Annotated in this window: 49 protein-coding genes and 1 pseudogene (2 of these 50 running past the window's edge); 22 read left to right on the top strand and 28 right to left on the bottom strand. The window is 53.8% G+C overall.

Annotated elements, in window-relative coordinates; genetic code table 11:
- From tyrB to GUC46_RS22135, 3 genes are all read left to right on the top strand, one after another.
- A protein-coding gene (gene tyrB / locus GUC46_RS22145; RefSeq protein WP_032938184.1) for an aromatic amino acid transaminase crosses the window boundary here: on the top strand, positions 1-102 show its final stretch. It extends 1,092 nt beyond the left edge of the window; the window shows 102 of its 1,194 coding nt (coding positions 1,093-1,194); its start codon lies beyond the left edge, outside the window; its stop codon occupies positions 100-102.
- A gap of 248 nt (positions 103-350) precedes the next feature.
- The gene (gene aphA, locus GUC46_RS22140) at positions 351-1,064 is read left to right on the top strand and encodes an acid phosphatase AphA (protein ID WP_003826615.1); all 714 of its coding nucleotides are present in this window, start codon (positions 351-353) and stop codon (positions 1,062-1,064) included.
- A 127-nt stretch (positions 1,065-1,191) separates the two neighbouring features.
- Complete coding sequence (locus tag GUC46_RS22135; protein WP_003031719.1) at positions 1,192-1,548, top strand: MmcQ/YjbR family DNA-binding protein; 357 nt, start codon at positions 1,192-1,194, stop codon at positions 1,546-1,548.
- Between the two features lie 115 nt (positions 1,549-1,663).
- On the opposite strand, the gene uvrA is transcribed toward GUC46_RS22135, so the two are convergent.
- Positions 1,664-4,486, bottom strand: coding sequence for an excinuclease ABC subunit UvrA (uvrA, locus tag GUC46_RS22130; RefSeq protein ID WP_003031720.1), 2,823 nt, complete (start codon positions 4,484-4,486; stop codon positions 1,664-1,666).
- A 251-nt stretch (positions 4,487-4,737) separates the two neighbouring features.
- On the opposite strand from uvrA, the gene ssb1 reads away from it, so the two are divergent.
- The gene (ssb1, locus tag GUC46_RS22125; protein ID WP_003826621.1) at positions 4,738-5,262 is read left to right on the top strand and encodes a single-stranded DNA-binding protein SSB1; all 525 of its coding nucleotides are present in this window, start codon (positions 4,738-4,740) and stop codon (positions 5,260-5,262) included.
- 481 nt (positions 5,263-5,743) lie between these two features.
- Positions 5,744-8,053 (top strand): autotransporter outer membrane beta-barrel domain-containing protein, encoded by a 2,310-nt coding sequence (locus GUC46_RS22120; protein WP_130715359.1) that lies wholly within the window; start codon positions 5,744-5,746, stop codon positions 8,051-8,053.
- Between the two features lie 84 nt (positions 8,054-8,137).
- On the opposite strand, the gene GUC46_RS22115 is transcribed toward GUC46_RS22120, so the two are convergent.
- Positions 8,138-8,419: a YjcB family protein gene (locus tag GUC46_RS22115; RefSeq protein ID WP_003031727.1), complete on the bottom strand. Its 282-nt coding sequence runs from the start codon at positions 8,417-8,419 to the stop codon at positions 8,138-8,140.
- Between the two features lie 553 nt (positions 8,420-8,972).
- Here GUC46_RS22115 and GUC46_RS22110 point away from each other — a divergent pair.
- Positions 8,973-10,559 (top strand): EAL domain-containing protein, encoded by a 1,587-nt coding sequence (locus GUC46_RS22110; protein ID WP_003841054.1) that lies wholly within the window; start codon positions 8,973-8,975, stop codon positions 10,557-10,559.
- A 2-nt stretch (positions 10,560-10,561) separates the two neighbouring features.
- Here GUC46_RS22110 and soxS read toward each other — a convergent pair whose 3' ends face one another.
- Entirely contained in the window at positions 10,562-10,885 is a 324-nt protein-coding gene (gene soxS, locus GUC46_RS22105; RefSeq protein WP_003031731.1) for a superoxide response transcriptional regulator SoxS, read from the bottom strand.
- 86 nt (positions 10,886-10,971) lie between these two features.
- Between soxS and soxR the strand changes: the two genes are divergently transcribed.
- The 4 genes from soxR to GUC46_RS22085 all read left to right on the top strand — a co-directional run bounded on the left by soxR (position 10,972) and on the right by GUC46_RS22085 (position 16,025).
- Positions 10,972-11,430: a redox-sensitive transcriptional activator SoxR gene (gene soxR, locus GUC46_RS22100; RefSeq protein WP_003031733.1), complete on the top strand. Its 459-nt coding sequence runs from the start codon at positions 10,972-10,974 to the stop codon at positions 11,428-11,430.
- Between the two features lie 724 nt (positions 11,431-12,154).
- Positions 12,155-13,504: a guanine/hypoxanthine transporter GhxP gene (gene ghxP, locus GUC46_RS22095; RefSeq protein WP_003031735.1), complete on the top strand. Its 1,350-nt coding sequence runs from the start codon at positions 12,155-12,157 to the stop codon at positions 13,502-13,504.
- 157 nt (positions 13,505-13,661) lie between these two features.
- On the top strand, positions 13,662-15,308 hold the full coding sequence (locus GUC46_RS22090) for a Na+/H+ antiporter (RefSeq protein WP_003031737.1): 1,647 nt from the start codon (positions 13,662-13,664) through the stop codon (positions 15,306-15,308).
- A gap of 225 nt (positions 15,309-15,533) precedes the next feature.
- Complete coding sequence (locus tag GUC46_RS22085; protein WP_044715244.1) at positions 15,534-16,025, top strand: transposase; 492 nt, start codon at positions 15,534-15,536, stop codon at positions 16,023-16,025.
- Positions 16,026-16,095: 70 nt separating this feature from the next.
- On the opposite strand, the gene GUC46_RS22080 is transcribed toward GUC46_RS22085, so the two are convergent.
- On the bottom strand, positions 16,096-16,986 hold the full coding sequence (locus tag GUC46_RS22080) for a LysR family transcriptional regulator (RefSeq protein WP_003844732.1): 891 nt from the start codon (positions 16,984-16,986) through the stop codon (positions 16,096-16,098).
- Positions 16,987-17,087: 101 nt separating this feature from the next.
- On the opposite strand from GUC46_RS22080, the gene GUC46_RS22075 reads away from it, so the two are divergent.
- Both GUC46_RS22075 and GUC46_RS22070 read left to right on the top strand, forming a co-directional pair.
- Positions 17,088-17,498 (top strand): CidA/LrgA family protein, encoded by a 411-nt coding sequence (locus GUC46_RS22075; RefSeq protein ID WP_003031742.1) that lies wholly within the window; start codon positions 17,088-17,090, stop codon positions 17,496-17,498.
- Positions 17,491-18,180, top strand: a complete 690-nt coding sequence (locus GUC46_RS22070) for an LrgB family protein (protein WP_003031745.1) — start codon at positions 17,491-17,493, stop codon at positions 18,178-18,180. Before GUC46_RS22075 ends, GUC46_RS22070 begins: the two co-directional genes overlap by 8 nt.
- A 45-nt stretch (positions 18,181-18,225) precedes the next feature.
- Here the strand turns inward: GUC46_RS22070 and actP are convergent, their stop codons facing one another.
- The 3 genes from actP to acs all read right to left on the bottom strand — a co-directional run bounded on the left by actP (position 18,226) and on the right by acs (position 22,381).
- On the bottom strand, positions 18,226-19,875 hold the full coding sequence (gene actP / locus GUC46_RS22065) for a cation/acetate symporter ActP (protein ID WP_130715358.1): 1,650 nt from the start codon (positions 19,873-19,875) through the stop codon (positions 18,226-18,228).
- Complete coding sequence (locus GUC46_RS22060; RefSeq protein ID WP_003031750.1) at positions 19,872-20,186, bottom strand: DUF485 domain-containing protein; 315 nt, start codon at positions 20,184-20,186, stop codon at positions 19,872-19,874. Before GUC46_RS22060 ends, actP begins: the two co-directional genes overlap by 4 nt.
- A gap of 236 nt (positions 20,187-20,422) precedes the next feature.
- Complete coding sequence (gene acs / locus GUC46_RS22055) at positions 20,423-22,381, bottom strand: acetate--CoA ligase (protein WP_003826645.1); 1,959 nt, start codon at positions 22,379-22,381, stop codon at positions 20,423-20,425.
- 433 nt (positions 22,382-22,814) lie between these two features.
- Between acs and nrfA the strand changes: the two genes are divergently transcribed.
- From nrfA to gltP, 7 genes and pseudogenes are all read left to right on the top strand, one after another.
- Entirely contained in the window at positions 22,815-24,251 is a 1,437-nt protein-coding gene (gene nrfA / locus GUC46_RS22050; protein WP_003844735.1) for an ammonia-forming nitrite reductase cytochrome c552 subunit, read from the top strand.
- A gap of 44 nt (positions 24,252-24,295) precedes the next feature.
- On the top strand, positions 24,296-24,862 hold the full coding sequence (gene nrfB, locus GUC46_RS22045) for a cytochrome c nitrite reductase pentaheme subunit (RefSeq protein WP_003031758.1): 567 nt from the start codon (positions 24,296-24,298) through the stop codon (positions 24,860-24,862).
- Positions 24,859-25,530: a cytochrome c nitrite reductase Fe-S protein gene (nrfC, locus tag GUC46_RS22040; protein ID WP_003031761.1), complete on the top strand. Its 672-nt coding sequence runs from the start codon at positions 24,859-24,861 to the stop codon at positions 25,528-25,530. The genes nrfB and nrfC overlap by 4 nt, the downstream gene beginning before the upstream one ends.
- Positions 25,527-26,483 carry a cytochrome c nitrite reductase subunit NrfD gene (gene nrfD, locus GUC46_RS22035; RefSeq protein ID WP_003031764.1) on the top strand — a complete coding sequence of 319 codons (957 nt, stop codon included), beginning with the start codon at positions 25,527-25,529 and terminating at the stop codon, positions 26,481-26,483. The genes nrfC and nrfD overlap by 4 nt, the downstream gene beginning before the upstream one ends.
- Before the next feature lie 8 nt (positions 26,484-26,491).
- A pseudogene (gene nrfF / locus GUC46_RS22030) lies at positions 26,492-28,718 on the top strand (heme lyase NrfEFG subunit NrfF).
- Positions 28,718-29,329 carry a heme lyase NrfEFG subunit NrfG gene (gene nrfG / locus GUC46_RS22020; RefSeq protein ID WP_048234145.1) on the top strand — a complete coding sequence of 204 codons (612 nt, stop codon included), beginning with the start codon at positions 28,718-28,720 and terminating at the stop codon, positions 29,327-29,329. Before nrfF ends, nrfG begins: the two are co-directional and overlap by 1 nt.
- A 343-nt stretch (positions 29,330-29,672) precedes the next feature.
- Positions 29,673-30,986, top strand: coding sequence for a glutamate/aspartate:proton symporter GltP (gene gltP / locus GUC46_RS22015; protein WP_003031773.1), 1,314 nt, complete (start codon positions 29,673-29,675; stop codon positions 30,984-30,986).
- 104 nt (positions 30,987-31,090) lie between these two features.
- Here gltP and yjcO read toward each other — a convergent pair whose 3' ends face one another.
- The 7 genes from yjcO to GUC46_RS21980 form a co-directional block, all read right to left on the bottom strand.
- Positions 31,091-31,780 (bottom strand): Sel1 family TPR-like repeat protein YjcO, encoded by a 690-nt coding sequence (yjcO, locus tag GUC46_RS22010; RefSeq protein ID WP_003031775.1) that lies wholly within the window; start codon positions 31,778-31,780, stop codon positions 31,091-31,093.
- A gap of 103 nt (positions 31,781-31,883) precedes the next feature.
- Positions 31,884-34,031, bottom strand: a complete 2,148-nt coding sequence (gene fdhF / locus GUC46_RS22005) for a formate dehydrogenase subunit alpha (RefSeq protein WP_160180729.1) — start codon at positions 34,029-34,031, stop codon at positions 31,884-31,886.
- 204 nt (positions 34,032-34,235) lie between these two features.
- A complete protein-coding gene (locus GUC46_RS22000; protein WP_032939200.1) occupies positions 34,236-35,696 on the bottom strand; it encodes an MdtP family multidrug efflux transporter outer membrane subunit in 1,461 nt (486 codons plus the stop codon).
- The gene (gene mdtO / locus GUC46_RS21995) at positions 35,693-37,732 is read right to left on the bottom strand and encodes a multidrug efflux transporter permease subunit MdtO (protein WP_121540660.1); all 2,040 of its coding nucleotides are present in this window, start codon (positions 37,730-37,732) and stop codon (positions 35,693-35,695) included. The genes GUC46_RS22000 and mdtO overlap by 4 nt, the downstream gene beginning before the upstream one ends.
- A complete protein-coding gene (gene mdtN / locus GUC46_RS21990) occupies positions 37,729-38,763 on the bottom strand; it encodes a multidrug transporter subunit MdtN (protein ID WP_160180726.1) in 1,035 nt (344 codons plus the stop codon). Before mdtN ends, mdtO begins: the two co-directional genes overlap by 4 nt.
- A 19-nt stretch (positions 38,764-38,782) precedes the next feature.
- Positions 38,783-39,058, bottom strand: a complete 276-nt coding sequence (locus GUC46_RS21985) for a YtcA family lipoprotein (RefSeq protein WP_003844749.1) — start codon at positions 39,056-39,058, stop codon at positions 38,783-38,785.
- A 216-nt stretch (positions 39,059-39,274) separates the two neighbouring features.
- Positions 39,275-41,260, bottom strand: coding sequence for an alkyl/aryl-sulfatase (locus GUC46_RS21980; protein ID WP_044714894.1), 1,986 nt, complete (start codon positions 41,258-41,260; stop codon positions 39,275-39,277).
- 292 nt (positions 41,261-41,552) lie between these two features.
- Here GUC46_RS21980 and GUC46_RS21975 point away from each other — a divergent pair, with 292 nt between their 5' ends.
- On the top strand, positions 41,553-42,284 hold the full coding sequence (locus GUC46_RS21975) for a response regulator (protein ID WP_149911833.1): 732 nt from the start codon (positions 41,553-41,555) through the stop codon (positions 42,282-42,284).
- A 48-nt stretch (positions 42,285-42,332) separates the two neighbouring features.
- On the opposite strand, the gene GUC46_RS21970 is transcribed toward GUC46_RS21975, so the two are convergent.
- The 6 genes from GUC46_RS21970 to GUC46_RS21945 all read right to left on the bottom strand — a co-directional run bounded on the left by GUC46_RS21970 (position 42,333) and on the right by GUC46_RS21945 (position 48,554).
- Complete coding sequence (locus GUC46_RS21970; protein WP_086529675.1) at positions 42,333-43,337, bottom strand: carbohydrate kinase family protein; 1,005 nt, start codon at positions 43,335-43,337, stop codon at positions 42,333-42,335.
- Positions 43,334-44,194 (bottom strand): ketose 1,6-bisphosphate aldolase, encoded by an 861-nt coding sequence (locus GUC46_RS21965; RefSeq protein ID WP_130715352.1) that lies wholly within the window; start codon positions 44,192-44,194, stop codon positions 43,334-43,336. The genes GUC46_RS21970 and GUC46_RS21965 overlap by 4 nt, the downstream gene beginning before the upstream one ends.
- A gap of 14 nt (positions 44,195-44,208) precedes the next feature.
- Positions 44,209-44,892: a D-lyxose/D-mannose family sugar isomerase gene (locus tag GUC46_RS21960; RefSeq protein ID WP_003031789.1), complete on the bottom strand. Its 684-nt coding sequence runs from the start codon at positions 44,890-44,892 to the stop codon at positions 44,209-44,211.
- Between the two features lie 120 nt (positions 44,893-45,012).
- Positions 45,013-45,954, bottom strand: coding sequence for an ABC transporter substrate-binding protein (locus GUC46_RS21955; RefSeq protein ID WP_003826688.1), 942 nt, complete (start codon positions 45,952-45,954; stop codon positions 45,013-45,015).
- An 88-nt stretch (positions 45,955-46,042) separates the two neighbouring features.
- Positions 46,043-47,038 carry a ribose ABC transporter permease gene (locus tag GUC46_RS21950; protein WP_003031803.1) on the bottom strand — a complete coding sequence of 332 codons (996 nt, stop codon included), beginning with the start codon at positions 47,036-47,038 and terminating at the stop codon, positions 46,043-46,045.
- Positions 47,031-48,554, bottom strand: coding sequence for a sugar ABC transporter ATP-binding protein (locus tag GUC46_RS21945; RefSeq protein ID WP_003844755.1), 1,524 nt, complete (start codon positions 48,552-48,554; stop codon positions 47,031-47,033). The genes GUC46_RS21950 and GUC46_RS21945 overlap by 8 nt, the downstream gene beginning before the upstream one ends.
- 114 nt (positions 48,555-48,668) lie before the next feature.
- Here GUC46_RS21945 and GUC46_RS21940 point away from each other — a divergent pair, with 114 nt between their 5' ends.
- Positions 48,669-50,933, top strand: coding sequence for a hybrid sensor histidine kinase/response regulator (locus GUC46_RS21940; RefSeq protein ID WP_160180724.1), 2,265 nt, complete (start codon positions 48,669-48,671; stop codon positions 50,931-50,933).
- A 69-nt stretch (positions 50,934-51,002) separates the two neighbouring features.
- On the top strand, positions 51,003-51,332 hold the full coding sequence (gene yjdP / locus GUC46_RS21935; protein ID WP_130715350.1) for a DDRRRQL repeat protein YjdP: 330 nt from the start codon (positions 51,003-51,005) through the stop codon (positions 51,330-51,332).
- Positions 51,333-51,533: 201 nt separating this feature from the next.
- On the opposite strand, the gene phnP is transcribed toward yjdP, so the two are convergent.
- The 8 genes from phnP to GUC46_RS21895 form a co-directional block, all read right to left on the bottom strand.
- Positions 51,534-52,292: a phosphonate metabolism protein PhnP gene (phnP, locus tag GUC46_RS21930; RefSeq protein ID WP_130715349.1), complete on the bottom strand. Its 759-nt coding sequence runs from the start codon at positions 52,290-52,292 to the stop codon at positions 51,534-51,536.
- A gap of 8 nt (positions 52,293-52,300) precedes the next feature.
- On the bottom strand, positions 52,301-52,735 hold the full coding sequence (gene phnO / locus GUC46_RS21925) for an aminoalkylphosphonate N-acetyltransferase (protein WP_003031809.1): 435 nt from the start codon (positions 52,733-52,735) through the stop codon (positions 52,301-52,303).
- The gene (gene phnN / locus GUC46_RS21920) at positions 52,722-53,276 is read right to left on the bottom strand and encodes a ribose 1,5-bisphosphokinase (RefSeq protein ID WP_003844764.1); all 555 of its coding nucleotides are present in this window, start codon (positions 53,274-53,276) and stop codon (positions 52,722-52,724) included. The genes phnO and phnN overlap by 14 nt, the downstream gene beginning before the upstream one ends.
- Positions 53,277-53,278: 2 nt before the next feature.
- Entirely contained in the window at positions 53,279-54,415 is a 1,137-nt protein-coding gene (gene phnM / locus GUC46_RS21915) for an alpha-D-ribose 1-methylphosphonate 5-triphosphate diphosphatase (protein ID WP_130715348.1), read from the bottom strand.
- Positions 54,412-55,092 (bottom strand): phosphonate C-P lyase system protein PhnL, encoded by a 681-nt coding sequence (gene phnL / locus GUC46_RS21910; protein WP_003841104.1) that lies wholly within the window; start codon positions 55,090-55,092, stop codon positions 54,412-54,414. The genes phnM and phnL overlap by 4 nt, the downstream gene beginning before the upstream one ends.
- A gap of 89 nt (positions 55,093-55,181) precedes the next feature.
- The gene (phnK, locus tag GUC46_RS21905; RefSeq protein WP_003844769.1) at positions 55,182-55,940 is read right to left on the bottom strand and encodes a phosphonate C-P lyase system protein PhnK; all 759 of its coding nucleotides are present in this window, start codon (positions 55,938-55,940) and stop codon (positions 55,182-55,184) included.
- Complete coding sequence (phnJ, locus tag GUC46_RS21900) at positions 55,937-56,728, bottom strand: alpha-D-ribose 1-methylphosphonate 5-phosphate C-P-lyase PhnJ (protein ID WP_231040655.1); 792 nt, start codon at positions 56,726-56,728, stop codon at positions 55,937-55,939. The genes phnK and phnJ overlap by 4 nt, the downstream gene beginning before the upstream one ends.
- A 46-nt stretch (positions 56,729-56,774) precedes the next feature.
- Positions 56,775-57,671 carry the 3' portion of a carbon-phosphorus lyase complex subunit PhnI gene (locus tag GUC46_RS21895; protein ID WP_130715347.1) on the bottom strand. 171 nt of this gene lie beyond the right edge of the window, so 897 of the gene's 1,068 nt are visible here — the last part of the coding sequence; its start codon lies beyond the right edge, outside the window; the stop codon is at positions 56,775-56,777.

The following is a 57,671-nucleotide window of genomic DNA, read 5'->3' as shown; positions in this document are numbered from 1 at the left end:
GAGTTCGGTGTGTACCTGATTGCCAGCGGTCGCATGTGCGTAGCTGGGTTGAATCACGGTAACGTGCAGCGCGTGGCAAAGGCATTTGCCGCCGTCATGTAACCGGCTTTGAATGTTGCCGGATGGCGGCGTAAATGCCTTATCCGGCCTACAAAGGTATATAGATTTTCGTTTGGAGGCCTGATAAGCGTCGTGCCATCAGGCACGTTTTCCTGTGTGATCGTGCTCCTTTTCCAGAGCAAAACCAGAGAAAATCCTTCCTTTCCCTCCCCCTAAGGGGTAAGGTCAGATAGTTTTTTGACCAGTTGTTAATAAAAAAATGATAACTAACTGACTACTTAGGGAAAAATATGCGCAAGTTTACGTTGGCACTGAGTGCCGTTTGTTTATTGTTCACGCTAAATCAGCCAGCCCAGGCACTCGTTTCTTCTCCCTCTCAGCTCAATCCAGGCACCAATGTTGCAAAGCTCGCTGAGCAGGCTCCCATTCACTGGGTCTCCGTGGCACAAATTGAAAACAGCCTGACCGGACGTCCGCCGATGGCGGTCGGGTTTGATATCGATGACACTGTCCTCTTTTCCAGCCCAGGCTTCTGGCGCGGTAAAAAAACGTATTCTCCGGACAGTGAGGATTACCTGAAGAATCCGGCCTTCTGGGAAAAAATGAATAACGGCTGGGACGAGTTCAGTATTCCAAAAGAAGTCGCGCGCCAGCTAATTGATATGCATGTGCGTCGTGGTGACAGCATCTTTTTCGTGACCGGGCGTAGCCAGACGAAGACTGAAACGGTGTCGAAAACGTTGTCTGATAACTTTCACATCCCGGCAGGCAATATGAATCCGGTCATTTTTGCCGGCGATAAGCCGGGCCAGAACACCAAAACGCAGTGGTTACAGGATAAAAATATCCGCATGTTTTACGGTGACTCCGATAATGACATCACTGCCGCTCGCGACGTGGGCATTCGTGGTATTCGCATTTTGCGCGCCTCTAACTCCACTTATAAGCCGCTGCCACAGGCCGGTGCGTTTGGTGAAGAGGTGATCGTCAACTCGGAATATTGAGGACACTGGCTGCGGGTTGCTGTTTTTTTAAACAAATTTACATTGCTGGCTTTTACCTTTTGCGGACTTGCTGCACACTGAATAAATGATGTTCTCATTAGGCAATATGCTGGTAAGGGGAATAAAGATGACGAATTCGGAGTTGCTGCAATACTGCATGGCAAAAATGGGCGCGGAGCAGAGCGTTCACAGTGACTGGAAGGCCACGCAAATCAAAGTCGAAGATGTGCTTTTTGCCATGGTAAAAGAGGTGGAAGAACGCCCGGCGGTGTCTCTGAAAACCAGCCCAGAACTGGCAGAGTTGTTGCGCCAGCAGCATAGCGATGTTCGGCCAAGCAGGCATCTCAATAAGGCGCACTGGAGTACGGTGTATCTGGACGGCTCGCTACCGGATTCACAGATTTATTATCTGGTTGACGCCTCTTATCAGCAGGCTGTGAACACGCTGCCTGCTGATAAACGGCGGATACTGACGCAGCCCTGAACGGTCTTGTTAAGCGTAGCGCCATCAGGTACAACCGTTGCCTGATGCGGCGCAAGCGCCTTATCAGGCCTACAAGCTTTACGCCTGTTCTGTGGGCCTGATAAGTGTTGCGTAATTACAACAGTGGCTTGAGGAAACGTGCCGTGTGTGAGGCTTCACACTCAGCGACCGTTTCTGGTGTGCCGGAGACAAGAATTTCGCCGCCGCCGCTGCCGCCTTCCGGACCGAGATCGACAATCCAGTCAGCGGTCTTAATCACGTCCAGATTGTGCTCAATCACCACGATGGTGTTGCCCTGATCCCGGAGCTGATGCAGCACGTCCAACAGTTGCTGAATATCCGCAAAATGCAGACCGGTGGTCGGCTCATCGAGAATATACAGCGTTTGCCCGGTACCGCGTTTTGACAGTTCGCGCGCCAGCTTCACGCGCTGCGCCTCGCCGCCCGAGAGTGTGGTAGCGGACTGACCCAGTCGGATGTACGTCAGGCCAACGTCCATTAGTGTTTGCAGCTTACGCGCCAGCGCCGGAACGGCATCGAAGAACTCGCGTGCTTCTTCAATCGTCATATCCAACACTTCGTGGATAGTTTTGCCTTTGTACTTAATTTCCAGCGTTTCGCGGTTATAGCGCTTGCCTTTACATTGATCGCACGGCACGTAGATATCCGGCAGGAAGTGCATTTCGACTTTGATCACGCCGTCGCCCTGACAGGCTTCACAGCGTCCGCCGCGGACGTTAAAGCTGAAACGCCCCGGGGTGTAACCGCGTGCACGTGACTCCGGCACGCCGGCAAACAGTTCGCGCACTGGCGTAAACACGCCGGTGTAGGTTGCCGGGTTAGAACGCGGCGTACGGCCAATCGGGCTTTGGTCAATGTCGATCACTTTGTCGAAATGTTCCAGGCCCTGAACGTCGCGATACGGCGCAGGTTCAGCCAGCGTCGCACCGTTCAGCGCCGTCTGCGCAATCGGGAACAGAGTATCGTTAATCAGTGTCGATTTACCCGAACCGGAAACACCGGTAATGCAGGTAAATAAACCTACCGGCAGCGTCAGGGTGACATCTTTCAGGTTGTTGCCGCGTGCGCCGGTGAGCTTCAGCACTTTCTCTGGGTCAGCCGCAACGCGCTGTTTAGGCACTTCAATCTTGCGTTTACCGCTCATGTACTGGCCGGTCAGCGACTCAGGCACTGCCATGATGTCGTCGAGCGTCCCTTCGGCGACGACCTGACCACCGTGAACACCCGCGCCGGGGCCGATATCGATAACGTGGTCAGCGGCGCGAATCGCATCTTCATCGTGCTCGACTACAATGACGGTATTACCCAGATTACGCAGGTGGATAAGCGTACCCAGCAGACGCTCGTTATCGCGCTGATGCAAACCGATAGACGGTTCATCCAGCACGTACATTACACCGACCAGACCCGCGCCGATCTGGCTTGCCAGACGAATACGCTGAGCTTCGCCGCCGGAGAGCGTTTCCGCTGAACGCGACAGCGTCAGATAGTTGAGGCCGACGTTGACCAGGAACTTCAGACGATCACCAATCTCTTTAAGAATTTTCTCAGCAATCTTCGCCCGCTGACCCGCAAGCTTCAGATTGTTGAAGAAATCCATTGCATGACCGATGCTCATGTCGGAAATCGCGGGCAGCGGCGTATTTTCAACAAATACGTGGCGGGCCTCGCGACGTAAACGCGTCCCTTCACAGCTGGCGCACGGTCGGTTACTGATGAATTTGGCTAATTCTTCACGTACCGCACTGGATTCCGTCTCTTTATAACGGCGCTCCATATTGTGCAGCACACCTTCAAACGGGTGACGACGTACGGACGTATCGCCGCGATCGTTCATGTATTTGAATTCGATATTTTCTTTACCCGAACCGTACAGCACCACTTTATGCACGGTAGGGCTCAGGCTGGCCCATGGGGCTTCAACGTCGAATTTATAGTGTTCAGCCAGAGACTTAAGCATCTGGAAATAATAGAAGTTACGGCGATCCCAACCACGAATAGCACCACCGGCCAGCGACAGTTCCGGGTTTTGAATCACCCGGTCAGGATCGAAATACTGCTGCACGCCGAGACCGTCACAGGTTGGACACGCGCCCGCTGGGTTGTTAAACGAGAACAGGCGGGGTTCCAGTTCGCGCATGCTATAGCCGCAGATAGGGCAGGCGAAGTTGGCGGAGAACAGAAGCTCTTCCGCTTTCGGGTCGTCCATATCGGCGACCACCGCCGTACCACCGGACAGTTCCAGCGCGGTTTCAAAGGATTCAGCCAGTCGCTGAGTGAGGTCGTCGCGTACCTTAAAGCGGTCAATCACCACTTCAATAGTGTGTTTCTTTTGCAGCTCAAGCTTGGGCGGATCGGAAAGGTCACACACTTCGCCGTCGATACGGGCGCGGATATAGCCCTGGCCCGCCAGGTTTTCCAGCGTTTTGGTGTGCTCGCCTTTACGCTCCTTAATTACCGGCGCCAGCAGCATCAGACGTTTGCCTTCCGGCTGCGACAGGACGTTGTCCACCATCTGGCTAACGGTCTGCGCTGCCAGGGGAACGTCGTGATCCGGACAGCGCGGCTCGCCAACGCGGGCAAACAGCAGACGCAGATAGTCGTGAATTTCGGTAATTGTACCTACCGTGGATCGCGGGTTATGGGACGTCGATTTTTGTTCAATTGAGATGGCAGGAGAGAGCCCCTCAATGTGGTCGACGTCCGGTTTTTCCATCAGCGACAGAAATTGACGCGCGTACGCGGAAAGGGATTCAACGTAACGACGCTGCCCTTCGGCATATAAGGTGTCGAAAGCGAGCGAAGATTTGCCTGAGCCCGAAAGCCCGGTGACGACAATCAGCTTGTCGCGCGGGATGACGAGGTTGATGTTTTTGAGATTATGGGTGCGGGCGCCCCGAACTTCGATCTTATCCATTCATCTTTCCCGGATTAAACGCTTTTTTGCCTGGCTGCATGGTGCTACCGGCGATCACAAACGGTTAATTATGACACAACCTGACCTGAATGGATATACAGTATTGGAATGCAAAACGCATGTTCCTGTGCAACAATGTCTGGCGGGGGTTGTTTACTGGAATCAACTTCGCAACGTAGTAAAAGCGCTATTGGAAATGCTACAATCCCGCGCTTACACTTATTCAGTAACGTTTTTCAGGAGACACGATCATGGCCAGCAGAGGCGTAAACAAGGTGATTCTCGTCGGTAATCTGGGCCAGGACCCGGAAGTACGCTATATGCCGAATGGTGGCGCAGTTGCCAACATTACGCTGGCTACTTCCGAATCCTGGCGTGATAAAGCGACCGGTGAAATGAAAGAGCAGACTGAATGGCACCGCGTTGTGCTGTTTGGCAAACTGGCGGAAGTGGCCAGTGAATATCTGCGTAAAGGTTCCCAGGTCTATATCGAAGGTCAGCTGCGTACCCGCAAATGGACCGATCAGTCCGGCGTAGAAAAGTACACCACTGAAGTTGTTGTTAACGTTGGCGGCACCATGCAAATGCTGGGCGGTCGTCAGGGCGGTGGTGCTCCGGCAGGTGGTGGCCAGCAGCAGGGTGGTTGGGGTCAGCCTCAGCAGCCGCAGGGCGGCAATCAGTTCAGCGGCGGTGCGCAGTCTCGTCCGCAGCAGTCCGCTCCGGCAGCGCCGTCTAACGAACCGCCGATGGATTTCGACGACGATATTCCGTTCTAAGATAGCTGAACGTATTAACGTTCGTACTAATGAAAACCCCGTTGCGACGGGGTTTTTTTACATCTCTTATTCAGAATTAATTATTCGGTATTTTCTGGTTTATCATCGTTGCTTGATGATTCATTTAATGCGAGCTGATTGGCGCTAACATTCGATAATATTTATTTATAACCATGGGAAATAAAAATAAATGTAGGTATTATCGAATAATAAAAGAAAATATGAAGATAATAATTGGTGGATATGTGTCGTACATTCAAATTCTTCTTTTTGAGATAGTTTCCCGGCGAATAATATTTAATTAAATTAATGGAAAAAATGTATTTTACTGCATGGTAAATATTGACAAATTAATGTCTGGCTTTAAATAATACTTTTGGCTTATCAATTCTTCGTTAATGAAAATACGTTTATTATCCGCTGCTTTTTATTGGTGGGGGTTGATAAATGCTTTGATAAACTATTTATTATGGAGCTGATTATGTATCAACGGAAGATAAACCCTAAAGCAATAATACCCTTCGCACTTTCATTTACCGCGGCACAGTTGGTTTGTGCTGGATTAGCGAGTGCAAAAAACTATGAACTAAATTATATAGATGTTGATGGTGGTCAGGAAGGGATCATCATTCGGGATACGATTGCTGATGACAAAAACTATGACATCACGGTGAATATTGATAACCCTGTGCGAGATGAAAACAACGGTCTTGAGGTGAAGATTGGCAGCATCACCAAAGACCAGGCGGGAGAGTATCACATTGGCAATTACAACGTTAATATTAGCGGAACCACACAGCAGGAACACCGCGCAGGACTGGCTTTTTTTGGCTTATCCGCCGAAGGTCAGAACACCAACGTCACCATTGATAACTTTAGTCTGAAAAATACTTTCTTAATCGGTTCTAAATATACCCATAACAATACCGCGTTGTATGCGGGAAGCGGCGCGAATATCTCTGTAAACGGCAATGTGTACATCCGTTCAGAGGTTGAACATACCAACTATGGGGAAGATGCCACGCTGGCAAATAATGGAATCTATGCTCGCGGTGCAGGTTCAACTATTACGGCGAACGGTGGCGATGTTTACATTAATACTTACGCCAGTAATTTTAAAGAACTGCTGGAGAACAACAGCGGTTATCCTGATGGCTCATCAAAAAGCGATGCAGTCAGTGCTAAAGATGGTGGTATCGTTAATATTAATCAGTCGGGCGAGAACAAGGTTAATTTATTGGGAAATATAGACTTCGGCGATAAGTTATATACTCACACCAGTCAGATGAATATTACCCTCAATGGCGCAGAGTCATTCTGGCATGGGCATGAAGCGAATTACCTGGACACCGACAGCGGTAAATGGACGGGAGATTTGAATCTGACGCTGACGAATCATGCCTACTGGATCCCGGATGGCCAAGACGCTCTGATAAGCGCCATTACGTTGCAAGACGGCGGGACGGTAAACCTGCACGGTTTTAACCTGCATACTAATCAGAGCATCAACGAAACCGTGAAGATTCACGATCTGAAAGGCAACAACGGTATTTTCCTGATTGATGTAAACACCAATAAAACCGATGAGCAGCGGCGTAATGGTAGCGACTTTATCGAAGTCGTTAAGAGCAGCACCGGGGGAACTCATGCCATTGAGGCGTTAAATATTAATAAGCTCAGCGATCTGCAAGACGATATCTGGGTTGCCGATGCTGCCAGCAATGTGACGTTCGAAGCGTACGATAAAGTCGATATCACTAACGAGTATGTATATGACTATAAACCGCTACTGCGTTCTGATATCCGGGAGGGCGATCCGGCAAGTCAGTATGGCACAAACTGGTATATCACGGGGGTTTCAACGAAAGCCAGTGCGGCGAGCAACACCGCGATTGCCAATGCCGGGTTGAACTACGCGGCGGCCACCGCTCGTCTCGAAATCGACAGCCTGAATAAGCGTTTAGGGGAATTACGCCAGAATCAGCAGCAAAATGGTCTGTGGATACGCTACAAAGGTGGCGAAATGGAAAGCGATAATGGCAGCTATTTCAAAAACCTGTATAGCTTCTGGCAGCTTGGCTATGACAATAAAGAGGAAGGTGAACACTCAGTCTGGACGCGAGGCATTGCGGCGCATTACATGAGAGGTAACGCTGACTTTACTTATGGCACGGGTGATAACAAGAGCTACGGTGGTTCACTTTATGCTGCATGGAATCGTCCGGAGAAACAGGACTACCTGGATCTGGTGCTGAAATATAGCCGCCATGAGAGTGATTTTAACTACCGAAATGTGTATGGCAACACGGGGATGGCGGATAGCAGCACGTGGTCAATCAGCGCCAGCGCAGAATACGGTCGTGAGTTTAGTCTGGGAGAGTCCTCTTTCATCGAACCGCAAGCGCAGCTCGTATATACCCGGTTGGATGAAGCTCGTTATACCACCAGCAGCGGGCTGCGGGTTCGTCAGAACGATATCGACAGCGTGATTGGTCGCGTCGGATTGCGCGGAGGTTATCGCTTTGAAGAACGTCCGGACAGCGACATTTATGTGAAGCTGGATCTGCTGCACGAGTTTGCCGGCGATCGTGATGTCACCGTGTGGGGTAAAGATGCGTCCATGACGGTTCGCGAGGGAGGAAGTGACTCGTGGATTAACTACGGTATTGGAACCAATATCCATCTTACTCAGAACAATAATTCCCGACTGTACGTTGACCTGGAAAGATCGGCTGGAGGCGACATTGATATGAACTGGCAGGTGAACGCAGGTTTCCGTATGGAGTGGTAAGCGGTTAGCGGAATGTCAGTTCCATCGTTATCGCTTAAAACCGTGTCCGACCGGGTATGTTCTTGGTCGGACACGCTGTTGTTATCAGTTCAACACCATCGGCCAGTCTGGCGGTGTATGGCTCATCACATCAACCATCACGGTTTCAATATTCTTCCAGATCGTGGACATATCCACCAGGGTTATGCCGAGCAATCCTGTCGCAAACCAGCAGGCAAACACCAGCCCCAAACCGCTGCTAATGACGGCCAGGCCAATATAATCTGATTTACGAAAACGGATATTGAGCGTACTGGCTAAAAACATCAGCACTGCACTGAGTAATTGCCACCGCAGAAGAACCACGCCAGTTGTTATCGTTGCCATGAAAAACGTCCTCAGAAAGTCTGGATGCCCAGGACAGCGCGGGGGTGTTCACCGAGGGTGTAGTACTCTGGCTATCGACGGGCAATAACATGAATGAAACATTGTTTCTGTTACATGATTTTTGTGAACTATATCACAAGTGCTCGTTTGTTCACCAGTACTGGACGTTATTTTTACAGGATCATAACCACTCTTAATGTGTGGTTATATTCAAAAAGGCTTTTGACACTAAATAATCAATCTTAAAGGTGCATTTAGACCACCGGTTTAATTTATCCTAAATTTTGTGTTAAAAAAATTTAATGAATTTCTTAAATGCAACCAGGATAGTGCTCATAAAAAATTTACGTTTTAGGGATAATAACGTTGTGAAATAAGCGTAACTTTAAGTTTGCCTTACGGAAAAATAATATCATCATCAACTATTATCAGACTTTTACATAGAGACGTCTGTTGCTAATACTGATAGATTCATGCAAGTTAACTAGCTGGTGTTTATAGCATCCTGCCGTGACAGGTACTGGCATAGACAAAACAGGGACATAAGGCTGACATGAATCACAGTGCGCGACGCAAGCTGCTGAAGTTGCTGGGAACATTCATGGTGGTATTGCTCCCCGTGGTGCTGGCATTATGGTTTGCTCAAATTCGGGCTATGTCCGAAACCCGTAATCAACTTCGCTCATTTGCTCAACTGGTGTTAAATAAAACAGAATTGGTAATCCTGCAAGCCGATTTGGCGCGTGATATGGCCCAGTTGTATCAGGGTAAGATGTGTACCCCGGCACATCAGAAAAGTATGCTGAATATTATTCGCGGTCGTTTATATATCAGCGAGCTAATTTATGCGCAGGGCGATCATTTTTTGTGCTCTACGTCGATGGTGCCACCCGTTACCTATATTATGCCGACCGCAGACTATAAACGTACGCCGGATATCGCCATCTATTACTACCGCGATACCCCTTTTTTCGCTGGCTACAGAATGACGTACATGCAACGTGGGAACTACGTCGCAGTCATAAATCCATTATCCTACAGCGAAGTCATGTCAGATGATCCGGATCTGTCCTGGGGCGTATATGACACAGTAACAGATACGTTTTTCTCCGCCAGCGAAGCGGCAAATATTGCGCAATTCGCGCCTCTCGTACGTGGTGAAGCCTCGACCTTTCAACAAGACGATCGCTTTTACACCATTGTGCATTCAGAAAAACGCCCAATTGCGATCATTGTGTCGACCTCAGACAACCGCGTAAGTCAGATTTTTTATCACGAGGCGGCGTTAACCATTCCCTTCGGGATTATCTGCAGCATCCTGATACTGCTAATGTGGTGGCGCACGCGCCAGGAATACTTATCTCCCCGGCGCTTACTAAAACGCGCGATCAAAAAACGTCAGCTTTGCCTGCATTACCAGCCGATCATTGATATTAAGAATGGACAATGTGTTGGTGCTGAAGCTCTGCTGCGCTGGCCGGGTTGTAAAGGTGAGGTGATGAGCCCGACGGAGTTTATTCCGTTGGCTGAAAAAGAGGGAATGATTGAGCGGATCACGGATTATGTCGTTGAAGAGGTATTCAACGATTTGGGGTATTTTCTTTCGGCGCATCCTCAGCTTTATATCTCGATTAACCTTTCCGCTTCTGACTTTCATTCATCCCGATTGATTGCTCTGATTAACGACAAAAATCGTGAGTACTCCGTGGCGGCCCAGCAAATTAAAGTCGAAGTGACGGAGCGGGGGTTCATAGATGTACATAAAATGACCCCAGTAATCCAGGCGTTCCGCAAGGCGGGTTATGAAGTGGCATTTGATGATTTTGGCACGGGATATTCCAATCTGCATAATTTATCAGCGCTGAATGTCGATATCCTGAAGATCGACAAATCGTTTATTAGCACGTTGTCCACTAACAGCACCAGCCACTTGATTGCCGAACATATTATTGAGATGGCGCAAAGCTTACACCTGAAGACGATTGCGGAAGGGGTGGAAACGAAGGAACAAATCGAATGGCTGCTTGAACGCGGCGTACAGTATTGTCAGGGCTGGTATTTTGCGAAGGCGCTACCGTCTCAGGAGTTCATGCACTGGATACAACGGTCGCCCGCCATACTGACGCAGAGCGGGCAATAAGCTTACAGGCGGTGGCGGTAATCGCTGGGGGTACGATCAAACTCGCGGCGAAACACGCGCGAAAAGGTTTGTTGCGATACATAACCAAGATCCATCGCGATATCGAAAATAGGTCGCTCAGTCGTCCTCAGTTCAACCGCCGCCAGCAGAAGTCGTCGCTGGCGGATGTAGTCACCCAGCGTCTGGCGCGTCACCGTGCGGAACATTCTCTGTAAATACCACTTCGAGTAACCTGATTTTTTCGCAACCGCCTCAATGTTCAGCGGCTGATCGATATGTTCATCAATCCATTCAATAAGGGTCTGAATAATCTGCTGATGGGACATAGGGCTGCCTCTTTCTCAGTATTCGATTCGTCGTTTTGTCTGTGGGCGAGTATAATTCCTCAAGTTAACTTGAGGTAAAGCGATTTATGGAAAAGAAATTACCCCGGATAAAAGCGCTGCTCACGCCAGGTGAAGTTGCAAAGCGTAGCGGCGTGGCAGTTTCGACCCTGCATTTCTATGAAAGCAAAGGGTTAATCAGCAGCATGCGCAACAGCGGTAATCAGCGTCGCTACAAACGTGATGTGTTGCGTTACGTGGCGATTATCAAGATTGCTCAACGTATTGGGATCCCGCTGGCAACGATTGGCGACGCGCTGGGCGTATTACCTGAAGGACATTCACTTAGCGCTAAAGAGTGGAAACAGCTCTCTTCGCAATGGCGTGAAGAGCTGGACCGACGCATTCATACTTTGGTGTCGCTACGCGATGAGCTGGATGGATGTATTGGTTGCGGCTGCTTGTCGCGCAGCGATTGCCCGTTGCGTAACCCAGGCGATCAACTAGGCGAGCAAGGAACCGGGGCGCGTCTGCTGGAGGATGATTGATTGGTTTAAATATATGACGGATATATACCCTAAATAATTCGCGTTGTGGGAAGGCGGCAAGAGCACGAATCCCGATGAGCTTAGTAAACTAAGTGATTCGGGTGAGTAAACGCAGCCAACACACCTGCAACGTGAAGTATGACGGGTATAAAACTAAAGCGCCACAGAGGGCGCTTTAGTTTGGTTCCGGTCTTCGTCTTTCACTCTATCCCGCTGGTTCACGGGAGGGTTTCCCCCGACATCAACACCCCTCAGTCGAGCACATTAGGGGAGGTTCCGGTCTGTGTTGATAATGTAAGTGTAAGCCACCTCCCTCCATTTGCCAGTGAAACGATGATTTTTTAGCCAAAAAATTTACCGCATCTTCACCGGTTTTCTTGTGCGAGTTTGCGCGAAAAATAAGAACGATTGTTGCGACAATCTGGCGAAATTTGTTACCAGATTGCGCATTGACGATAACGTTTGCGCATCGACTGGTTGTTTATTGTGCGTTATAAGAAGAAATGAGTAAAAAGCGGCAAAGTTCAGTTGAAAACCGGCGTATGATCGCTGGATAATCGTTTGCTTTTTTTTACCACCCGTTTTTTATGCGCGGAGCTAAACGTTTGCTTTTTTGCGACACCCCTAATGACGCAAACCTGGCACATGGAGAAAACGTTTAGCAGGCAGTGGATTGTCCAGCACGCATAATGACGAAAAAATAAACTCTCAGGGGATGTTTTCTATGTCTACGCCTTCAGCGCGTACCGGCGGTTCACTCGACGCCTGGTTTAAAATTTCGCTTCGTGGCAGTACCGTTCGTCAGGAAGTCGTTGCCGGATTAACGACGTTCCTCGCCATGGTTTACTCCGTTATTGTGGTTCCAGGGATGCTGGGTAAAGCCGGATTCCCGCCTGCCGCTGTATTTGTGGCAACCTGCCTGGTCGCGGGCGTCGGTTCTATTGTCATGGGCCTGTGGGCAAATCTGCCGCTGGCGATTGGTTGCGCCATTTCTCTGACGGCGTTTACCGCATTCAGCCTGGTATTGGGGCAACATATCAGCGTGCCCGTTGCGCTGGGCGCGGTGTTCCTGATGGGCGTCCTGTTTACCATCATTTCCGCGACGGGTATTCGTAGCTGGATCCTGCGCAATCTGCCGCAGGGCGTTGCGCACGGTACGGGAATTGGTATCGGCCTGTTCCTGCTGCTGATTGCGGCAAACGGCGTTGGTCTGGTGATTAAGAATCCGCTGGACGGTCTGCCGGTTGCGCTGGGCGACTTCGATACCTTCCCGGTGATTATGTCGCTGGTTGGTCTGGCGGTGATTATTGGCCTCGAAAAACTGAAAGTACCGGGCGGCATCCTGCTGACTATTATCGGTATTTCCATTGTTGGCCTGATTTTCGACCCGGCCGTGCATTTCTCCGGTATTTTTGCCATGCCGTCTCTGAGCGACGAAAACGGCAACTCGCTGATCGGCAGCCTGGATATTATGGGCGCACTGAATCCTATCGTTCTGCCGAGCGTGCTGGCGCTGGTCATGACCGCCGTCTTCGATGCGACTGGCACCATCCGTGCCGTAGCCGGTCAGGCGAATTTGCTGGATAAAGACGGACAGATTATCGACGGCGGCAAAGCGCTGACCACCGACTCCCTGAGCAGCGTGTTCTCTGGTCTGGTGGGCGCTGCTCCTGCGGCGGTATACATTGAGTCCGCAGCGGGTACGGCGGCAGGCGGTAAAACTGGCCTGACGGCGATCACCGTTGGCGTCCTGTTCCTGCTGATCCTGTTCCTCTCTCCGCTCTCGTATCTTGTACCGGTATACGCAACGGCGCCTGCACTGATGTATGTGGGCCTGTTGATGCTGAGCAACGTTGCGAAAATCGACTTTGCTGACTTTGTCGACGCAATGGCGGGTCTGGTAACGGCCGTATTTATCGTGCTGACCTGTAACATCGTTACCGGCATTATGATTGGCTTTGCTACCCTGGTGATTGGCCGTCTTGTCTCTGGCGAATGGCGCAAGCTGAACATCGGCACGGTGGTTATCGCTATCGCGCTGGTGGCCTTCTACGCGGGCGGCTGGGCTATCTGATTTTTATTCGATAAAGATCCTCAAAACGGGTGGCTTTGGCCGCCCGTTTTTATTTTCAGAACACACTCGTTGTCTTTTGCGTTACTCTCAATTAGATAGAATTGAGGCACGACGCCTCTCATCACTAATCATAAGAAACATCGCAAACAGGGAACGCATGGAAATCTTTTTCACCATACTCATCATGACCCTTGTGGTCTCGCTGTCGGGGGTATTTACTCGCGTATTGCCCTTCCAACTCCCTTTACCCCTAATGCAGATCGCCATCGGCGCCTTGCTGGCGTGGCCGACGTTTGGTTTGCATGTGGAATTCGATCCTGAGTTGTTTTTGGTGCTGTTCATCCCGCCGCTGCTCTTTGCCGATGGCTGGAAGACGCCAACGCGTGAGTTTCTCGAGCATGGGCGAGAGATCTTCGGCCTTGCGCTGGCGCTGGTGCTGGTCACGGTGGTCGGCATTGGATTTATGATTTACTGGCTGGTGCCGGGGATACCGCTTATCCCAGCCTTTGCGCTGGCCGCCGTCCTTTCGCCAACCGATGCTGTTGCCCTTTCCGGCATTGTGGGGGAGGGGCGCATACCGAAGAAAATCATGGGCATCCTGCAGGGCGAAGCGTTGATGAACGACGCCTCCGGTCTGGTCTCTCTGAAGTTTGCCGTCGCCGTGGCGATGGGGACGATGGTATTTACCGTTGGTGGCGCAACGCTTGAGTTCTTCAAAGTGGCGATTGGCGGTATCCTGGCTGGTTTTGTCGTCAGTTGGCTGTACGGGCGCTCCCTGCGCTTCCTCAGCCGCTGGGGCGGTGACGAGCCGGCAACGCAAATCGTCCTGCTGTTCCTGCTGCCGTTTGCGTCTTACCTGATTGCGGAACACATCGGCGTTTCCGGTATCCTCGCGGCGGTCGCTGCCGGGATGACGATCACCCGTTCCGGGGTGATGCGCCGCGCACCGTTGGCGATGCGTTTACGTGCTAACAGTACCTGGGCAATGCTTGAGTTTGTGTTTAACGGCATGGTCTTCTTGCTGTTAGGGCTACAGTTACCGGGGATTCTGGAGTCTTCCTTAGCGGCGGCAGAGGTCGATCCGAACGTTGAAATCTGGATGCTGTTTACCGATATCGTGCTGATTTACGTGGCGCTGATGCTGGTACGTTTTGGCTGGCTGTGGACGATGAAAAAATTCAGTCTGCGCTTCCTGAAGAAAAAACCAATGGAATTCGGCTCCTGGACAACGCGTGAAATCCTGATTGCCTCTTTTGCGGGCGTGCGCGGGGCAATTACCCTCGCCGGTGTGCTCTCCATTCCACTGTTGTTACCGGACGGTAGCGGATTCCCGGCGCGATATGAGCTGATCTTCCTTGCCGCAGGCGTGATTCTGTTCTCGCTGTTTGTTGGCGTGGTGATGTTGCCGATTCTGCTACAACATCTGGAAGTGGCAGACCACTCGCAGCAGCAGAAAGAGGAACGTATTGCTCGCGCTGCTACGGCAGAAGTGGCGATTGTCGCGATCCAGAAAATGGAGGAGCGACTGGCCGCGGACACCGAAGAGAACATCGATAACCAGTTACTCACCGAGGTGAGTTCCCGCGTGATTGGTAACCTGCGTCGTCGCGCCGACGGACGCAACGATGTGGAAAGCTCGATGCAGGAAGAAAACCTCGAGCGACGTTTCCGCCTGGCAGCGTTGCGTTCAGAACGCGCAGAGCTTTATCACCTGCGCGCGACGCGGGAAATCAGCAATGAAACGCTGCAAAAGCTGCTGCACGATCTGGACTTGCTGGAAGCGCTGTTGATCGAGAATCAATAAACGAGAGAGCCTGATGGCGCTGCGCTTATCAGGCCTACGGGGTAGCACGTTGTAGGCCGGATAAGGCGTTTGCGCCGCATCCGGCGAAAGATCTGCCTGATGGCGCTACGCTTATCAGGCCTACATAAAATATTCATCGTGTAATTTGCGAGCCGCTTTCCTGAACTGATCTGTTTGTCTTGTCTGTTCCCTCTTTTCTCCATACGGTTGAGGAAAGGGGGAAACATGTCCAACTATCGACGAAATTACATCAACGGAGGAACCTGGTTTTTTACGGTAAATCTGCAGGACCGTCGAAGCCAGCTTCTGATATCAAAAATTGATCGGTTACGTTGTGCTATTTCTGCGGTACAAAAAATGAAACCTTTTTATATCAATGCGTGGGTCGTATTACCTGAGCATATGCATTGCATCTGGACGTTGCCTGAAAATGACGCTGATTTTTCATCCCGTTGGCGGGAAATTAAGAAGCATTTCACGCGATCGTTGTCTGCCCGACATATCTGGCAACCTCGCTTTTGGGAACATACCATCCGCGATGAGCACGATTATCGACAGCATGTTGATTATATTTACATTAACCCAGTGAAGCACGGGTGGGTAAAACAGGTACAGACATGGCCTTTTTCAACATTTCATCGCGATGTGAGGCGTGGTTTGTTCCCACACAATTGGGCAGGTGAAATAATGGATTTTAATATGGGTGAACGTGCCTGATGGCGCTACGCTTATCAGGCCTACAAAACCGATGTAGGCCGGATAAGGCGTTTGCGCTGCATCCGGCATTTTACGACGCTTGCGGTAGCCAAAACCCTTCACAGCATTTGAGCCACGCCTGGGCGCTGTGCGACAGATACACGCCTTCGCGCCAAATCATGCCCAACTGCCAGCGTAAATCACTCTCCAGAGGGATCCAGCGCAATGTTTGCTTATCCAGGCGCTGGCAAATCGGCTCCGGCAAAATGGCAATCCCGACTCCGGCTTGTACCATCGCAGCCAGAAAATCCCACTGCCCGCTGCGTACCGCGATGCGGGGCTTGACGTTGTGTTGGCTAAACAGCTCTAGCAATTGGCGGCTCAACGCGAAATCTTCGTTGTAGATCAGTAGCGGATGTTCCGCCAGTGCCTCGGGGGAAATGGATTCGCATGTTGTCCACTGACCGGAGCGGGGGACCAGCACGCAGAGCGGATGACTGAAAAGCGGTAAGGTCGCCAGACCACTCTCTTCTTCAACCGGCAGCGCGGTCATCGCGACATCCAGATCGCCGTTCATCACCGCCTGCTGGACGGTTAAGCCGCCAAATTCAGAGACCTTCAGCTCAACGCCGGGATAGCGCTGGCGAAACAGGCTAATAGGCCCGGCCATCAACATACCGACCATCGGCGGGATACCGAGGCGCAGCACACCCCTGTTGAGGTGATTAATGTCGCTAAGTTCGGCTTCAAGCTGGCGAAACTCAGCGAGGATCGCCAGGCCGCGTTCGAAAACGACCTGCCCGGTGTCGGTTAACAACAACCGCCGCCCGTCGCGGATGAGCAACGTGCAATTAAGCTCGTCTTCAAGGTTCTTCAACATCTTGCTGATGGTGGGCTGGGTGACAAAAAGCTTCTCCGCTGCGCGAGTAAAGCTCTGCTGACGAACCACCTCAACAAAATATCGCAGCGTTCTGATATCCATGATTATTCCTTAAGACTATGCCTGCAATGAGTTTAATTCATTTCAGTCCTGGACGGGGGCTCTCTATACTGGCGCTCTCTATTTTTTAAGGACATACCCTCATGGCTGTGGCGATAAGCCGCGTGACGCCTGCTGTTATTCATCGACTCCAGATCCCCGTTCAGGTTCTGTTGTACGCAGGTCTCTTTGTATTTGCTCAATATCTTGTCTCCTGGCTGCATCTGCCGCTTCCTGCCAACCTGGTAGGGATGGTGCTGATGCTGGCGTTAATTGTCTGCCGGGTTATCCCGCTGAACTGGATTCGCGCAGGTGCTCGCTGGTTACTGGCTGAAATGCTGCTGTTTTTTGTCCCGGCGGTGGTCGCCGTTGTGAACTACACGCAGCTGTTGCTGGTTGATGGCTGGCGTATATTTGCCGTCATTGCGATCAGTACGCTGATGGTGCTCGGCGCCACGGCGTGGGTGGTGGATAAAGTGTATCGCTATGAAATGAGCAGGTTAAACCGTGAGTAATTTCCAGCTAAGCGTGCTGTGTCTGGTGATTACGCTGGGTATCTACTTTGCTAATAAGCGTTTGTATCGCCGTTTTCGTAAATTACCGCTGATGCCATTAGTTCTCACCCCGGCCCTGCTGGTGCTGATGCTAGTCTTCGGCCATATCTCCTGGCAAAACTATATTGGTGAATCGCACTGGTTGCTGTGGCTGTTAGGACCGGCGACCATCGCCTTTGCCGTTCCGGTGTATGACAACCTTGCGGTGATTAAGCGTCACTGGATGTCGCTGACGGCGGGCGTGGTAACGGCAACGCTGGTGGCCGTCACCAGTTCCGTGTGGCTGGCGCGTCTGTTTATGTTGCCTGATGAGATCCAACGCAGTCTGGCGGTGCGTTCCGTCACCACGCCATTTGCGCTGGCAGCGGCAGAGCCATTGGGCGGGCAGCCGGACCTGGTGGCCTTGTTCGTGGTGGTGACCGGCGTATTCGGCATGGCGGTCGGCGATGTGCTGTTTTTACGCCTTTCCATTCGTGAAGGAATGGCGAAAGGCGCAGGATTTGGCGCCGCATCGCACGGGGCAGGCACGGCGCGCTCTTATGAGCTTGGTCAGCAAGAGGGCGTAGTTGCCAGCCTGGTGATGATGCTTTCCGGTGTGGTGATGGTATTGGTGGCGCCGCTGGTCGCGAGGCTGATGTTCTAAGAAAGGATGTAATCCTCCGGCCCGAAAGCCGGAGGAGAGGGGAGGTTAGTGCGCGCGACCTTGTTCTACGCCGTACCCGGTCTGGGAGCGGATGAACTGAGCACGGAACTGCTCGCGTTCGCGGTTGCCTTCTTCTGAGTTGTCGGTAACAGAGAAGAACCAGATCCCGAGGAACGCTATGCTGATGGAGAACAGCGCTGGATATTCATACGGGAAAATGGCTTTTTCGTGACCGAGGATCTGGACCCAAATGGTTGGGCCGAGAATCATCAATACTACCGCTGTTAACAGACCTAACCAGCCACCCAGCATTGCGCCACGGGTGGTCAGACGCGACCAGTACATGGAAAGCAGGATGATCGGGAAGTTGCAGCTGGCCGCGATGGCGAACGCCAGACCCACCATGAAGGCGATGTTCTGGTTCTCAAACAGCACGCCGAGCAGGATGGCTATCACACCCAGTACCAGTACGGTGATTTTTGACACCTTCAGCTCTTCACGTTCGGTTGCGCCTTTGCGGAATACGTTGGCGTACAGGTCGTGAGAAACTGCCGAAGCGCCAGCCAGCGTCAGCCCGGCAACCACCGCCAGGATGGTGGCAAACGCCACTGCAGAGATGAAGCCGAGGAACAGGTTACCGCCCACCGCATTCGCCAGGTGAACCGCCGCCATGTTGTTACCACCGATCAGTGCGCCTGCAGCATCTTTGTACTCTGGATTAGCACCTACCAGCATGATCGCGCCAAAGCCGATGATAAAGGTCAGGATGTAGAAATAACCCATAAAACCGGTGGCATAGAATACGCTCTTACGCGCTTCGCGGGCATCGCTGACCGTGAAGAAACGCATCAGAATATGCGGCAAACCTGCTGTACCGAACATCAATCCAAGACCTAACGACAGAGCGGATATCGGATCTTTTACCAGACCGCCCGGGCTCATAATCGCGGAGCCTTTCGGGTGTACTGCCATCGCTTCGGTGAACAGGTTGTTGAAGCTGAAGCCGACGTGCTTCATTACCATGAAGGCCATAAAGCTGGCGCCGAACAGCAGCAGAACAGCTTTAATGATCTGTACCCAGGTGGTTGCCAGCATGCCGCCAAACAGAACGTACATCATCATCAGTACGCCAACCAGCACGACGGCGATGTGATAGTTCAGACCAAACAGCAGCTCAATCAGTTTACCTGCGCCGACCATCTGGGCGATCAGATACAGCGCGACCACCACCAGGGAACCACAGGCCGACAGAATACGGATTGGACCCTGCTTCAGACGATAAGAAGCAACGTCAGCAAAGGTGTAACGACCGAGGTTACGCAAACGCTCAGCAATAAGGAACAGGATAATTGGCCAGCCGACCAGGAAGCCGAGTGAGTAAATCAGCCCGTCATAACCGGAGGTAAATACCAGCGCGGAAATTCCAAGGAACGATGCCGCCGACATATAGTCGCCCGCAATCGCCAGCCCGTTCTGGAAACCGGTGATGTTACCGCCGGCGGTGTAGTAGTCATTACGCGAACGTACGCGCTTAGACGCCCAGTAGGTAATGCCGAGCGTAAAGATGACGAAAATCAGGAACATGACAATCGCCTGCCAGTTGGTTGGCTGGCGTTGGACTGCACCGCTAATAGCATCCGCCGCGTTTGCGGCGAAGGGCAGCGTGGCGGCAAGCGCCGTCAGAACTCTCTTCATGATGCTTTAACCTCGTGCAGAACCGCATTGTTCAGGCGATCGAATTCACCGTTTGCCCGCCAGATGTAGATTCCGGTCAGGATGAAGGAGATGAGGATCACTCCGACCCCAATCGGAATACCGCGGGTGACGCTGGTTCCTGCGTGTAGCGGAGTACCCAGCCAGCCTGGCGCAAAGGCAATCAATAAAATAAAGCTGATATAAACTGCCAGCATGATGATGGACAGAATGGTGGCAAACCGTTGCCGTTTTTCTACTAACTCCCTGAAACGCGCACTGTCTTCTATCCGCTGATAAATTTGGTCATTCATCACAGAGTTCTCCAGAGGCCCCCTTCGTCTTTCACGCCGCAGGTGCGTTGGCCGCACTCGCCCACCCCAGTCACATAGTGAACTATGCTCCTGGGGATGTGCTCGCTTGCCGCCTTCCTGCAACGCGAAATCCTTTGGGGGAGGGTTTTTATATTTCCCTCCCGGTCAGGGGAGGGGTAGGGATAGGATTTGTAGGCGCGATAAGCTGCGCGCCATCGGGCATTTCACAGTTATGGTTATGATGGCATCGCGATGGCCTGCTTCTCTTCGAGCAGTTTCTCCACGACGCCAGGATCGGCGAGGGTCGAGGTATCGCCCAGATTGCTGGTATCGCCCGCCGCGATTTTACGCAGAATACGGCGCATAATTTTGCCGGAGCGGGTTTTCGGCAGTGAGTCGGTCCAGTGCAGCACGTCTGGCGTTGCCAGCGGGCCAATTTCTTTACGCACCCAGTTGCGAACCTCGGCGTACAACTCAGGTGACGGCTCTTCACCGTGATTCAGCGTAACGTATGCGTAGATCGCCTGGCCTTTAATATTATGCGGAATCCCCACCACCGCGGCTTCGGCAATCTTCGGATGCGACACCAGCGCCGATTCGATTTCAGCCGTTCCCAGACGGTGGCCGGAGACGTTCAGCACATCGTCCACACGTCCGGTGATCCAGTAATAGCCATCTTCGTCACGGCGCGCGCCGTCGCCGCTGAAGTACATATTCTTGAAGGTAGAGAAGTAGGTTTGCTCAAAGCGTTCGTGATCGCCAAACAGCGTTCTCGCCTGGCCCGGCCACGAGTCGGTAATCACCAGATTGCCTTCGGTCGCGCCTTCCAGCGGATTACCTTCGTTATCGACAATCGCAGGCTGTACGCCAAAGAATGGACGGGTTGCAGAACCGGCTTTCAGTTCGGTGGCGCCCGGCAGCGGGGTGATCATGAATCCACCGGTTTCAGTCTGCCACCAGGTATCGACGACCGGGCATTTTTCGTTGCCGATCTTCTTCCAGTACCACTCCCATGCTTCCGGGTTGATCGGCTCGCCAACTGAACCCAGGATACGCAGTGACGAACGGTCAGTGCCTTCAATCGCTTTATCGCCTTCCGCCATCAGGGCGCGAATGGCGGTCGGTGCGGTATACAGAATATTGACCTGATGCTTGTCCACAACTTGCGACATACGCGCCGGGGTAGGCCAGTTTGGCACGCCTTCGAACATCAGCGTGGTTGCGCCGCAGGCCAACGGACCGTACAGCAAGTAGCTATGCCCGGTTACCCAGCCTACGTCAGCGGTACACCAATAAATATCGCCCTGATGGTAGTCAAACACGTACTTAAAGGTGGTGGCGGCGTAGACCAGATACCCGCCGGTAGTGTGCAGTACGCCTTTCGGCTTGCCGGTTGAGCCAGAGGTATACAGGATAAACAGCGGATCTTCCGCGTTCATCTCTTCCGGCTGGTGTTCTGAGCTGGCCTTCTCGATAAGATCGGACCACCACAGGTCGCGACCTTCCTGCCATTCCGTTTTTCCACCGGTACGTTTGAGAACGACCACATGTTCAACGGTTTTCACATTTGGATTTTTCAGCGCATCATCGACGTTCTTTTTCAGTGGGATAGCGCGCCCGGCGCGTACGCCTTCGTCGGCGGTGATCACCAGGCGTGAATTGGAGTCGATAATACGTCCGGCGACGGCTTCCGGTGAGAAACCACCGAAGATGACTGAATGCACCGCGCCAATACGGGCGCAGGCCAGCATGGCGACCGCAGCTTCCGGCACCATCGGCATATAAATGGCCACCACGTCACCTTTTTTAATGCCTAAATCCAGTAGCGTATTGGCGAAACGGCAGACATCGCGATGCAACTCGCGATAGGTAATGTTTTTGCTTTGGGTTGCGTCATCGCCTTCCCAGATGATGGCGGTACGATCGCCGTTTGCCTGCAGGTGGCGGTCAAGACAGTTTGCGGCCAGATTCAGGGTGCCGTCTTCGTACCATTTAATCGACACGTTGCCTGGTGCGAAGGAAGTGTTCTTCACCTGGCTGTACGGCTTGATCCAATCAAGAATTTTTCCCTGTTCGCCCCAAAATGTGTCGGGTTCGTTAACGGATTGCTGGTATTTCTCTGCGTACTGCTCCGGATTTATCAGGCAACGATCCGCAATGTTTGCGGGAATAGCGTGTTTATGTATTTGGCTCATGGCTTTTGTTCTCCTTGTAGGATGTTAATAATATGTCTCATAAACGTTAAATGTAGGGGCTTTGAGAGTTTTGTTTAGTATTTGCGCGGCAGATCACGCAATAAACGAATTGTGCAAATTAGCGACAAACTGAATTTTGAAGGGAGCTAGCAAAATTGACTAGATCTTGCGATAACATGTGGTTATCTAAAGGATTGTTGAAAAGGTGATCTGTCTCTGAATTAGACAAAAGAGGGTGCAATCAAAGGGAGTTACTAACTCTAAAGTGGTATTTTACATACACTTACAATTGATTAAAGACAACATTTTCAGTGTGGTTTCTTGTTACAAATAGGGTGGAGCAATGTCATGACAGTATTCGTGTGGTTGCTGTTATGGAAAACAATAAAAGAACCGCCATTGCAGATAATGGCGTCATCTGGATGAGACCCCTATGGCAAGGATAAAATCACGCGTACGCCGTTTCTTCAGCCTGTTAGTACCTTTATTATTTATCTCTGCAGTTCACGCTGAACAAACCCCCGTACCCGCAAAAACCGTCACCGTTGAAGCGAAGAATGAAGTCTTCGCCCCTCAGCATCCCGATCAATATCTCTCCTGGAAAGCCACGTCTGAGCAATCAGCCCGTGAAGATGCGCTGGCAGAAGATCCTCGTCTGGTGATCCTGTGGGCGGGATATCCCTTCTCGCGCGATTACAACAAACCGCGCGGGCACGCGTATGCAGTGACCGATGTTCGTGAAACCTTACGTACCGGCGCACCCAAAACGGCAGAAGATGGTCCGTTGCCGATGGCCTGCTGGAGCTGTAAAAGCCCGGATGTGGCGCGTCTGATCCAGAAAGACGGTGAAGATGGCTACTTCCACGGTAAATGGGCGCGCGGCGGTCCTGAAATTGTTAATAATCTTGGCTGTGGCGATTGCCATAACACCGCGTCACCAGACTTTGCCAAAGGCAAGCCAGAACTGACGCTGTCGCGTCCTTATGCTGAGCGCGCGATGGAAACCATCGGCAAACCGTTTGAGAAAGCCGGTCGCTTTGACCAGCAATCCATGGTCTGCGGCCAGTGCCACGTGGAATACTACTTCGACGGTAAAAACAAAGCCGTTAAGTTCCCGTGGGACGACGGCATGAAAGTCGAGAACATGGAGAAGTACTACGACACCATCGCCTTCTCTGACTGGACCAACTCCCTGTCTAAAACCCCGATGCTGAAAGCGCAGCACCCGGAGTATGAAACCTGGAGCGCAGGCATTCACGGCAAGAACAATGTGACCTGTATCGACTGCCACATGCCGAAAGTGCAGAACGCGGAAGGCAAGATTTACACCGACCATAAGATTGGTAATCCGTTCGATAATTTCGCTCAGACCTGTGCGAACTGCCACACCCAGGACAAAGCGTCCCTGCAAAAAGTGGTCGCCGAGCGTAAACAGGCCATTCATGACCTGAAAATCAAAGTTGAAGACCAGCTTGTTCGTGCGCACTTCGAAGCGAAAGCCGCATGGGATGCGGGTGCGACCGAAGCGGAAATGAAGCCGATTCTGGAAGATATCCGTCACGCGCAATGGCGTTGGGACCTGTCTATCGCCTCACACGGTATTCACATGCACGCCCCGGAAGAAGGTCTGCGGATGCTGGGTAGCGCAATGGATAAAGCCGCTGACGCACGTACCAAACTGGTCCGTCTGCTGGCGACCAAAGGCATCACGCATGAAATCCCGTTACCGGATATCTCTACCAAAGAGAAAGCCCAGGCGGCGATTGGTCTGAACATGCAGCAAATCAATGCTGAGAAGCAGGACTTCATCAAAACGGTGATTCCGCAGTGGGAAGATCAGGCGCGTAAAAACGGTCTGTTAAGCCAATAACCCCATTTCGCCCCGCAAGGGGCGGATAACTCAACGGAGTGAATATGAGCGTATTACGTTCGTTATTAACTGCTGGGGTGCTGGCGTCAGGCTTGTTATGGAGCCTGAGTGGAATCACTGCCACGCCAACGCCGCAGGAGTCGGATCAACGCTGGACGGTTACCCAACAGCGTAATCCGGATGCCGCCTGTCTGGACTGTCACAAGCCGGATACCGAAGGCATGCATGGTAAGCATGCGGAAGCCATCAACCCGAATAACAAACTGCCTGTCACCTGCACCAATTGTCACGGCCAGCCGTCACCGAACCACCGCGAAGGGGTGAAAGATGTGATGCGCTTTAATGAGCCGATGTACAACGTGGAGCAGCAGAACAGTGTCTGTATGTCCTGTCACCTGCCTGAGCAGTTGCAAAAAGCGTTCTGGCCGCACGATGTCCACGTAACCAAAGTGGCGTGTGCCAGCTGTCACTCACTGCATCCGAAGCAAGACACGATGCAGACGCTGAGCGATAAAGGACGGATCAAGATTTGCGTCGATTGCCACAGCGATCAACGTAACAATCCGAACTTTAACCCGGCGTCGGTTCCGTTGCTTAAGGAGCATCCATGAGTTGCTCTCGTCGCCAGTTTATCACCGGCGTCGGCGCGCTGGTGGCAGTGAGCGGGACGGCGGGGCGCGTTGTGGCGAAGACGCTGAACATCAACGGTGTGCGTTACGGTATGGTTCATGATGAGTCTTTATGCATTGGCTGTACGGCCTGCATGGATGCTTGTCGGGAAGTTAACAACGTGCCGGAAGGCGTATCGCGTCTGACGATTATCCGCAGTGAGCCGCAAGGGACATTTCCTGATGTGAAGTATCGCTTCTTCCGTCACTCGTGCCAGCATTGCGACCACGCTCCCTGCGTTGACGTCTGCCCGACGGGGGCATCGTATCGCGATGCCGCCAGCGGCATTGTGGATGTGAACCCGGACCTTTGCGTTGGCTGCCAGTACTGTATCGCCGCGTGTCCTTATCGCGTACGCTTTATCCATCCGGTGAGCAAAACGGCGGATAAATGTGATTTCTGCCGGAAAACCAACCTGAAAGCGGGCAAACAGCCCGCCTGCGTTGAGTCATGTCCGACGAAGGCGCTGACGTTTGGTAATCTGGACGATCCCAACAGCGATATATCCCGTTTGTTGCAGCAGAAAACTACCTACCGTTACAAACTGGCGTTGGGTACAAAACCGAAGGTCTACCGCGTTCCCTTTAAATTTGGGGAGGTGAGCCAATGACATCCGCTTCTGCATTTCATTTTGAATCACTGGTGTGGGACTGGCCCATTGCCATCTATCTGTTCCTGATAGGTATCTCTGCCGGACTGGTCACGTTGGCGATTCTGCTGCGTCGCTTCCATCCGGAGGCGGGCGGTTCAGACAGCACGCTGCTGCGCACCACGCTGGTGTTAGGGCCGGGGGCAATTATCCTCGGTTTGCTGATTCTGGTGTTCCACCTGACGCGTCCATGGACTTTCTGGAAACTGATGTTCCACTACAGCTTCACCTCGGTGATGTCGATGGGGGTCATGCTGTTCCAGTTGTACATGGTGGTGTTAGTGCTGTGGCTGGCAAAAATCTTTGAAAAAGAGGTGATTGCCCTGCAACAGCGGTTCGTGCCGCGACTGACGATTGTGTCAAAACTCCTGACGCTAATCACGCCGTTCCATCGCGCGCTTGAGACGCTGATGCTGGTGCTGGCGGTTCTGCTCGGGGCGTATACCGGGTTCCTGCTGTCGGCGCTGAAATCCTACCCGTTCCTGAATAACCCGATCCTGCCGGTGCTGTTTCTGTTCTCCGGGATCTCCTCCGGTGCGGCGGTGGCACTGATCGCCATGGCGTTACGTCATCGTAGCAACCCGCACAGTACGGAAGCGCACTTTGTGCATCGCATGGAAGTCCCGGTCGTATGGCTGGAGATCTTCCTGCTGGCGGCGTTCTTCGTCGGCCTGGCGCTGGGCGATGACGGCAAAATGCGTGCGCTGGCGGCGGCACTGGGCGGCGGATTCTGGACCTGGTGGTTCTGGCTTGGCGTGGCCGGGCTTGGGTTGATACTGCCGATGCTGCTAAAACCCTGGGCCAACCGCAGTTCGACGTTTCATGGCGTGCTGGCAGTGTGCGGCGCCAGCCTGACCGGCGTACTGCTGCTGCGCTTTTTTATCCTCTATGCGGGTCAGCTAACCGTTGCGTAAGGTGATATCTGGACGTTCTCCTTCCTGAAGCCGGTTTTCTGGCGCTGTTATTAAGCCTCGGGGTCAACGTGTTGACCCCGCTTGCCGTGTTTGTAGGTGTCCGCCAGCGTTGGCAGGGGGTGATGCGCCTGGCAAGCGTGGGCGTGTGGACGCAATTTGCCCTGCTGCTACTGGCCTTTACCATTCTGGTATTCTGCTTTTTGACCAGCGATTTTTCGGTGGTCTACGTTGCCCAGCACAGCTACAGCCTGCTGCCGTGGGGATTAAAACTGGCGGCGGTGTGGGGCGGTCATGAAGGATCGCTGCTGCTGTGGGTGCTGTTTCTTTCCGCCTGGAGCGCGCTGTTTGCTCTTCGCTATCGGCGTAATACCAACGCGCTGTTTCCGCTGACGCTCAGTGTCCTTTCAATGATAACGGCCCTGCTGCTGCTGTTTGTGGTGGTATGGTCCGATCCGTTCGTGCGTATCTTTCCGCCAGCCATTGAAGGGCGCGACCTTAACCCGATGCTGCAACATCTCGGGTTAATCCTCCATCCACCGCTGCTGTACCTGGGTTACGGTGGTTTGATGGTGGCGGCAGGCGTGGCGCTGGCCTCGCTGCTACGTAGTGACTTTAATGCGCAGAGCGCCTGGGTGTGCTGGCGCTGGGCCTTGCCCGGCTGGTGCGCGCTGACACTGGGGATTATCCTCGGCTCCTGGTGGGCCTACTGCGAGCTGGGCTGGGGCGGCTGGTGGTTCTGGGACCCGGTAGAAAACGCTTCCTTATTACCCTGGCTTTCCGCCAGCGCGCTGCTACATAGCCTGTATATCACGCGCCAGCGCGGGATCTTCCGCCACTGGTCGCTGCTGCTGGCGATCGTCACGCTGATTTTATCGCTGCTGGGGACGCTGATTGTGCGTTCCGGCATTCTCGTTTCGGTGCATGCTTTCGCGCTGGATAACGTTCGTGCCGCGCCGCTGTTTGCGCTGTTTACCGTGTTGAGTCTGGCGTCGCTCGGGCTGTACGCCTGGCGGGGCCAGCAAGTCCGGCAGAATGCTCGTTTTGGCGGTTGGTCACGCGAGATGCTGATTCTGGTTGCGCTGCTGCTCTTTAGTGCGGTGCTGCTGATTGTGCTGATTGGCACGCTCTACCCGATGATTTACGGGCTGTTCGGCTGGGGGCGGCTTTCCGTGGGTGCACCGTACTTTAACCACGCTACGCTGCCCTTTGGCCTACTGATGCTGCTGGTTATTGTGCTGGCAATGGTCAGAAGCCGCAAAGTGTCTTTCCGCATCCAACTTCCGGCACTGCTGGCGCATGCCGGAGTGCTGGTGTTTGCGGCGGGGATCGTCTTTTCCAGCGGGAGTCGTCAGGAGATAAGCCTGAACCTGAGCCCTGGGCAGCAGGTTGAACTGGCGGGTTACATTTTCCGTTTTGAGCGTCTCGACCTGGAAGCCAAAGGTAACTACACCAGTGAAAAAGCGCAGATCACGCTGTGGCACAATGAGAAACGCATTGGCAGCCTGCAACCTGAAAGGCGCTTCTATGCCGCGCGTCGTCAACAGATGATGGAGCCGGGGATCCGCTGGAACCTGATGCATGACTGGTATGCGGTAATGGGTGAAAAAACCGGACCAGACCGTTATGCCATGCGCTTGTACGTGCAGACCGGCGTGCGCTGGATTTGGGGTGGGGGACTATTAATGGTCTTTGGCGCGCTGCTGAGCGGATGGCGAGGAAGGAAACGCGATGCGTAAATTAATCACAGCGTTGCCGGATGGCGGCGTAAACGCCTTATCCGGCCTACAAGGTGCGCAAACCGTAGGCCGGATAAGCGCAGCGCCATCCGGCAGAAAGTTATTACTCTTAACGCTCGTCCTGTTTTTCATTACTTTCGCTACGCATGCCCAGGTTGTGGACACATGGACGTTTGCCAACCCGCAGCAGCAGGAACAAGCGCTGTCTATTGCCAGCCAACTGCGTTGTCCACAGTGCCAAAACCAAAATTTGCTGGAATCCAATGCGCCGGTAGCGGTCAGTATGCGCCATCAGGTTTACAGCATGGTGGCGGAAGGGAAAAGTGAAGCCGAGATAACCACCTGGATGACCGAGCGTTACGGTGATTTCGTTCGTTATAATCCGCCGCTGAATGAGCAAACGCTGCTGCTGTGGGCGTTGCCGTGCCTGTTGTTGTTGCTGGTAGGTGTAGTGGTCTGGCGAGTGAGAAGACGTCAGCATACGGAGGAAGGTGAATAATGAGCCAGTGCGAGCCGCTGTTACGCCCAATGCCCGTGAAGCGGTTGACCGCTGCGGTGGTACTGATGGTTGTGGCCTGCATTGGAGGCTACCTGTTGACGCCAAAATGGCAGGCGGTTCGTCAGGAGCAGACGCGACTGGCGGACCCTTTACATGCTTTCTCTGATGAAAATATTCAGGAAAAACAGTTGCTTTTGCTGCAATCGCAGATTCGAGCCAATCCACGGGACGGCGTGAAATGGGCGCAACTCGGGGAGTACTATCTTTGGCAAAACGCGTATCATAATGCGCTGCTGGCCTACGAGCAGGCGCTGCGTGTCGGCGGTGAAAATGCTGAGATCTATTCAGCGATGGCAACGGTATTGTATTACCAGGCCGGACAACATATGGCGCCGCCCACTCGCGAGATGATTGATAAGGCCTTGGCGCTGGACCCGGCAGAGGTCACCGCGCTGATGTTGTTAGCCTCAGATGCGTTTATGCAGGCAGACTACGCCCAGGCTATTTCAGTTTGGCAAAAAGTTATGGATTTAAACTCGCCGAGGGTGAACCGGGCACAGCTCGTTGACTCTATTAATATGGCGAAGTTGTTGCAGAATCGGCAAAAATAAATTTGTTTTATTTGTGATTTGTATCATTTTGCCTGTTTAAAAAACAGGCAAACGAACAGGTGGGCGAAAAAACTCACGCTATGACTTCTTCATTTTTGAACATATTAAAATTCTTTTATAACAAAAAGTTATTCATCAATACCGCGATAAAATTGCATTTTTATGCATAAATTCAGCCAAAAGCCCTGTTCTTAGAGGGTTGCGCGGAATGCCATGCAGATGATAATGATAATAAGCGTTAAAAAACTCCATAAACGAACGCAACACAATTCATACCCTTTCAGTATGTACTATTCCCACACACCGCATGTGGAATAGCGCTCCATCGAGGAAGTCCGTTGTTATGAAAAATTTGAAAGTCAGCCTGGCATGGCAGATTCTAATCGCCATGGTGCTGGGCATTCTGCTAGGGAGTTACCTGCATTACCATAGCGACAGCCGCGAATGGCTGGTGGTCAACCTGCTGTCTCCGGCGGGCGATATCTTTATCCATCTGATCAAAATGATCGTCGTGCCGATTGTTATCTCCACGCTGGTGGTTGGTATTGCCGGGGTGGGTGATGCAAAACAGCTGGGCCGTATTGGCGCCAAAACCATTCTCTATTTCGAAGTGATCACCACCGTAGCGATTATTCTTGGCATCACGCTGGCGAATGTTTTCCAGCCGGGTTCCGGGATTGATATGTCGCAACTGGCGACCGTGGATATTTCGAAATATCAAAATACCACCGCAGAAGTGCAGAGCCACGCGCATGGCCTGATGGGCACGATTGTGTCGCTGGTGCCGACTAATATCGTCGCGTCGATGGCGAAAGGCGATATGTTGCCGATTATCTTCTTCTCGGTGCTGTTTGGTTTAGGCTTGTCTTCACTACCAGCAACCCACCGCGAGCCGCTGGTGACTGTGTTCCGCTCGATTTCAGAAACCATGTTTAAAGTGACCCACATGGTGATGCGTTATGCGCCAGTCGGTGTTTTTGCGCTGATTGCTGTGACCGTCGCGAACTTCGGTTTTGCCTCACTGTGGCCGCTGGCGAAACTGGTGCTGTTGGTACATTTTGCCATCCTGTTCTTCGCGCTGGTGGTGCTGGGGATTGTGGCGCGTATCTGCGGTCTGAGCATCTGGATCCTGATCCGCATTTTGAAAGATGAGCTGATTCTGGCTTACTCTACCGCCAGTTCCGAGAGCGTACTGCCGCGTATTATCGAGAAGATGGAAGCCTATGGCGCACCGGCTTCAATCACCAGCTTTGTGGTGCCGACCGGCTACTCATTCAACCTTGATGGTTCAACGCTGTACCAGAGTATTGCCGCGATCTTTATTGCGCAGCTGTATGGTATCGACCTGTCGCTGTGGCAGGAAATCGTGCTGGTGTTGACGTTGATGGTGACCTCGAAAGGGATTGCGGGCGTGCCGGGCGTCTCCTTCGTGGTACTGCTGGCTACGCTTGGCAGCGTGGGGATCCCGCTGGAAGGCCTGGCGTTTATTGCCGGTGTTGACCGTATCCTCGACATGGCGCGTACCGCGCTGAATGTGGTGGGGAATGCGCTGGCGGTGCTGGTTATCGCCAAGTGGGAGCACAAATTTGACCGCAAGAAGGCGCTGGCTTACGAGCGCGAGATGCTGGGTAAATTTGATAAGACCGCTAATCATTAATTAATGAAAGATTGCCGGATGGCGCTGCGCTTATCCGGCCTACGGAAGACGGTGAACTGTAGGCCGGATAAGGCGTTTATGCCGCCATCCGGCAATGCAAACCATTACCCGTTTGTTAACTTTTCAAACTCTTCACAGCCGGTATCGAACCCTTCCATACAGCTCAGATTCAGCCAGTGTAGCGCCTTCTGTTTATTCTTCACGATAAAACCCTGCTCGCCGTTTAAGAACATCATTCCGGCCCAGTACTCGGAATAACCGGTGCGGGAGATGGCGGAGCTGCGTTTGAAATACCATGTCGCTTTTTCATCGTCTGCGGGGATCCCCACGCCGTTGGCGTAAATCAGCCCGAGCAGCATTTGCGCGTCGACGGCGGAGTCATTTTCCAGATCTTCAGAGGCGTTTTGCAGCAAGGTAATGGCTTTGGGGTAATCTGTGTGTCCTGCCTGGGTGTTGACCAGAATCCGCGCCAGGGTCAGTTCTCCCGCTTTACTGCCCGCTTTGGCTGCCTTTTCCGCCAGCGTTTTGGCTTGGGGGTAATCCAGACTGACCGGATTCGTAATTTTGATTTGCGCCAGGAGCGCGCAGGCGTCGGCATCGCCATTGTCGGCGGCTTTTTGCGCCCAATACTCGGCTTTGCTCAAATCGCCCGAACTGAACCAGGTATCGGCAAGAAAGTACTGTGCGCGACGGTCCCCTGCCTCAGCGGCCTGTAAGTACTGGCTTCCTGGCTCAGTATCACTGGCATGGGCAAAGAATGTCATAAAGAACATCAATGCAATGAGTTGTTTCATTTTGAGTTTTATTTAGGGTACGGAATGAACAGTATAAAGAGATCGTATGGATAAAAAAACAGCCTCCGGGCGGAGGCTGTTGCAGAACAGGTACGTAAACGGACTAACCCATCGCGCTTTCGCGCAGACTGGCTTTCAGCTTGTTGTACTCATCAATAACATACTGCTCGGCAGCGCGCTGATCGGCAATGCGTTCAACGTTAACGGCACAGTACTTATACTCTGGCGTTTTGGTAATCGGGCTTAAGTTCTCGGTTACCAGCTCATTACATGCGCCAATCCACCACTGGTAGGTCATGTAAATCGCGCCTTTGTTTGGACGATCGCTGACTGCCGCACGGGTAATGATCCGACCTTTACGCGAGTTAACCCACACCAGTTCTTCGTCCTGGATGCCCAGGCGTTCTGCGTCGGCGGTGTTGATCTGGGCATAGCCCGGTTCATCCGCCAGCGCGGCCAGCGCCGCACAGTTACCGGTCATCGAACGGCAAGAGTAGTGGCCGACTTCACGCACCGTAGACAGTACCATTGGGTACTCTGGGGTGAGTTTGTCGATTGGCGCTACCCAGTCGCAGGTGAAGAACTGCGCCAGGCCGTTCGGGGTGTCGAACTTCTCTTTAAAGAGATAAGACGTCCCCTGATCGGCTTCTGAGGTGTCGCGGCAAGGCCACTGGATATAACCCAGCTCGCCCATTTTCTCGTAAGTGGCACCGTAGAAATCCGGGCACAGATGACGCAACTCGTCCCAGATTTCCTGGGTGTTGTTGTAGTGCATCGGATAGCCCATACGGGTGGCGATTTCACTGATAATCTGCCAGTCCGTTTTCAGATCCCACTTCGGCTCAACGGCTTTAAAGAAGCGCTGGAAGCCACGGTCAGCCGCGGAGAATACGCCTTCATGCTCACCCCATGACGTAGACGGTAAAATAACGTCTGCGGCAGCGGCGGTTTTGGTCATGAAGATATCCTGCACGATGACCAGTTCCAGATCCTCAAAGCCTTTGCGCACTGCGGAGAGTTCAGCATCGGTCTGTAATGGATCTTCACCCATGATGTACGCCGCGCGGACTTCGCCATGCGCAGCACGGTGCGGCAGTTCGCTGATGCGATAACCGGTATGTGCAGGAAGACTTTCCACGCCCCAGGCTTTAGCGAATTTCTCGCGGTTTTCCGGGAACTTAACGTACTGATAGCCCGGATAGGTATCCGGCAGCGCGCCCATATCGCATGCGCCCTGAACGTTGTTCTGACCACGAACCGGGTTAACGCCCACGCTTGGCTTACCGAGGTTGCCGGTCAGCATTGCGAGGCTGGTCAGTGAACGCACGGTTTCCACGCCCTGATAGAACTGGGTAACACCCATACCCCACAGGATAGCCGCGCTTTTTGCCGTGGCATACATACGTGCAGCCTGACGAATATCCTGCGCGCTAACGCCAGTGATATCTTCGACGGACTCCGGCGTGTAACCTTCGACAATCTTGCTGTACTCTTCGAATCCTTCCGTACGGGAGGCGACGAACGCCTGGTCGTACAGTTTTTCTTCGATGATGACATGACCCATGGCGTTGAGCAGCGCGATGTTCGAGCCGTTTTTCAACGCGATGTGCATGTCGGCAATACGCGCGGTTTCAATTTTGCGCGGATCGCATACGATGATTTTCGCCCCGTTACGTTTAGCGTTAATCACGTGATTCGCCACGATCGGGTGGGAATCCGCCGGGTTATACCCGAAGATGAACACTAAATCTGTGTTATCAATTTCATTGATAGCATTACTCATTGCGCCGTTACCGACCGATTGGTGCAGACCTGCAACCGATGGGCCGTGTCAGACGCGAGCGCAGCAGTCAACGTTATTGGTACCAATAACGGCGCGCGCGAATTTTTGCATTACATAGTTGGTTTCGTTACCCGTACCGCGAGATGAACCGGTCGTCTGAATAGCGTCCGGGCCATACTTCGCTTTGATGGCGCTCAGACGAGTGGCGACGTAATCAAGCGCTTCATCCCAGGAAACAGATTCCAGTTTGCCGCCACGCTGGCGACGGATCATTGGGGTTTTCAGACGAGGGGTCAGGATCTGGGTATCGTTGATAAAATCCCAGCCATAGTAGCCCTTCAGACACAGAGTACCCTGGTTGGTTTTCCCCTGCGCCGCTTCAGCCCGGACGATTTTGCCGTTATCGACCACCAGGTTGATTTTGCAACCTGATGCGCAATATGGGCAAACCGTGACGACTTTTTTCATCGGTCTCGCTCCAGTTAATCAAATCGCGCATACGCGCTGTCGCTTTAGTTATGCATCTTTTATGCCATGTTTTTATCAGGGGCATTCATCGATATTACGGGCGAATTTTGCGCAAAACCCTGACGAAAAACAGGCTGTCGTCATATTTGACGTGACGAAAGAAAATGCCGCGTGACGGATATCACGCGGCGAGGTCGGAGAACGCTACTTCTTGTTAGCAGGGGCTTGATAACCTCCGCCAAGCGCTTTGATGAGTTGAATATTCTGCATGAGTCGTTGGGTATCTATGACCAGGAGCGACATATCTTCTGCGATCACGGGTAATTTGGCCTCTGTTGCCAGCAGGCGACTGCTCAGGCCTCGCTGGTAAGCCGCGTCTGCTGCTGCTTGCGTGTAATGCGTGGCATCTACGCGTTCCATCTGCATTACCCGTTGTTCATTGAGCGTTTGCAGACGTGTTCCGTTAATCGCGACATCGCGCACTGCATTGAGCACCGACTGGTTGTAGCGCTCTATCATCATATTGCTGGTTGCGCGGGCGCCTTCCAGATTGGCATTCAGACGACCTCCGTCAAACAGCGGTAAACGCAGGCCGGGGATGAAGTTGATCTGCCTGCTGGTGCTTTTGAACAGTTGATCGATATGGATAGCGTCTAAACCGAAGAAGACTTTGATATCAAAGCTCGGATAAAACAGGGCGCGAGCGGCCTCGACCTGGTTCAGCGAAGCCTGCACATACCAGCGCATAGCCTGCAAGTCCGGACGCCTGGCAAGCAGGTCGTAGGAGAGCGTTGCGGGTATTCCTGTATCGACAGTTGGCAGTGCGACCGGTTTGATTTCAGGCAGATCTTTTGCGCCGGCACCGATCAGCGCCCGGAGTGATTCCCGAGTTTCTTTGATTTGTCCTTCAACCGCGACGATTTGCTTGTCCACTGCCAGCAATTGCGCACGTGCGCCATGGTACGGTACTTTTGCTTCCAGCCCGTGAGCGACCTTACTCTGGTGGGCCTTCACGGCATAATCAATAACATCGTGGGTCTGCTGCAACAAATCAAGCATCTGGTAGCTGGCTTGCATACTGTAATACAGCTGCGCGACGCCGGTCGTCAGGGAGAGTTCCACTGCTGCGGTTTCGGCAATCACGGCATTTTGTGCGCCAATAGCTGCCGCGACAGCGGAACGATGCTCGCCCCACAGGTCGAGATCCAGTCCGGCGACCAGACCAATCGTCGCTTCAGTGTAGTAGGGGCCGTCCATCCCTAATCGTGGCGCATCCAGCGCGTAGGGGCCGAGGAAGCCGTTGGCAGACGCTCGCTGGCGGTTAATCATGCCCAGCGCTGCCATCTGGAGCTGAGAACGCCCTTCCAGCAGTTCAGTCTGCGACTGCGCTTTCTCTTCACGCAGCTTCACTTCGGCGAGGTTATGGGAGCCAGACAGCGTTGCTTCAATAAGCGAGTTTAGCTGTGGGTCGTTAAACTGCCGCCACCACTGTGCCTGTGGCCATCCTGAGCTTGCCAGATGAATGTCTTTAGCCAGTGAGATCTGCTCAGGCTGTAATTGCGGATGTGGTGCAGAATCTTTGCGGATCAGTGCACAGCCGGAAAGGACCGTTGCGCCGCTGAGTATGCCGCAGAGGAGTAATCGAGGGAGATATCGGTTCATTATTGGGAGGTTCCTTGCTCCTGCTCGCTTGCTGGTATTAGCGTCGGGTGAGTCCAGTCGGGTAAACAGGTTATCTGCTGTATGATGCAGCGCTCCTGTTTGGGTAACGTTGGTAAAATGTCTTGAGATGGGGACAGGTTTTCAATCGACGGCGGAAGGCTGGATGCTGTCGCCAGGTCGGCTGCGTATTTTTCCAGCGCATCGGCCAGGTGTGTTGCGCTCTCCAGCAATACCGCGTTATCCAGCGTCGGGGCGTCATTTCGGGTGGTATCCCAGGTATAGAGAATGTCACGGCCCAGGTGAATAACGCGCTGACTACGTTGAATAAGCGCTATGCGTTCATCGCCGGGGAGTTGGCGTTCCAGCGCGACCCTCTCGCACATTTCATCACAGGCGTTAAACGTCGCATGGAGACCAATACGCATCTGAAGATAAGTGCGCATGAGAACAGCATCCTGCTGACGCGGGATCCGCAGTAATTTGCTGAGCAGTCCCAGCGAGCTTGCCAGTTTTTGTGGCAGCGCTTTGGCTTCGCTTTCCGGCCAGACAAAGGTGTAGATCACCGCAGAAACAAGAGTGCCGATCAAAATGCCGAAGGCGCGATCGCGGATTTCCACCAGGTCGTAGGTTGGGCCAAAGACGTTTTCAAGCGTTGCCAGCGCGAAGGTGACGACCATTTGGGTTCCGATATAAGAGGAACGTTCTGAGCCGGTGGCAATCCAGGCACCCATCAGGAAAAGTGGTGCCAGCACCAGGAGAAGTTCGACGATATTGTCCAGCCAGGGCATGACAAAAATCGTCATCAGCAGGGCCAGAATTGCGCCGAAAAATGCGCCGCCGAAGCGCAGTGCCATCTTCTGGTATGACGAGCCGATACTGGGGTTCGCGACAATAATGCAGGTCAGCATGCAGGTGTGGATGCCTTCCCAGTCGGTACCGGAATAAAAGACATAGCAAATCAGACATGCCAGCAGTGTTTTTAATGCGTAGCGAATATAGCCTGGGTTGGTGAACGCGTCAGATACCATTGAGGGCGGTTTAGCGACAGGAGCTGGCGGCGTATTAGGGTCCATGTGACCAAGCTGTAGCAGGGTTTGGCACAGGGGCTCCAGGCCGCATTCGCGGGCCGTTGTGGCTTCTGCCTGACTGAGTTCCCATTCACTTTGCCAGGGCATACCTCGAGCAACCGCATCTTGCAGTGCGGTTATTTCACGGCACAGTTTCTGCTGGAGATCGCGGGTTGCCGGGTTATGTGCCGTGAAATCGTAGCGATTGAGCGTAGTGTACAGATAGGTGGTTGTGGCAACGCAAGCCTGCCACCAGGCACTTTTTTCTCGCCAGTCTGCGTCATCTGCCAGACAAAAGATGTTCAGCTTTTGCAGCGCCAGCACTTCTCGTTCGATGTATTTTTCCGCAAGCGGTGTTGTCGGTGCCGTCAGGCGATTGAGGGCATCACCCAGCCTGGCACGCAGGGCTTCGCGCATTTGGTTGACAGCGCGGCTGGGAAACCACAAAACGGCGGTCAGCGTCATCAGTAGCGTGGGGTACAGACCAACGACGATGCACCATAACGTCAGGCGAACGACGACCTCGGGGTAGTCGAGCATGCCGGGGAAAGATTGCCCGTATATTGCAACAATCGACACGGCAAAGAAAACCAGCCCCAGACGATGGGTTCGCATCAGGAACATGCAGGCCAGAACGATCAGGCTGGCAATGATCAGACGGACCAGAGGGTAGCTATAAGACCATTTGTAGATCAGAAATAAACTACCTATCTCTAATGCTGTGGCGACGACGAAGAGAATCGCCACGAATTTGGTATAGAAAGCATTGGACTGGATACCATAAAAGAGTACGGCAAGCGAAAGCGCCAGGAAGGGGATCTCATAGGTCATCGAGATCAGTACCACCAGCAGGCAACCCGCCCAGAGCTGCATGATTTGTGGGAGTCTTCCGGGACGTTGTTCGCTTAATTCTTCGTGAAAAAACGCCAATAGCCTGACCAGTGGCAGAGGCAAACAGTTAAGTGCTTTCATTTCTGTGGCTCAAGGGTAGCAACCGCCGATGCGCCGATGCGAAACATCTCTTCATCCGGTTTATCTACCACGATTTTTACCGGGAAGCGTTGGGCAACGCGAACCCAGTTGATAGAGCGGGAAACATGCGGCAAACCGCCCAGCACCATACCGCCATCATCAGGTAATACACCGTAGCCGATTGAATCCACTTTACCGACAAACACTTTGCCGCTGTCGCTCATCAGGCGAACATTGGCTGGTGTGCCTGCATGGATGTTTTTCAGCTCTGTTTCGCGAAAATTGGCGATTACGTACCAGTGACGGGTGTCAATCAGGGTAAAAATGGGTCGCATGGCGGAAGCAAACTGCCCGACGGAGGTTTTTAATGCCACCACGCGGCCATTGAAGGGTGCGCGTACTGTTGCCATTTCAAGATGCAGTTTGGTCAGGGCGATATCGGCTTCTACGGCGATGCGCTGAGCTACCAGGGCATCAACGCCACTCACCGCGCTGGCAGCCTGCTGCGCCTGTAATAATACCGCATTAAGATCTGCCGCTGAGGCGCGTTGTGCCGTTCTGGCGCGATCAACATCTTCCGCGGAGACAAAACCTTCCGTCAGTAGCGGTTCGGTACGGCGCAGAGTATCGCTGGCTTGCTTAGCGGCTGCTCGCGCTTTTTCTACCGTAGCCCGTACGGAGTCAGCACCATATTGTTGTGCATCTACGCTGCGCTGGGTCAGCATGATCTGTTTATCCAGAGCGGCGAGGGACGCTTGTGCTTTTGCCAGATTCGCTTCATAGATACGGGGATCGATACGAAACAGCACATCACCTTGCTTGACCTGCTGGTTATCGGAAACAGCCAGTTCGACAATGCGACCACTGACTTCTGGCACGACATCGATGGTGTCGGCTGAGGCGTAGGCGTCATTGGTCGCGGGTGAGCTATCCAGTTTCCAGATGACGAAGACCAAAATAACCAGCGCAAGTACCAACAGCATCAGCGCGGGAAGTTTGTTACGCGGAGCTTTTTTCGACGAGCTTTCCATAGGGGCGTCTCAAAATAAGTTAGAAAAATACCAGCCAGAACAGCATGGAGTAGAGGGCAAAAAGGGCGGTATAAATAATCCCGATAAAGGCCAATCCGCTATATTTATGCAGAATGAATTTTCGGGTTATGAGTGTCAGGATGACGCCGCCAATAAGGCAGAACAGCCAGTCGGGATAGTAAGCACCGATGACCGGAATGGCGGGAGAGAAGTTGCATCCTGTTAATAATGGCAGCGAGAGAAACCAGCCTATTATTCTCAGCGGTATTACAATGCTGGAGTTAACCGTTTGCATAACAAAATACATCCTGTTTATCGCGAACAATATCATGAGTGAATATAAAAATATAAAGCGTCAGCAGTATGGCAATTTTTTAACGAGATAAAATATCTTTGCATGCCCACCGAGTTCATAATTCATTTATTTATTCTATTGTTTTTGCGATTGCACATTGTTGTGTGAATAAATATGCTTCCAGAGATTGAAAATATCTCTGGAAGCGGCTTGTTATTAATTGGGTGTAACGACATTAACCCACAAATCAAATTGATCCAGCATCGCTATCACTTCATCCAACTTCGCGGCTTTGCCAATCACTTTGACTTTCTTCGCGTGTACCAGATCGCTCATTTTCACCTGGCCTGTCAGCACGTCGTGCAGATCTGTACGGCTGATATAGAATGAGGTGTCGGCATCTGGTTGCAGGGTCTGACGATGATTGAGCACGCTGTTGTTGAGCGTCAGATTCAGGTTCTCGCCTTTGTCCAGGTTGAAGTTCAGGCTGATGTGTTTACCTGATGCTTTCTCACTGTCCAGACGAACGGCCATGTAATCGAGCAGCATTTCTACGCTCATTCCGTTGATGGTGTCCGGGGAATTGGTGGTGCCGTGTGTAAATTTACGCACGCCTTCACGCAGTTCTTTCGCGCCGGTGAGGTAGAAACCGCGCCAGGTGGCGGACTCGGCCTGATAGCCCAGCTGTTCAAACGCATTCGCTTGCAGATTCTTAGCCGCCTGGTTGTCTGGTTCAGCGGAAATCACGTGCTTGAGCAGTTCTGACGTCCAGCGATAATCACCCTTGTCATAGGCTTCCTGAGCCAGCTCAATGGTCTGTTTTGCACCACCCAACGCTTTGACGTAGCGTTTACCCATATCTGTCTGTCCGTAAGGATCCAGATTTGCCGGGTTGCCGTCGAAGTAGCCGAGGTAGAAGTTGTAGACCGCACGCGCGTCATGGCTGACCGAACCGTAGTAGCCACGACTGGCCCAGTTATTGGCGAGCGTTGGTGGTAGTTGAATCATGTTGCCAATCTCATTCATCGTATAGCCTTGGTTAGCCATATTCAGAGTTTGATCGTGGATATACTTGATGGTGTCGCGATATTTACCGATATAGTCGTTAATATGCTGATTACCCCAGACGGGCCAGGTATGCGGCATAAACAACACTTCTGCCTGGCTGCCCCACATATCAAGTGTTTCGTTCAGATACTCGGTCCATTTGCTGGTATCGCGTGTTTTTGCACCGCGTAGCGTATAGAAGTTATGCAGCGTGTGCGTCGTATTTTCTGCCGTACAGAGCGCTTTGAGCGCCGGAATATATAAGTGCATTTCGGAAGGCGCCTCGCTGCCTGGCGCCATCAGGAAATCGAACTCCAGGCCGTCGATGACTTTTTTCTCACCGGTTTTGATGATTGATTGGGTTGGGGCAATGATAGTCGGCAGACCTGTTGTCAGCGTGACGCCCAGACCGTTGCCGATATTTCCTTGTGGGTTACGAGGCAGAAGCAGGCCGTAGGAGAACAGAGCACGGCGACTCATAATATTGCCCAGCAATACGTTTTCGCTGATGGCTTCTTCCATAAAGCCTGCCGGGGCGAGAATCTGCACTTTGCCAGATATCACGTCATTTTCAGAGACAATGCCTTTCACACCGCCATAGTGATCGGTATGGCTATGGGTATAAATAACGGCAACAATCGGTTTTTGCGGACGATGTTGATAGTAGAGGTCCAGGCTGGCTTTTGCTGCCCCAGCGGTAACCAATGGGTCGATAACGATAATACCTGTATCACCTTCGATAAAAGTGATATTGGAAATATCCTGGCCGCGTACCTGATACATCCGTTCAGTTACTTTAAACAAGCCCGAAATACCGTTGATCTGCGACTGTCGCCATAAGCTGGGGTTTACTGTTTCTGGTGCAGGGGCATTGATATCAAACTTATAATCTTCTGCGCGATAAAAGGGTTTTCCGTCGGCATTTTTAAGAATACCTTGGTTAGGCAGTGGTGCGATAAAACCACGCTGCGCATCGTCAAAATCCTGGCGATCGGCAAAAGGTAATGATGTTAAATAACGCTGATTCTGTTGCTTTGTATATTGTGACGCTGGTTGGGATGATTCACTGGCAAATACAGGATTAACTAATATTCCGGTAGTCGCGACCAATGCAATAAAAATCCTGCTCAGGCGGAACGGCTGAGATTTATTCATATGAATCTCCATTTATCATATGTACTGTGAATTTATTAAAATAGTAAATATCGCTGCTTTAATTTTGTCATTATCATAAGTTCGAATGTTTTATTTTAAAGAAAGGAAGTGTGATCTGCGTAGTTATTCTTATTAGGTATTTGTGCCCAAAGTGCTGAGCAGAGGAAAACCTATTATGTTTACTGAATAGTGTGACAAGGATTATATTTTTATCAGATAGATCATGTGTGCTCTTTCACTTCGCCTGATATTACTCACAATAAGATGATAACGAAGTGGACGGAGTCGAATGATGAAACCCGTTGTTCTGGTTGTGGATGATGACGTGGCAGTCTGCTCGCTTTTACAGGATGTGCTGAACGAACACGTCTTTGCGGTGACCGCTTGTCACACCGGGCAGGAGGCGTTGCGCTGCATTGAGACTCAGCCGGAGATCGCGCTGGTATTGCTGGATATGATGTTGCCCGATATCAACGGTCTGATGGTGCTGCAGCAGGTGCAAAAGATGAGGCCCGGATTACCGGTGGTGATGCTGACCGGGCTTGGTAGCGAGTCGGATGTGGTGGTCGGGCTGGAAATGGGCGCTGACGACTATATCGGTAAACCGTTCAATGCGCGGGTGCTGGTGGCTCGGGTAAAGGCGGTGCTCAGACGCGTTGGCGTGTTAACGTCAGAAAGCGGTGGCCCACAGACCACGGGGCTTTCTTTCAATGGCTGGCATCTCGATACCGCCGGTTGCCAGCTTCGTAATCCCCAGCAGTTGAAGGTGGAGTTGACGCAGGGGGAATACAGCCTGCTGTTGGCGCTGGCCCAAAATGCCCGCCGGGTGCTGAGCCGGGAACAACTGCTGGAGCTGACGCGCAGCGACAGCGTTGAGGTGTTTGACCGCACTATTGACGTGTTAATCATGCGCTTGCGGCGAAAAATAGAGATTAACCCGCATCAACCGATGTTGATCAAAACCCTGCGCGGGTTGGGTTATGTGTTTGCCGCCGACGTGCAGCATCACGATAAGGCGGCGTGATCGTGTGTAGTTGCCGGATGCGGTCGTAGGCCTGATAAGCGCAGCGCATCAGGCGTCAACCATTTCTGCTTTTAGCTCTGCCAGCGTCTTCGCGCCGTCTATCGCATTGGCGCACAGCAAGCTTGCCCGCGCACAGGCGTGTGCCAACCTGACGCTGTCCGTCAGCGACCAGCGCTCATGACAGCCATACAAAAATCCGGCGCAAAACGCATCACCCGCCCCCACGCTGCCAACGATCTCCTCCTGCGCCAGGTACTGCGACGGGATCCAGACGCCCGGCAGATCCGGCGCTTCACCCCAGGCACCTTCCGGACAGTGAATAACCACCCGCTGGCGTACGCCTGCATCCAATAATTCGCGCGCGGCGGTAGCGATATGCGGGATATGTAGCTCGCCGTTGGGCTGGCGGATCTCCAGCCCGCTAAATTCTCCGGCTTCCAGCTCGTTAATCACCAGATAATCGAGATGGCGCAAGGCTGGCATCACCAGTGGCTGGTAGCGCGGGTCGCCCTTGCGTGAGACCAGATCCAGCGATGTTTCAAAGCCGTTGTCGCGCATTTGCGCCAGCAGCCTTGCGCTACGCGTCCCGTACTCCTTATCCGGCATGTCCAGACTGTCGAGCAGCAGCAGATATCCCAGATGGAAGATTTTCATCGAGGTATCCAGTTGCTCAAAAGCGGGCAAATCCAGCAGTCTGTTGGCGCCCGGCGAGTGGAAAAAGGTGCGCTGGCCGCTGGGATCGGTCATCACCTGCGACATTGACGTGGGCGCGAATGTCGTGCGCTGCACGTGTTGGCGATTAACGTGATACTGCTCCAGCATCGCCATGATGTAGTCGCCATCGCTGTCCTGACCGATTAACCCCACCGCCTGCAACGGCAGCCCAGTGTGCATTTTTGCCAGCGTCAGCAGCACATTAAGCGGCGCACCACCCGTGGCGCGTTCGCTACGGGTGATTTCCGCCAACCAGCCGCGTTCCGGCCACTGCACAATTTGATGCACATGATCGACCAGCATGTTGCCTGCGGCGATAACGCCTTTGCGTTCCATCAGACCCGCCCCGCGCTGCCAAAAATGCGCATCTGTTCTGAAACGGTATCGGTAATGGCTTCCTCAATGCCGAGCAGCAGTTCGGCGAATTCGTCATATAAGGGCTGACGATTCGCCATCCGCGTCTCCACTGCCGACAGCGCCGCCTGCGACATGCCGGTATAGAAGTTGATTTTGTGAATGCCGAGTTCAATAGCGCGCTTGAAATCGTCGTCGCTGATGCCGGAGCCACCGTGCAGTACCAGCGGGATTGCCGCCTGCTGGCGAATGGCGTCCAGACGCGGGAAGTCGAGTAGCGGTTCGCCTTTATATTTGCCGTGGGCGTTGCCAATGGCGACCGCCAGCGCGTCAATCCCGGTTCTGTCAACGAAATCACGCGCCAGCATTGGGTCGGTAAACAGTGATTCGTCGGCATGACCGTACAGCGCACCGCCTTCATCGCCACCGACTGCGCCCAACTCAGCTTCCACCGACACGCCGACGGCGTGGCACATCTTCACCACTTCGCGGGTCTGACGGATATTTTCTTCGTACTCCAGCGTGGAGCCATCGAACATCACTGAGCTGAAACCTAAGCGTAATGCTCGCACCACCGACTCAAAGTGCAGGCCGTGGTCAAGATTCAGCACCACCGGAATGTCATGCCGCGCGGCTTCGAATTTGACCGCTTCGACCAGAGAATCTAGCGAGATATATTTAAAATGCACCTCGGCAATGTTGATAATAAACGGCGAACGTTCTTGCTTTGCTGAGGCAAACAACGCGCGCAGGAAATGTGAATCCAGAACGTTAAACGCCCCTAAGGCATAGCGGTGCTCGCGGGCATGGGCAAGGCCATCAGCGAGTGAGATCAACGGCATAATGTGCTCCTTGGTTAGCGGAACAGGCGATATTCGTTACACAGCACCAGCAGCGCCGGTTCGTCTTCTTCAATGTCGTTGTAGCGGGAAATCGGTTGCAGAAAATGGTTGTCGTGGTCGTCGTCATTAACAGAAGAGACCTCGCCAACCAGCACGTCGCCAAAACCTTCTTCCGCCCAGAAGCTGTGATACAGGCCCGGCGGCAGGCAGATGCTTTCACCCGGCGTCAGGCGCAGTTGACTGCCTGCGGCATGGGTTTGCCGACAGCCGTCAATTACCACGCTAACGTCGCTGTCTTCCGTTTGCTCGCGGATCCCTGCATTCCACAGTTCTACAATGAGATTGCCGCCGCCGCGATTGATAATGTCTTCGCGTTTGCGCCAGTGAAAATGCATCGGTGTGACCTGTGCATCGCGAACATGCATGATTTTCTCGGCGTAGCATTTCTCGTAAGGCATGCCTTTCGGCGAACCATTACGCAGGGTGAACAGCGTTAATCCTTGCGCGGCGAAATTATTGCCGCCAAACGCGGTGACATCCCAACCGAGCTTAAGGTCGAACACTTCGCTCCAGGCAGCGGCATCAAGCTTGCGCCATTGGGTCGGGGGGAAGCTGGCAAAAGGGGGGAGATGCACGTCGTGCTGAGAGAAAAACTGGCGCGTGTGCCCAAGGATCTCGTTTATTGCGGAGCGTTTCATCGGCAGAATCCTCCTTAATATAATGCCGGATGGAGCCTCGCTTATCCGGCCTACAAATTCATAGCGATCTTGTAGACCGGATAAGGCATCTTTGCCGCCAACCGGCGTTGTTGTGGCGGGCTATTTAACCGTCCAACCCTTATAACTGCCGACGTTGTTTTTATCGATCATCGTCACTGGGATCAGCACGGGTTCTTTCGGGGCGGGTTTCCCCTGCAATATGTCATAGCCGATTTCAACCGCTTTGGCAGCCATCACCTGCGGATCTTGTGCCGGAGTCGCCACAAATAGTGAGTTTTCGCGCTTCAGCGCTTCTTCACCGTCTGGGGATCCATCTACGCCGACAATAAAGAATTCGCTACGCTGCGCCTGTTTTGCCGCCAGATCGGCGCCGATCGCTGTGGGATCGTTAATGGCGAATACGCCGTCGATCTTCGGATTCGCCGCCAGCAACGCGGTCATGATCTCCAGCCCGCCTTCGCGACTGCCTTTGGCGTTTTGGTTATGCGACAGCACCTTGATGTCCGGGTGGCGTTTAAACTCCGTCTGGCAGCCTTCCACGCGGTTCTGGACGGCGGAAACCGGCGGCCCGTTGATGATGACGACGTTGCCTTTCCCTTTCAGACGGTCGGTAATGTATTTACAGGCCATTTCGCCTGCCTGAGTGTTATCGGAAGTAATGGTCGCGTCTGCGCCTTCCGCCGCTACGTCAACGGCAACCACCACGATCCCGGCGTCTTTCGCGCGTTTAACCGCCGGGCCGATGCCTTTGGAGTCGGCGGCGTTAAGGATAATCATGTCGACTTTGGCGGCAATAAAGTTGTCGATTTGCGACACCTGTTGCCCCAGATCGTAGCCGCTGGAAACCAGCGTGACTTTAACGCTATCACCTGCCAGTTTGCGTGCTTCCAGCTCCGCGCCTTTGGTGATCTGCACGAAGAACGGGTTGGCCAGATCGCCCACCGTAACGCCGATGGATTTCAGTTCTTTTGCCTGCACAAATGGAGCTGCAGCAAGCAGGGCGCCAGCACAGAGCGCGGTCACTAATGGCTTCAAACGCATACTCGTTTCCTCACGTAGGGTATTGTTGTTATACGCCTGATGGCGCTGCGCTTATCAGGCCTACGAATGAGTAGGCCAGTAAGCTTGTCTATGCACTTTGATGGTGTCGGGTACGGTATTTGTCGATCAGCACCGCTATGATGATCACCGCCCCTTTGATCACCAATTGCCAGAAATAGGAGACGCCCATCAGCGTCATGCCGTTATTGAGCGTGGCAATGATCAACGCCCCCACCAGCGTGCCGGTGATGGTGCCGATCCCGCCAACAAAGCTGGTGCCGCCGAGGATCACCGCCGCGATGGCGTCCAGCTCGTAACCCATGCCTAAGTTGCCGTTGGCGCTGTACAGCCGCGAGGCGCTCATCACCCCGCCAAGACCTGAGAGCAAACCGCTCATGCCGTAGACGAACAGCAGCACCAACCACACTTTGATACCGGTTAAGCGCGCGGCCTGCATATTGCCGCCAACCGCATAGATATGAACGCCGAGTGTGGTGCGCCTAAGAATGAACCAGCACACCACCACCACCGCCAGCGCAATGACCACCAGCCACGGAACCGGACCGAGATAGTTGTTACCGATCCACTCAAAGCTGATGTTGGAGTTAATCACCGTCGTGCCGTCGGCCAGCAGGTAAGCTGCGCCGCGCAGCGCCGTATAGGTTCCAAGCGTGACGATAAACGGCGGCAGGCCGGCAAAAGCGACCAGCGCGCCGTTAAACAACCCCAGCACCATGCCGAGCAACAGTGCGGCAGGGACTGACAGCATGGCAAATTCCGGGATCAGCGAAACCACCATCGCTGCCACTGCGGTGGTGCCGAGAATCGAACCAACCGAAAGATCGATGCCGCCGGTTAAAATAATGAAGGTCATGCCAGCGGCCAGCACGATGTTGATCGACGCCTGACGGGTAATATTCAGCAGGTTACTCTCGGTAAAAAAGTTAGGCGCGATAAAGCCAAACACCGCCACTATCAGGATGAGAATCGGTAAGATACCGACCGTTTGCATCAGATCGCTCATCAGCATTTTTTTTGCGGAGGCGGATTTCGCCACCTGCTGGGGAGTGGTTGGATTATTCATGGGGTACCGCCTGATGATGGGAGTCGTTCACGCCGGTTGCCAGCGTCATAATATTTTCCTGGGTAATACTTTGTCCGTTCAGCTCGCCGGCAATACTGCCTTCGCGCATGACATACACGCGGTCGCTCATCCCGACCACTTCCGGCAGTTCGCTGGAGATCATTAGGATCGCCACGCCTTTGCGCGCCATATCGTTCATGATCCGGTAGATCTCGCTTTTGGCGCCGACGTCCACGCCGCGCGTGGGTTCATCGAGGATCAAAATGCGTGGCCCGATCGCCACCCAGCGCGAAATCAGCAGCTTTTGCTGGTTGCCGCCGGACAAGCCGCCTGCGCGGACCTGGGCATGCGGGACGCGAATATTGAGCAATTTGATGGCGTCATCAGAAATCGCCTGCGCCTTTTTGCGATCGAGCATGCCCCAGTTCGCGTCACGTTCCAGCGTTGCCATGGTGATGTTTTCTGCCGCTGCCAGCTCTAAAAATAATCCCTGCTCTTTGCGGTTTTCCGTCAGAAAGCCAATGCCGTGGTCAATTGCTTCGCGCGGGGAGTGGATCACCACCGGTTCACCGTCCACTTCAATCATGCCGCCGATGGCTTTGCGCACGCCAAAAATCAGCTGCGCCAGTTCAGAACGCCCTGCGCCGACTAACCCGGCCAGGCCGACGATCTCCCCGGAGCGCACCAGCAAGCTGCACGGCTGGACTTTATGGCCGTCGGTAAGGTGATGGACGTTGAGGCGTGCTTTACCTAAGGGAATATCGCGCTCTTTGTTGAACAGATCGCTCAACGGACGGCCCACCATCATGCGCACCAGCTCCGAGGCGTTGAGCTTGTCGCGGGTCAGGCTGCCAACATATTGCCCGTCGCGCAGGACGCTGACGCGATCGGAGAGTTCGTACACTTCCGCCATGCGGTGGCTGATGTAGATAATCGCCATCCCCTCATCGCGCAGGCGCATGATCAGTTCAAACAGGCGGTGGGTTTCACGTGAGGAGAGGGCGGCGGTGGGTTCATCCATCACCAGAATGCGGCTGTTACGGTGCAGGGCACGGGCAATTTCAACCTGCTGCTGTTCGGCGATGGTCAACGTCATCACACGGTCGCTGGCCTTAAACTGGGCGCCGAGTCGATCGATGACTTTCTGTGACTGCATGACCATCTCTTTACGCTGGACCAGACCGCCGCGCGACAGCTCGCTGCCAAGAAAGATATTTTCTGCCACCGTCAGGTTCGGCGCGAGCTGCATCTCCTGATAAATCAGCGTGATGCCTGCGCTGAGTGCATCTTTGGGACCGCGAATGTGAAACGGCTGACCGTCAATCAGGATTTCACCGCTGGTGGCGGTATAGGCGCCCGCGAGGATCTTCATCAGGGTGCTTTTCCCCGCACCGTTCTCGCCCATCAGGGCATGAATCTCGCCCGGCCAGACCGTTAAATCGACCCCTTTCAGCGCGTAAAATTTGCCAAACGCTTTAGCAATGTTGCGCATCTCCAGAACCGGTGTCCTGCTCATGGCGGATCTCCTGTGGGGTGGCCGATATCAGCAGTCCATCACAGGAATGTAAATGCAAAATGTCAGAAGCCGTTCATATTTGTCATATTGCGATTTTTCTTCACGGAGCGTGATATGCCGCAACCGGGACGTCACTTTTTCGCCAGTGCGCGTGGACGATTGCTGTTCTTCAATCTGCTGGTGGTGGCGGTCACGCTGATGGTGAGCGGCGTGGCGGTGCTGGGGTTTCAGCACGCAAGCCAGATCCAGGAGCAGGTGCAGCAGCAAACCGTTGACGACATGACCGGCAGCATGAACCTGGCACGGGATACGGCGAACGTCGCGACAGCGGCGGTGCGGCTGTCGCAGGTAGTCGGGGCGCTGGAATACAAAGGGGAAGCGGAGCGGCTGCAGGAGACGCAAAGGGCGCTGAAGCAGTCGCTGGAACAACTGGCTACCGCGCCGCTGGCACAGCAGGAGCCGGTGCTGGTCGAGCGAATTATCCAGCGCAGCCAGGAGCTACAAAGCAGCGTGGAAGGTATGTTGCAGCGCGGTCAGCGGCGGCACCTGGAACGTAACGCGCTGCTCAGTTCGCTGTATCAAAATCAAAGCTATTTACGTCATCTGCAAAAGCTCACCGGCGCGCAGGACGATGTGCTGCTGGGGCAGATGGACCGCTTAATTGTTGCCGCCATCGACACGCCCACGCCGCGTTCGGTGGTGAAACAACTGGATGCAGTGATGCCCGTTCTTCCCTTGCTGCATGCCAATCCGCTGATTAGTGGTATCCTCAACGACTTCAACCAGGAGCTGCATAAGCTGGAGCCGCTCTCCTCCGCGCTGGAGCAAAGTGATTTGGCCATCAATTGGTATATGTTCCACATCAAAGCGTTGGTGGCGATCCTCAACAGCGATATCAACCAGTATGCTTCGCAGGTGGCGCTGATCTCAGAGCAGCGGGTGGCGCAGAGCCATCAGGAACTGCAATCCGGCGCGTTGTTTATTTTAGTGTTTGCGCTGCTGGCGGTGGTGATCACCGGTTTTGCCGGGTGGTATATCTACCGTAATCTCGGCTCCAACCTGACGGCCATTTCGCGGGCGATGACCCGGCTGGCGCACGGTGAATCAGACGTCAGTGTCCCGGCCCTGCAGCGGCGCGATGAGCTGGGCGAGCTGGCCCGCGCCTTTAGCGTCTTTGCCCGCAATACGGCATCGCTGGAGCACACCACTCGACTGCTAAAAGAAAAAACCAGCCAGATGGAAATCGATCGCACTGAGCGTCAGGGGCTGGAAGAAGCGCTGTTGCACAGCCAAAAGCTGAAGGCGGTGGGGCAACTGACGGGTGGATTAGCGCATGATTTCAATAACCTGCTGGCGGTGATTATTGGCAGTCTGGATTTGGTGAATCCGGAGTCGCCCGATGCGCCACGGGTCAATCGGGCGCTAAAAGCCGCCGAGCGCGGGGCGCTGCTTACCCAACGGCTGCTGGCCTTTTCGCGCAAACAGTCATTGCACCCTCATGCGGTGGAGCTGAAAACCTTGCTGGAAAACCTGGGCGAACTGATGCGCCACTCTCTTCCGGCCACGTTGACGCTGGAGATTGAAGCCCAGTCGCCTGCCTGGCCCGCGTGGATTGACGTCAGCCAACTGGAAAACGCCATTATCAATCTGGTGATGAACGCCCGTGACGCCATGGACGGGCAGGCGGGCACGATAAAAATCCGTACCTGGAATCAACGGGTTACGCGCAGCGATGGGCGTAAGCAGGACATGGTGATGCTGGAGGTAGCCGACCAGGGAAGTGGGATGTCGCAGGAAGTGAAAGCGCAGGTCTTCGAGCCATTTTTCACCACCAAACAGACCGGCAGCGGCAGTGGGCTTGGGCTGTCGATGGTTTACGGTTTTGTGCGCCAGTCCGGTGGCCGGGTGGAGATTGAAAGCGCCCCCGGGCAGGGAACGACTGTCCGGCTGCAACTGCCTCGCGCCGTTGTTCCGGTGCAGGCTCAAGTGGAAGCGGTAGCGCAACACACAACGACCAACGATGAAAAACTGGTGTTGGTGCTCGAGGATGAGGACGATGTACGCCAGACGTTGTGCGAGCAATTACACCTGCTGGGCTACCTGACGTTAGAGGCCGCCAACGGCGAACAGGCGATGCATATGCTGGCGGCTTCATCCGAGATTGATATTTTTATCAGTGACTTAATGCTGCCTGGTGGTTTAAGCGGCGTGGATGTGGTTAACCATGCCCAGGCACATTATCCGCAGTTGTCCATCTTGCTGATGAGCGGTCAGGATTTACGCCCGGCGCATAACCCGGCGCTGCCGGATGTGGCACTATTGCGTAAGCCTTTTACTCGGGGAGAGCTGGCGCAGGCGCTGCGGCATTCGCGTAATTGAGATTCCTCCGCTACCCGCGCAAATACGCTTTGGTTACCGTGGGGCGAGTTTCTTGATGAGGCTGGTTTTATGCAACGCTCCGCGACATTCCTTCTTTTTAGTTTGCTGATGCTGACCACCGTATCGGCGCAGGCGGATATTATCGATGACGCCATTGGTAATATTCAGCAGGCGATAAACGACGCATACAAACCGGACAACGGGCGGGATTATGATGATTCCCGTGATGAAAGCTGGCGGCGCCAGATGAGTGACGACCGGCGCAGGCAATATGACAATCGCCGCCGCCAGTTTGAAGATCGACGTCGCCAACTGGATGACCGTCAGCGCCAGCTTGATCAAGAACGGCGTCAGTTAGAAGACGAAGAACGCAGAATGGAAGAAGATTACGATCGTTAACTGTAACTATCTAAATGTAAGAATATTTTATCCCCTGTAAGGGATTTCGCTGTCAGCTCAACATCTCGCCATTTTATGTTAATGCATGCACTTGAGCACAGTGCATGTATGCATTGCAATCTCTCTATGCTTATGGAAAAGTCGCCTGACTGTCGTCTTGTCGGCCGGATAAGATGTTTTCATCGCATCCGGCAAATTTCCTTACTCCAGCATAATCTCCATTCCGTCATATCCTGCCTCAAACCCTGCGGGAAGCTGGTTTTCCATCATCCACAGGTCGAACTGATGGCTGATATGCGTCAGGATCACCCGTGGACAGCGGATAATGTCGTTCAACGCGATAACGGTATTTAAATCACAGTGATTGCGCGGTGGCTCGGCGCGCGGGGCATGGCTGCAGTCGATGATAATCACCTGGGGTTGGTTATTGTGGAGAAACTTCAGCGTCTTGTCGGGAAGTCCGGCGGTATCGGAGAGCCACGCCACGCGGCTATGTGCGGTCTCCAGCAGATAACCAAACGTCAGCTTTGAATGGTTGAGCGGTAGCGGCGTGACCTGCAATCCTTGCAGGTCAAACACTACGAATGGCGCGACGGTATGGCTAAAATCGAGGATGCCGGGATGCTTAAACAGATCGTCGCAACCCTGTTCATCCGGCGGTCCGTACACCGGGATAGTCGCCCCCACGCCCCAGCGCAGCGGAAACAACCCCTGCACGTGATCCATATGATAGTGGGTCAACAGAAACTGCTGGAAGCTGCCCGCTGGCCAGTCGTCCATCAGATGCAGGATCCCCGCGTCCAGCAGCGTCACCGCATTGTTGAATTTGACCACCCCGCTACAAGGGCGTCGACGATATTGCGCCTGTAAGCGTGCTCTTTGGCAGGCCGCACAGTCGCAGCCAAATGTCGGCACCAGCTGTGCGCCGCCCGTTCCCGTTAGCGTAATGGTCAGACTCATGGCTCCCCCTACAGCGGTTTGGTGAAGCGAAAATGGCTCATGGTATAGCCTTCGCGCTGGTAAAAACGGTGTGCGTCAAGGCGTTGGGTGCTGGTGGAAAGCTCGGTGACTTCTGCGCCCGCTTCGCGTGCGGCGGCTTCGGCCCAGGCCAGTAGCTGGCTGCCGACCCTTAACCCTCGCGCCTGCGGCATCACCACCAGTTCCTGGATTTCGCCAATCCAGTTGGCGTGGTGCAGATGAAACTGCAGGTGTAGACCGATCAAGCCGACGACCTGTCCGTCGATCAGTGCCAACTGGTAGTGCATATTGGCATCTTGCAGATTAGCGGCGTAACCAGCGCTAAAAGCCTGCAGGTCAAATTGACCCTGCTTCAACTCGCAGATGAGCGCGTAAACCGCATCGGTATCGTAGAGCGTGGCGCGGCGTAATTCACAGACAGACATGTTTCTTCTCCTTGCGTCCCATCAGTGCGAGCAGTGTATCGACAGACTGTAGCAAACTACCATCGTTATTCAGGACGTGGCAGTCATACGGGGCGTAGCGGGCTGCGCGTTCAAGACGGGCGGCGATTTCCGTTTCGCTCTCCCGCCCACGAGCCTGCAGGCGCTGGCGGAGAATTGCCGGAGAAACCTGTAAGCAAATGGGAAGCAAAGAAGCGCCATAACGGGCCTGCGCCTGGGGCAGATGCGCACGCGAGCCGTTGACCACCACATCAAAACCAGCGTGCAGCCAGAGGTCTATCTCCACGCCGATGCCGTAGTAGAAGCCGTTGGCGTGCCAGCTCAGCGCCAGCAGATTCTGCCCGGCGCGGGTAAAAAACTCTGGTTCACTTAGCGCAATATGATTTTCATTCCCGGCGTTGGCGGCGCGGGTGATGTAGCGATGCGCCACCAGCAGTTGCGCCGGTTCCTGCTGGCGCAATTCTGCCAGCAGACTGTCCTTACCGGAGCCGGACGGCCCCATCAGCCAGATCAGTTTACCCATAGTCAGAATACCCTTTTGCCCTGACGCCAGACGTGGTCGATATGGATGTTGCCGCCTTTGCGATGCGCCAGCACCAGATCTGCGCGTTTACCTTCGGCAATAACGCCGCGATCGTCGAGATTTAAGGCCCGCGCCGGATTGCGGGTCACCAGACGAATAGCCTGCGACAGCGTAAAGAGGTTAGCGTCGTCATCCGCTACGCGAAATGCCGCATCGAGCAGGCTGGCGGGGTAGTAGTCGGAGGAGAGAATATCCAGCAGCCCCAGCTCAGCCAGCCTATGTGCCGCCACGTTGCCGGAGTGAGAACCGCCGCGCACGATGTTAGGTGCGCCCATCAGCACGTTCATGCCATGCTGGCGTGAGGCATCGGCGGCTTCGAAAGTTGTGGGAAATTCGGCGATCACGCTGCCAAGTTGATGCGATTCGAGCACATGATCGCAGGTGGCATCGTCATGGCTCGCCAGCGCAATCTGGCGCTCACGGCACATCTGGGCAATCGCCGTGCGGTTGGGCTGTGACCAACGCGCAGCCAGCGCTAACTGTTCTTCTTCATAACGGGCCATCTGCTCGTCGGTGAGCGAATACTTGCCCTGATAATACTCGCGGTACTTCTCACGATTGGCGAACTGACGCTGGCCGGGGGAATGATCCATCAGCGACACCAGCGTCACCGGCTCACGACCAACCAGTTTTTCAAACAGCGGCAGGGTAGTGTGATGCGGCAGCTCGCAGCGCAGGTGCAGGCGGTGCTCGGCGCGATTGACCCCACGCTTTTGCGTCTCTTCCACCGCGTTGATCATCTTCTCCAGATTTTCCAGACGGTCACCACCGTCGCGCACATCGCCAATCGCCACTGCGTCCAGCACGGTGGTAATGCCGCTGGCGACCATTAGCGCGTCGTGGCTGCTCATTGCCGAGTGGGCAGGCCAGTCTACCTTCGGGCGCGGGGTAAAAAATTTGTCGAGATTATCGGTATGCAGCTCGATAAGCCCTGGCAGCAGCCAGCCGCCTTCGCCGTCCAGCGCCTCAGGTAGGCTGCTCGGACTTTCAGCAAAGGCGCGAATGACCCCGCCCTCGATTTCCAGCGATCCTTGCACCACGTCATCTTCCAGTACCAGCTTTACATTATTGATAATCATGCTGTTGTTCCCATCAGATGCAGACGATCCGCTACGCGGTCGCGCACGGTTTGATCGTGAAAAATACCGACAATTGCTGCGCCGCGGGCTTTTGCTTCTTCAATCAATGCGACGACGGCGGCGCTATTTTTGGCGTCCAGCGAGGCGGTGGGTTCATCGAGCAGCAGAATCGGGTAATCGACGATAAACCCGCGGGCGATGTTGACGCGCTGCTGTTCGCCACCGGAGAAGGTCGACGGTGCCAGGTGCCACAGCCGCTCCGGCACGTTCAGGCGGGTAAGTAGGTTAGCCGCTTTGGCTGCACACTCCTCACGGGAGACACCCAGATCCAGCAGCGGTTGCATCACCACATCCAGCGCGGAAATCCTCGGGATTACGCGCAGGAACTGGCTCACCCAGCCGATGGTTGAACGGCGAACTTCCAACACTTTGCGCGCCGGGGCCTGCACCAGATCGACCCACTCATCGCTGTGGCGAATGTGGATGTGTCCTTCATCCGGCAGATAGTTGGCGTACAGCGATCGCAGCAGCGTGGATTTGCCGCTACCCGAGTGACCGTGCAGCACCACGCATTCGCCGTTTTTCACTTCCAGCGTGGCGTTTTGCAGCACCGGCAGACGCACGCCGTTTTGCTGATGCAGGACAAAGGTTTTACTGACATTTTCAACGCGGATCATTTGAGCCTCATGGTTCTTATTGCCGGATGTTGCTGTGCTTATCCGGCCTACAAACAGCGCCCCGTAAGCTGCCATCCGGCATCCGATGTTTAATTTTGCAAAACGGACGACACCAACAACTGGGTGTACGGATGGTGCGGGTCGTCGAGCACGCGGTCGGTTAACCCACTTTCCACCACCTGACCCTGCTTCATCACCAGCAAACGGTCTGCCAGCAGACGCGCCACACCCAAATCGTGGGTGACAATGACCACTGCAAGATCCAGTTCCACCACCAGGCCGCGCAGCAGGTCCAGCAGTTTGGCCTGTACCGAAACGTCCAGCCCGCCGGTGGGTTCGTCCATAAACACCAGTTTGGGATGGGTGACGAGGTTGCGGGCGATCTGCAGGCGCTGCTGCATACCGCCGGAAAAGGTGGTTGGCAGGTCGTCGATACGCGAGGCAGGGATCTCCACCTCCTCCAGCCAGCGCTGCGCGGTGGCGCGGATGTCGCCGTAGTGACGCGCGCCAGTGGCCATCAGGCGTTCGCCGATATTGCCTCCGGCGGAGACCTGACGGCGCAGGCCATCCAGCGGATGCTGATGCACCACGCCCCATTCGGTGCGCAGCAGACGGCGACGGTCGGCCTCGTTCATGCCGTACAGCGAACGGTTCTGATACAAAATCTCACCGCTCTGCGGCGTCAGCCGTGAAGAGATCGATTTCAGCAGCGTGGTTTTGCCAGAACCGGACTCGCCGACGATACCCAGCACTTCGCCTGGCCACAGGTCAAAAGAGACATCGCTGAAGCCCTTGCCCGGCGCGTAGAGATGGGTCAGGTTGTTGACTGAAAGCAGCGGTTGCGTCATTTGCTGAGGGCCTCGCTCTGTTGGCGACAGTAATCGGTGTCGGAGCAGACAAACATGCGTTTGCCGCTGTCATCGAGCACCACTTCATCGAGATAGCTGTGGGTTGAGCCGCAGATGGCACAAGGTTCATCCCAGCTCTGCACGGTAAACGGGTGATCGTCGAAATCGAGGCTTTCCACGCGAGTGTAAGGTGGAACGGCATAGATGCGTTTTTCGCGGCCTGCGCCAAACAGTTGCAGGGCCGGCATCATGTCCATCTTCGGATTGTCGAATTTTGGGATGGGCGACGGGTCCATGACGTAGCGGTCGTTGACCTTCACCGGATAGGCGTAAGTGGTGGCGATATGACCGAAGCGGGCGATATCTTCATACAGTTTCACCTGCATGATGCCGTACTCTTCCAGCGCGTGCATGGTGCGAGTTTCCGTTTCCCGCGGTTCGATAAAGCGCAGCGGCTCGGGGATCGGTACCTGGAAGATGATTATTTGACCTTCCACCAGCGGCGTCTCCGGGATGCGGTGGCGGGTCTGGATCAGCGTCGCATCTTCCGTACGCTCAGTGGTATTCACTCCGGTCACACGCTTGAAGAAATTACGAATCGATACGGCGTTAGTGGTGTCGTCCGCGCCCTGGTCAATCACTTTCAGCACGTCCGGCTCGCCAATCACGCTGGCGGTAAGTTGAATGCCGCCGGTTCCCCATCCGTATGGCATCGGCATTTCACGTCCGCCAAACGGTACCTGGTAACCGGGGATCGCTACCGCTTTCAGAATTGCGCGGCGGATCATGCGTTTGGTCTGCTCATCAAGATAGGCAAAGTTGTAGCCGGAGAGGTTAGTGGTCACGGGTGGCCTCCTGTTGCAGGCGTTTGAGCAGTTCCAGTTCGGCCTGGAAATCGACGTAATGGGGAAGTTTGAGGTGCGAAACAAAACCCGCCGCCTCGACGTTATCCGCATGCGCCAGCACGAACTCTTCATCCTGCGCCGGTCCTGTGACCGTTTCATCGTATTCGGCTGCCTGTAGGGCGCGGTCCACCAGCGCCATCGCCATCGCTTTACGTTCGCTCATACCGAACACCAGCCCGTAGCCGCGGGTAAAATGGGGGGATTCATTTTCTGGCGCGACAAAACCGTTGACCATTTCACATTCTGTCATCAGCAGTTCGCCGACGTTCACCGCAAATCCCAGCTCTTCCGGTACGGTTTCCAGTGCCACATAGCCGCTGCGGATTTCGGCGGCAAACGGGTGGTTGCGCCCGTAGCCGCGCTGGGTGGAGTAGGCCAGCGCCAGCAAATATCCCTCGTCACCGCGCATCAACTGCTGCAGACGTGAAGCGCGTGAGCAGGGGTAAACCGGCGGCGTGCGGGTGATGTCGTCGGGTGTCGCGCCATCATCCTCTTCACGTTTAGCCAGACCCTGGTTCGCCAGCAGGGAAAAGACGTGCGGGGAGGCATCCTGCTCGCCGTCTGCGCTGCGCAGAGGCGGGGTTTCGCCATTGGCCAGTAAGGTAAAATCCAGCAGGCGATGGGTATAGTCATAGGTTGGCCCCAACAGCTGCCCGCCGGGAATATCCTTGTAGACCGCGGAGATTCTGCGTTCAAGACGCATTTCTGCGCTGTTAACCGGTTCGCTGACAGCAACCTTTGCCAGCGTAGTGCGGTAGGCGCGGAGCAAAAAGATGGCCTCGACGTTATCGCCGCTGGCCTGTTTGAGCGCCAGCGCAGCCAGTTC

The sequence above is a fragment of the Citrobacter sp. LUTT5 genome (assembly GCF_009905315.1).
GTDB lineage: Bacteria > Pseudomonadota > Gammaproteobacteria > Enterobacterales > Enterobacteriaceae > Citrobacter > Citrobacter freundii.
Note: the sequence above shows the minus strand (reverse complement) of the source record. Positions and strands in the feature narration are given on the sequence as shown.

Excerpts from the sequence above, each read along its gene's own strand:
- aphA (WP_003826615.1), top strand. The coding sequence starts at position 351 with ATGCGCAAGTTTACGTTGGCACTGAGTGCCGTTTGTTTATTGTTCACG.
- GUC46_RS22135 (WP_003031719.1), top strand. The coding sequence starts at position 1,192 with ATGACGAATTCGGAGTTGCTGCAATACTGCATGGCAAAAATGGGCGCG.
- uvrA (WP_003031720.1), bottom strand. The coding sequence starts at position 4,486 with ATGGATAAGATCGAAGTTCGGGGCGCCCGCACCCATAATCTCAAAAAC.
- ssb1 (WP_003826621.1), top strand. The coding sequence starts at position 4,738 with ATGGCCAGCAGAGGCGTAAACAAGGTGATTCTCGTCGGTAATCTGGGC.
- GUC46_RS22120 (WP_130715359.1), top strand. The coding sequence starts at position 5,744 with ATGTATCAACGGAAGATAAACCCTAAAGCAATAATACCCTTCGCACTT.
- GUC46_RS22115 (WP_003031727.1), bottom strand. The coding sequence starts at position 8,419 with ATGGCAACGATAACAACTGGCGTGGTTCTTCTGCGGTGGCAATTACTC.
- GUC46_RS22110 (WP_003841054.1), top strand. The coding sequence starts at position 8,973 with ATGAATCACAGTGCGCGACGCAAGCTGCTGAAGTTGCTGGGAACATTC.
- soxS (WP_003031731.1), bottom strand. The coding sequence starts at position 10,885 with ATGTCCCATCAGCAGATTATTCAGACCCTTATTGAATGGATTGATGAA.
- soxR (WP_003031733.1), top strand. The coding sequence starts at position 10,972 with ATGGAAAAGAAATTACCCCGGATAAAAGCGCTGCTCACGCCAGGTGAA.
- ghxP (WP_003031735.1), top strand. The coding sequence starts at position 12,155 with ATGTCTACGCCTTCAGCGCGTACCGGCGGTTCACTCGACGCCTGGTTT.
- GUC46_RS22090 (WP_003031737.1), top strand. The coding sequence starts at position 13,662 with ATGGAAATCTTTTTCACCATACTCATCATGACCCTTGTGGTCTCGCTG.
- GUC46_RS22085 (WP_044715244.1), top strand. The coding sequence starts at position 15,534 with ATGTCCAACTATCGACGAAATTACATCAACGGAGGAACCTGGTTTTTT.
- GUC46_RS22080 (WP_003844732.1), bottom strand. The coding sequence starts at position 16,986 with ATGGATATCAGAACGCTGCGATATTTTGTTGAGGTGGTTCGTCAGCAG.
- GUC46_RS22075 (WP_003031742.1), top strand. The coding sequence starts at position 17,088 with ATGGCTGTGGCGATAAGCCGCGTGACGCCTGCTGTTATTCATCGACTC.
- actP (WP_130715358.1), bottom strand. The coding sequence starts at position 19,875 with ATGAAGAGAGTTCTGACGGCGCTTGCCGCCACGCTGCCCTTCGCCGCA.
- GUC46_RS22060 (WP_003031750.1), bottom strand. The coding sequence starts at position 20,186 with ATGAATGACCAAATTTATCAGCGGATAGAAGACAGTGCGCGTTTCAGG.
- acs (WP_003826645.1), bottom strand. The coding sequence starts at position 22,381 with ATGAGCCAAATACATAAACACGCTATTCCCGCAAACATTGCGGATCGT.
- nrfA (WP_003844735.1), top strand. The coding sequence starts at position 22,815 with ATGGCAAGGATAAAATCACGCGTACGCCGTTTCTTCAGCCTGTTAGTA.
- nrfB (WP_003031758.1), top strand. The coding sequence starts at position 24,296 with ATGAGCGTATTACGTTCGTTATTAACTGCTGGGGTGCTGGCGTCAGGC.
- nrfC (WP_003031761.1), top strand. The coding sequence starts at position 24,859 with ATGAGTTGCTCTCGTCGCCAGTTTATCACCGGCGTCGGCGCGCTGGTG.
- nrfD (WP_003031764.1), top strand. The coding sequence starts at position 25,527 with ATGACATCCGCTTCTGCATTTCATTTTGAATCACTGGTGTGGGACTGG.
- nrfG (WP_048234145.1), top strand. The coding sequence starts at position 28,718 with ATGAGCCAGTGCGAGCCGCTGTTACGCCCAATGCCCGTGAAGCGGTTG.
- gltP (WP_003031773.1), top strand. The coding sequence starts at position 29,673 with ATGAAAAATTTGAAAGTCAGCCTGGCATGGCAGATTCTAATCGCCATG.
- yjcO (WP_003031775.1), bottom strand. The coding sequence starts at position 31,780 with ATGAAACAACTCATTGCATTGATGTTCTTTATGACATTCTTTGCCCAT.
- mdtO (WP_121540660.1), bottom strand. The coding sequence starts at position 37,732 with ATGAAAGCACTTAACTGTTTGCCTCTGCCACTGGTCAGGCTATTGGCG.
- mdtN (WP_160180726.1), bottom strand. The coding sequence starts at position 38,763 with ATGGAAAGCTCGTCGAAAAAAGCTCCGCGTAACAAACTTCCCGCGCTG.
- GUC46_RS21985 (WP_003844749.1), bottom strand. The coding sequence starts at position 39,058 with ATGCAAACGGTTAACTCCAGCATTGTAATACCGCTGAGAATAATAGGC.
- GUC46_RS21980 (WP_044714894.1), bottom strand. The coding sequence starts at position 41,260 with ATGAATAAATCTCAGCCGTTCCGCCTGAGCAGGATTTTTATTGCATTG.
- GUC46_RS21975 (WP_149911833.1), top strand. The coding sequence starts at position 41,553 with ATGAAACCCGTTGTTCTGGTTGTGGATGATGACGTGGCAGTCTGCTCG.
- GUC46_RS21965 (WP_130715352.1), bottom strand. The coding sequence starts at position 44,194 with ATGCCGTTGATCTCACTCGCTGATGGCCTTGCCCATGCCCGCGAGCAC.
- GUC46_RS21960 (WP_003031789.1), bottom strand. The coding sequence starts at position 44,892 with ATGAAACGCTCCGCAATAAACGAGATCCTTGGGCACACGCGCCAGTTT.
- GUC46_RS21955 (WP_003826688.1), bottom strand. The coding sequence starts at position 45,954 with ATGCGTTTGAAGCCATTAGTGACCGCGCTCTGTGCTGGCGCCCTGCTT.
- GUC46_RS21950 (WP_003031803.1), bottom strand. The coding sequence starts at position 47,038 with ATGAATAATCCAACCACTCCCCAGCAGGTGGCGAAATCCGCCTCCGCA.
- GUC46_RS21945 (WP_003844755.1), bottom strand. The coding sequence starts at position 48,554 with ATGAGCAGGACACCGGTTCTGGAGATGCGCAACATTGCTAAAGCGTTT.
- GUC46_RS21940 (WP_160180724.1), top strand. The coding sequence starts at position 48,669 with ATGCCGCAACCGGGACGTCACTTTTTCGCCAGTGCGCGTGGACGATTG.
- yjdP (WP_130715350.1), top strand. The coding sequence starts at position 51,003 with ATGCAACGCTCCGCGACATTCCTTCTTTTTAGTTTGCTGATGCTGACC.
- phnP (WP_130715349.1), bottom strand. The coding sequence starts at position 52,292 with ATGAGTCTGACCATTACGCTAACGGGAACGGGCGGCGCACAGCTGGTG.
- phnO (WP_003031809.1), bottom strand. The coding sequence starts at position 52,735 with ATGTCTGTCTGTGAATTACGCCGCGCCACGCTCTACGATACCGATGCG.
- phnN (WP_003844764.1), bottom strand. The coding sequence starts at position 53,276 with ATGGGTAAACTGATCTGGCTGATGGGGCCGTCCGGCTCCGGTAAGGAC.
- phnM (WP_130715348.1), bottom strand. The coding sequence starts at position 54,415 with ATGATTATCAATAATGTAAAGCTGGTACTGGAAGATGACGTGGTGCAA.
- phnL (WP_003841104.1), bottom strand. The coding sequence starts at position 55,092 with ATGATCCGCGTTGAAAATGTCAGTAAAACCTTTGTCCTGCATCAGCAA.
- phnK (WP_003844769.1), bottom strand. The coding sequence starts at position 55,940 with ATGACGCAACCGCTGCTTTCAGTCAACAACCTGACCCATCTCTACGCG.
- phnJ (WP_231040655.1), bottom strand. The coding sequence starts at position 56,728 with ATGATCCGCCGCGCAATTCTGAAAGCGGTAGCGATCCCCGGTTACCAG.